Origin of the sequence: Paraburkholderia sp. (assembly GCF_047605525.1) — a bacterium.
Taxonomy (GTDB): domain Bacteria; phylum Pseudomonadota; class Gammaproteobacteria; order Burkholderiales; family Burkholderiaceae; genus Paraburkholderia.
Genome location: NZ_JASGFN010000009.1, coordinates 115344 through 173014, shown reverse-complemented (window position 1 = coordinate 173014; position 57671 = coordinate 115344). Strand labels below are relative to the sequence as shown.

44 protein-coding genes (2 of these 44 cut by a window edge) are annotated in these 57671 nt (G+C 62.4%); 23 read left to right on the top strand and 21 right to left on the bottom strand.

Annotated elements, in window-relative coordinates; all coding sequences use genetic code 11:
* Window positions 1-1106, bottom strand: partial view of a M20 aminoacylase family protein gene (locus QM685_RS15225; RefSeq protein ID WP_415117189.1) — the 5' portion only. The gene continues 76 nt to the left of window position 1, outside the view; only the first 1106 of its 1182 coding nucleotides appear in the window; the start codon lies at window positions 1104-1106; the stop codon falls past the left edge of the window.
* Window positions 1107-1256: 150 nt separating this feature from the next.
* Here QM685_RS15225 and QM685_RS15220 point away from each other — a divergent pair, with 150 nt between their 5' ends.
* A complete protein-coding gene (locus tag QM685_RS15220; RefSeq protein WP_415117188.1) occupies window positions 1257-2153 on the top strand; it encodes a LysR substrate-binding domain-containing protein in 897 nt (298 codons plus the stop codon).
* 51 nt (window positions 2154-2204) lie between these two features.
* Here QM685_RS15220 and QM685_RS15215 read toward each other — a convergent pair whose 3' ends face one another.
* From QM685_RS15215 to QM685_RS15190, 6 genes are all read right to left on the bottom strand, one after another.
* Window positions 2205-2651, bottom strand: a complete 447-nt coding sequence (locus QM685_RS15215) for a Fur family transcriptional regulator (protein ID WP_415117187.1) — start codon at window positions 2649-2651, stop codon at window positions 2205-2207.
* A gap of 190 nt (window positions 2652-2841) precedes the next feature.
* Window positions 2842-4269, bottom strand: a complete 1428-nt coding sequence (locus QM685_RS15210) for a basic amino acid/polyamine antiporter (RefSeq protein ID WP_415117186.1) — start codon at window positions 4267-4269, stop codon at window positions 2842-2844.
* Between the two features lie 124 nt (window positions 4270-4393).
* Window positions 4394-5833, bottom strand: a complete 1440-nt coding sequence (locus QM685_RS15205) for a basic amino acid/polyamine antiporter (RefSeq protein ID WP_415117185.1) — start codon at window positions 5831-5833, stop codon at window positions 4394-4396.
* A 966-nt stretch (window positions 5834-6799) separates the two neighbouring features.
* A complete protein-coding gene (locus QM685_RS15200) occupies window positions 6800-8299 on the bottom strand; it encodes an efflux transporter outer membrane subunit (protein WP_415117184.1) in 1500 nt (499 codons plus the stop codon).
* Window positions 8296-11355: an efflux RND transporter permease subunit gene (locus QM685_RS15195; protein ID WP_415117183.1), complete on the bottom strand. Its 3060-nt coding sequence runs from the start codon at window positions 11353-11355 to the stop codon at window positions 8296-8298. The genes QM685_RS15200 and QM685_RS15195 overlap by 4 nt, the downstream gene beginning before the upstream one ends.
* A complete protein-coding gene (locus QM685_RS15190) occupies window positions 11352-12323 on the bottom strand; it encodes an efflux RND transporter periplasmic adaptor subunit (RefSeq protein ID WP_415117182.1) in 972 nt (323 codons plus the stop codon). The genes QM685_RS15195 and QM685_RS15190 overlap by 4 nt, the downstream gene beginning before the upstream one ends.
* A 1387-nt stretch (window positions 12324-13710) precedes the next feature.
* Between QM685_RS15190 and QM685_RS15185 the strand changes: the two genes are divergently transcribed.
* Window positions 13711-15711: an esterase/lipase family protein gene (locus QM685_RS15185; RefSeq protein WP_415117181.1), complete on the top strand. Its 2001-nt coding sequence runs from the start codon at window positions 13711-13713 to the stop codon at window positions 15709-15711.
* 1670 nt (window positions 15712-17381) lie between these two features.
* Here the strand turns inward: QM685_RS15185 and QM685_RS15180 are convergent.
* Together QM685_RS15180 and QM685_RS15175 are read right to left on the bottom strand one after the other, a co-directional pair.
* Complete coding sequence (locus QM685_RS15180; RefSeq protein WP_415117180.1) at window positions 17382-18356, bottom strand: ParB/RepB/Spo0J family partition protein; 975 nt, start codon at window positions 18354-18356, stop codon at window positions 17382-17384.
* Window positions 18353-19564, bottom strand: a complete 1212-nt coding sequence (locus QM685_RS15175; protein WP_415117179.1) for a ParA family protein — start codon at window positions 19562-19564, stop codon at window positions 18353-18355. Before QM685_RS15175 ends, QM685_RS15180 begins: the two co-directional genes overlap by 4 nt.
* A 1042-nt stretch (window positions 19565-20606) precedes the next feature.
* Between QM685_RS15175 and QM685_RS15170 the strand changes: the two genes are divergently transcribed.
* Entirely contained in the window at window positions 20607-22010 is a 1404-nt protein-coding gene (locus tag QM685_RS15170) for a replication initiation protein (protein WP_415117281.1), read from the top strand.
* 22 nt (window positions 22011-22032) lie between these two features.
* Here QM685_RS15170 and QM685_RS15165 read toward each other — a convergent pair whose 3' ends face one another.
* Together QM685_RS15165 and QM685_RS15160 are read right to left on the bottom strand one after the other, a co-directional pair.
* Window positions 22033-23529 carry a GntP family permease gene (locus tag QM685_RS15165; protein WP_415117178.1) on the bottom strand — a complete coding sequence of 499 codons (1497 nt, stop codon included), beginning with the start codon at window positions 23527-23529 and terminating at the stop codon, window positions 22033-22035.
* Window positions 23530-23531: 2 nt separating this feature from the next.
* Complete coding sequence (locus QM685_RS15160; RefSeq protein ID WP_415117177.1) at window positions 23532-24575, bottom strand: patatin-like phospholipase family protein; 1044 nt, start codon at window positions 24573-24575, stop codon at window positions 23532-23534.
* A gap of 556 nt (window positions 24576-25131) precedes the next feature.
* Here QM685_RS15160 and QM685_RS15155 point away from each other — a divergent pair.
* From QM685_RS15155 to QM685_RS15120, 8 genes are all read left to right on the top strand, one after another.
* Window positions 25132-25503, top strand: coding sequence for a GFA family protein (locus QM685_RS15155; protein ID WP_415117176.1), 372 nt, complete (start codon window positions 25132-25134; stop codon window positions 25501-25503).
* Window positions 25500-25622: a hypothetical protein gene (locus tag QM685_RS15150; protein WP_415117175.1), complete on the top strand. Its 123-nt coding sequence runs from the start codon at window positions 25500-25502 to the stop codon at window positions 25620-25622. The genes QM685_RS15155 and QM685_RS15150 overlap by 4 nt, the downstream gene beginning before the upstream one ends.
* Before the next feature lie 7 nt (window positions 25623-25629).
* The gene (locus tag QM685_RS15145) at window positions 25630-26370 is read left to right on the top strand and encodes a response regulator (RefSeq protein ID WP_415117174.1); all 741 of its coding nucleotides are present in this window, start codon (window positions 25630-25632) and stop codon (window positions 26368-26370) included.
* The gene (locus QM685_RS15140; RefSeq protein WP_415117173.1) at window positions 26367-27689 is read left to right on the top strand and encodes an ATP-binding protein; all 1323 of its coding nucleotides are present in this window, start codon (window positions 26367-26369) and stop codon (window positions 27687-27689) included. Before QM685_RS15145 ends, QM685_RS15140 begins: the two co-directional genes overlap by 4 nt.
* A 929-nt stretch (window positions 27690-28618) precedes the next feature.
* On the top strand, window positions 28619-30040 hold the full coding sequence (locus tag QM685_RS15135; RefSeq protein ID WP_415117172.1) for a basic amino acid/polyamine antiporter: 1422 nt from the start codon (window positions 28619-28621) through the stop codon (window positions 30038-30040).
* A gap of 49 nt (window positions 30041-30089) precedes the next feature.
* Window positions 30090-31349, top strand: coding sequence for an arginine deiminase (gene arcA, locus QM685_RS15130; RefSeq protein ID WP_415117171.1), 1260 nt, complete (start codon window positions 30090-30092; stop codon window positions 31347-31349).
* A gap of 166 nt (window positions 31350-31515) precedes the next feature.
* Entirely contained in the window at window positions 31516-33015 is a 1500-nt protein-coding gene (locus tag QM685_RS15125) for a Na+/H+ antiporter NhaC family protein (protein WP_415117170.1), read from the top strand.
* 238 nt (window positions 33016-33253) lie between these two features.
* Window positions 33254-33589, top strand: a complete 336-nt coding sequence (locus QM685_RS15120; RefSeq protein ID WP_415117169.1) for an RcnB family protein — start codon at window positions 33254-33256, stop codon at window positions 33587-33589.
* Window positions 33590-33606: 17 nt separating this feature from the next.
* Here the strand turns inward: QM685_RS15120 and QM685_RS15115 are convergent, their stop codons facing one another.
* Genes QM685_RS15115 through QM685_RS15100 form a run of 4 tightly spaced genes read right to left on the bottom strand, consistent with a single transcriptional unit; the run spans window position 33607 to window position 38704 of the window.
* Complete coding sequence (locus QM685_RS15115; protein WP_415117168.1) at window positions 33607-34881, bottom strand: MFS transporter; 1275 nt, start codon at window positions 34879-34881, stop codon at window positions 33607-33609.
* Window positions 34878-35441: a GAF domain-containing protein gene (locus QM685_RS15110; protein WP_415117167.1), complete on the bottom strand. Its 564-nt coding sequence runs from the start codon at window positions 35439-35441 to the stop codon at window positions 34878-34880. The genes QM685_RS15115 and QM685_RS15110 overlap by 4 nt, the downstream gene beginning before the upstream one ends.
* 27 nt (window positions 35442-35468) lie before the next feature.
* The gene (locus QM685_RS15105) at window positions 35469-36887 is read right to left on the bottom strand and encodes an MFS transporter (protein ID WP_415117166.1); all 1419 of its coding nucleotides are present in this window, start codon (window positions 36885-36887) and stop codon (window positions 35469-35471) included.
* 32 nt (window positions 36888-36919) lie between these two features.
* Window positions 36920-38704 carry a gamma-glutamyltransferase family protein gene (locus QM685_RS15100; protein ID WP_415117165.1) on the bottom strand — a complete coding sequence of 595 codons (1785 nt, stop codon included), beginning with the start codon at window positions 38702-38704 and terminating at the stop codon, window positions 36920-36922.
* Window positions 38705-38923: 219 nt separating this feature from the next.
* On the opposite strand from QM685_RS15100, the gene QM685_RS15095 reads away from it, so the two are divergent.
* Window positions 38924-39601 carry a FadR/GntR family transcriptional regulator gene (locus QM685_RS15095; protein ID WP_415117164.1) on the top strand — a complete coding sequence of 226 codons (678 nt, stop codon included), beginning with the start codon at window positions 38924-38926 and terminating at the stop codon, window positions 39599-39601.
* 192 nt (window positions 39602-39793) lie between these two features.
* Here the strand turns inward: QM685_RS15095 and QM685_RS15090 are convergent, their stop codons facing one another.
* Both QM685_RS15090 and QM685_RS15085 read right to left on the bottom strand, forming a co-directional pair.
* The gene (locus QM685_RS15090) at window positions 39794-41119 is read right to left on the bottom strand and encodes a type II toxin-antitoxin system HipA family toxin (RefSeq protein ID WP_415117163.1); all 1326 of its coding nucleotides are present in this window, start codon (window positions 41117-41119) and stop codon (window positions 39794-39796) included.
* Window positions 41120-41121: 2 nt separating this feature from the next.
* Complete coding sequence (locus QM685_RS15085; RefSeq protein WP_415117162.1) at window positions 41122-41622, bottom strand: helix-turn-helix transcriptional regulator; 501 nt, start codon at window positions 41620-41622, stop codon at window positions 41122-41124.
* 867 nt (window positions 41623-42489) lie between these two features.
* Between QM685_RS15085 and QM685_RS15080 the strand changes: the two genes are divergently transcribed.
* The 3 genes from QM685_RS15080 (at window position 42490) to QM685_RS15070 (ending at window position 45089) form a co-directional block, all read left to right on the top strand.
* On the top strand, window positions 42490-42867 hold the full coding sequence (locus tag QM685_RS15080) for a hypothetical protein (protein ID WP_415117161.1): 378 nt from the start codon (window positions 42490-42492) through the stop codon (window positions 42865-42867).
* Window positions 42868-42878: 11 nt separating this feature from the next.
* On the top strand, window positions 42879-43097 hold the full coding sequence (locus QM685_RS15075) for a YMGG-like glycine zipper-containing protein (protein ID WP_415117160.1): 219 nt from the start codon (window positions 42879-42881) through the stop codon (window positions 43095-43097).
* Between the two features lie 426 nt (window positions 43098-43523).
* Complete coding sequence (locus tag QM685_RS15070; RefSeq protein WP_415117159.1) at window positions 43524-45089, top strand: alpha/beta hydrolase; 1566 nt, start codon at window positions 43524-43526, stop codon at window positions 45087-45089.
* Window positions 45090-45116: 27 nt separating this feature from the next.
* Here QM685_RS15070 and QM685_RS15065 read toward each other — a convergent pair whose 3' ends face one another.
* The gene (locus tag QM685_RS15065; RefSeq protein WP_415117158.1) at window positions 45117-45383 is read right to left on the bottom strand and encodes an endo-1,4-beta-xylanase; all 267 of its coding nucleotides are present in this window, start codon (window positions 45381-45383) and stop codon (window positions 45117-45119) included.
* 137 nt (window positions 45384-45520) lie between these two features.
* On the opposite strand from QM685_RS15065, the gene QM685_RS15060 reads away from it, so the two are divergent.
* The 7 genes from QM685_RS15060 (at window position 45521) to QM685_RS15030 (ending at window position 54416) form a co-directional block, all read left to right on the top strand.
* The gene (locus tag QM685_RS15060) at window positions 45521-46288 is read left to right on the top strand and encodes an SDR family NAD(P)-dependent oxidoreductase (protein ID WP_415117157.1); all 768 of its coding nucleotides are present in this window, start codon (window positions 45521-45523) and stop codon (window positions 46286-46288) included.
* Complete coding sequence (locus tag QM685_RS15055) at window positions 46285-47169, top strand: SMP-30/gluconolactonase/LRE family protein (protein ID WP_415117156.1); 885 nt, start codon at window positions 46285-46287, stop codon at window positions 47167-47169. Before QM685_RS15060 ends, QM685_RS15055 begins: the two co-directional genes overlap by 4 nt.
* A gap of 151 nt (window positions 47170-47320) precedes the next feature.
* Window positions 47321-48316 carry a LacI family DNA-binding transcriptional regulator gene (locus QM685_RS15050; protein ID WP_415117155.1) on the top strand — a complete coding sequence of 332 codons (996 nt, stop codon included), beginning with the start codon at window positions 47321-47323 and terminating at the stop codon, window positions 48314-48316.
* A 216-nt stretch (window positions 48317-48532) separates the two neighbouring features.
* Window positions 48533-49855, top strand: a complete 1323-nt coding sequence (locus QM685_RS15045) for an MFS transporter (RefSeq protein WP_415117154.1) — start codon at window positions 48533-48535, stop codon at window positions 49853-49855.
* 5 nt (window positions 49856-49860) lie between these two features.
* On the top strand, window positions 49861-51645 hold the full coding sequence (locus tag QM685_RS15040; protein ID WP_415117153.1) for an IlvD/Edd family dehydratase: 1785 nt from the start codon (window positions 49861-49863) through the stop codon (window positions 51643-51645).
* Between the two features lie 94 nt (window positions 51646-51739).
* On the top strand, window positions 51740-52936 hold the full coding sequence (locus QM685_RS15035) for a fumarylacetoacetate hydrolase family protein (protein ID WP_415117152.1): 1197 nt from the start codon (window positions 51740-51742) through the stop codon (window positions 52934-52936).
* A gap of 37 nt (window positions 52937-52973) precedes the next feature.
* Complete coding sequence (locus tag QM685_RS15030; RefSeq protein WP_415117151.1) at window positions 52974-54416, top strand: aldehyde dehydrogenase family protein; 1443 nt, start codon at window positions 52974-52976, stop codon at window positions 54414-54416.
* Window positions 54417-54583: 167 nt separating this feature from the next.
* Here QM685_RS15030 and QM685_RS15025 read toward each other — a convergent pair whose 3' ends face one another.
* The 3 genes from QM685_RS15025 to QM685_RS15015 all read right to left on the bottom strand — a co-directional run bounded on the left by QM685_RS15025 (window position 54584) and on the right by QM685_RS15015 (window position 56633).
* Window positions 54584-54850 carry a DUF4148 domain-containing protein gene (locus tag QM685_RS15025; RefSeq protein ID WP_415117150.1) on the bottom strand — a complete coding sequence of 89 codons (267 nt, stop codon included), beginning with the start codon at window positions 54848-54850 and terminating at the stop codon, window positions 54584-54586.
* A gap of 191 nt (window positions 54851-55041) precedes the next feature.
* Window positions 55042-55872, bottom strand: coding sequence for a DUF2182 domain-containing protein (locus QM685_RS15020; protein ID WP_415117149.1), 831 nt, complete (start codon window positions 55870-55872; stop codon window positions 55042-55044).
* Window positions 55872-56633 carry a DUF899 domain-containing protein gene (locus QM685_RS15015; protein WP_415117148.1) on the bottom strand — a complete coding sequence of 254 codons (762 nt, stop codon included), beginning with the start codon at window positions 56631-56633 and terminating at the stop codon, window positions 55872-55874. The genes QM685_RS15020 and QM685_RS15015 overlap by 1 nt, the downstream gene beginning before the upstream one ends.
* 168 nt (window positions 56634-56801) lie before the next feature.
* Here QM685_RS15015 and QM685_RS15010 point away from each other — a divergent pair, with 168 nt between their 5' ends.
* Window positions 56802-57671, top strand: the 5' portion of a protein-coding gene (locus QM685_RS15010) for a helix-turn-helix domain-containing protein (protein ID WP_415117147.1). It continues 384 nt past the right edge of the window; only the first 870 of its 1254 coding nucleotides appear in the window; the start codon lies at window positions 56802-56804; the stop codon falls past the right edge of the window.

Genomic DNA, 57671 nt, shown 5'->3' with positions numbered 1-57671 from the left:
TAGCCGGGGTTGTGGATCATGCAACTGCCGTGGCCCTCGTGCCCATTGCCGAGCGCGACGTAGCAGCCCGGCACCTGCTCGAGCATCCACGAGAAGTCCTCGCCGCCCATCATGCCCGGCGGCAGCGGCAGGATATTGCCCGCGCCGACCACGGCGGCGGCGGCCGCGCGAGCGCGCTCCGTCTCCTCCCCGGTGTTCATGAGCACGCGTGTGACCGGCTGATAGTCGATTTCCGCGCCGATGCCGAAGCTGGCGGCCTGGCTCTCGACGATCTCGCGCAAACGCGTTTCGATCAGTTGCTGGACTTCCGTATTGAGCGCGCGCACCGTCAGCAAGATCGTGGCCGTGTTCGGCACGACGTTGTGCGTGGTGCCCGCCTGGATCGCGCCGACCGTGACGACCGCCGAGTCCCCCGGCGACACGTTGCGCGCGACGATGGTCTGCAATGCCATCACGATGCTTGCGGCCGCAATGATCGGATCGCGGCCGAGGTGCGGCATCGCCGCATGAATGCCCTTGCCGGTCAGCCTGATCGTGACCATATCGCCCGACGCGGCCATCGCGCCTTTCTGCACGATGAACATCCCGACCGGCACGCCCGGCGCGTTATGCAGCGCGTACACCGCATCGCAGGGAAAGCGCTCGAACAGACCTTCCTTCATCATGCGCACGGCACCGCCCTGCCCTTCTTCGGCCGGCTGGAAAATCAGGTTCAGCGTGCCGTTGAAGCGGCGCGTTTGCGCAAAGTAACGCGCGGCGGCCAGCAGGATCGCCGTGTGTCCGTCGTGACCGCATGCATGCATCTTGCCGTGCACCTTGCTCGCGTACGGCAGCCCGGTGTCCTCGATGATCGGCAGAGCGTCCATGTCCGCGCGGATCCCGATCGCGCGCGCGCCGTCACCGAGTTTCAGACGGCCGACGACACCCGTGCCCCCGATCCCCTCGGTCACTTCATAGCCCCACGCTTTCAGTCTTTCCGCGACGAGCCGGCTCGTTTCGACTTCTTCGAATCCCAGCTCCGGATGGGCATGGATGCGACGGCGCAACTCGACGAACTCGGCCGCCTGCTCGCGAATCGCGGGGTCAATATTGATGTTTTGGGACAACGCCGATCTCCTCTTGCAGGCCCGTAAAACACGCGCGTTACAAGGTGTTCGCGCGAATTGGGAGTCAGTCTAGGGGATCGGCGGCGGAGAAAAACATGATAAAGTTTTATGCCGATAACCATTGGTTATAGTATTTACCCTAAGGTAATAATGGCGATCAAGCTACACCAACTTCGCGCACTCGTGGCCGTCGCGGATCATGGCACGGTGGTCGGTGCATCGCGCGCGCTGTTCATCAGTCAGCCGGCCGTCACCAAGGCCATTCGGGAGCTGGAAAGCGATATCGGCCTCACGCTGTTCGGCCGCAGTGTCAATGGCGTTGCGCTCACGCAGGCAGGGGAATCGCTGCTGCGGCATGCCCGCTTGATCGTCGGTGAACTGTGGCGGGCCGAGCAGCAGATGGCGATGGAACGAGGCGCGCAGGAAGGCCGCGTCACGGTCGGTGTGACGCCGCTTGCGGCGCTCACGTTGTTGCCGGATGCGTATGCGCGATTTCGTCAGGACATGCCGCACATCACGGTTGAATTTCTCGAATTCAACGCGACGAAACTGCAGGACCAGTTGCGCCAGGGCTCGCTCGATTTCGCCCTGGCCGCCGCGGTGGAGGCGAGCCCCGATCCGTCGATCGTGTCTTCCGAGCTGATGACTTTTCCGCTTGCGTTTGCGGTGCGCGCAAACGGCGAACTGGCTAAAGCGAAGTCGCTCGCCGATCTGTGCGACGCCGAATGGGTGCACTCCGATACGACCGACGAATATCCGCAATTCATCGCGGGTCTGTTCACGCGGAAAAATCTGCCCGTGCCGCGACGGATCACGCGCTGCACGTCGCAATCGCTGCTTTACAGCCTCGCGATCAGTATCGACGTGGTCATGGGGTGGGCGTCGCACACGCTCGAACTGGTCAACGCGACCGGGCATCTGAAGAAGCTCGACTTCATCGAAACCTCGCGTGCGGCGAGGCTGCACCTGATGCAGCGCGAAGGCGCGATCTTCACGCGTCCGGCCGACTATTTCATTCGTTGCATCCGCAACGCCGCGAGCATGTGACCCGCACCATCCGCTCGCGCGGCGGTGCCGGATGCGCGGCCCCGCCACGCGTTATTTCCTGGTCACCGTTCTCACGAGCACCCGGCCTTTTCTGCATTCGGCACATAGGCCGAACAGCACCAGTTGCCGTCCCGATACCTCGAATTCGAATTCACCGGCGATCGCCCGCTGCCGCTCGTCGATCTGCTCGTCGAAGAACTCGCGGATGCCGCCGCACGCGGTACATACCAGGTGATCGTGCGGCTTGCCGTCGTTCAGCTCGTAGACGAGGCGCTCCTCGCCGAGCGCCACGCTGTTCAGCAATTTGTTATCGACGAGCAGACCCAGCGCCCGATAAAGCGTCCCCAGGCTCATATTGCGCGTCTCGCCATTCAGGCTCTTGTAAACCTGCTCCGCGCTGAAATGCTCGTGCGCGTGCTGATGAAAAAACTCCAGCACGAGAACGCGTGGAAGCGTGGGCCGCAAACCGGCTCGCTCCAGAATTCGGTGAATGTTCATGGACGTAATGGCAACGCGGGCCGAACGGTCGAGCCGCGGAAAATGTCCGCCGTTGCCGGTCGATGCGAAGAGGTGGCCGGCACGGCCAACGTCCGTCACGCGGGGCCGACGGCGAAACACCAAACTATGTAAGCCGCATCCTTAAGAGAACCTTAAGCGGCGATTCCGGCGTGCGACGGGAGGCGCCGTCTTACGCGGCGAAGTGGCCGCGCACGAGACCGGCAAACGCGATCAGCGCGGCGAACAGCACGATGGTGAAGAGGCAACGCTCGAGCAGCGTAAAGACCGGCCGCTTTCCCTTGCGGCGCTCGGCGATGTAGAACCAGGCGGTGGCCGCCGTATAGAGCACGGTGGACATCAGCAGATAACGCAGCCCGCCGGCGTACACGAGAAACACTGCATAGACGCAGCCGGCCAGCGCGAGCATGAAGTCGACGCGCCGCGCCCAATGCTGTCCGGCATACGATTCGCCGCTCGACGCGAGCTTCAACCCATAGCCGGCGACGAGCAGATACGGAATCAGATTCATCGACGTCGTGAACTCCTTCGCGAGCGTGAACGCCTCCTTGGAAAAAAGCGTCACGAGCAGAAACGCCTGAATGACGAGGCTCGTCATCCATAGCGCGGCGACCGGTACGTGATTGCGGTTCTCTTTCGCGAGAAACGCGGGCATGGTTCGGCTCCTGCCCGCGGCGTGCAGGATTTCCGCGGCGAGCAGCGTCCAGGCAAGGTAGGAGCCGAGCACCGACAGCAGCAGACCGAGCTTGACCACCACCGCGCCCCAGCCGCCGACCGCGGCGCTCAGCACGCCGGCCATCGACGGATTTTTCAGCGCGCCCATCTGCTCGCGCGGCAACACGCCATACGACAGCAACGTGACGATGACCATCAGCGCAAGCACGCAGAGAAAGCCGAGAACGGTCGCAACGCCGACGTCGCGCCGCTCGCGCGCATGGCGGGAATAGACGCTCGCGCCCTCGACGCCGAGGAAAACGAAGACCGTGCCCAGCATCGTCTTGCGCACCTCGCCGAACAGACCGGCTGCCGACTGCCCGGGGCTCGTCCATAGATTGGCGACGAACAGATCCCACTTCACGCTCGATAGCACGAGCACCGCGAAGAGCGCGATCGCGAGTACTTTCGCGACCGTCATCGACGCATTCAGTATCGACGCGCCTTTTACGCCGCGCAGAATCAGAAAGTGGAACACCCAGATCAGGGCCGACGAACTGACGATCGCGCTCAGCGTATTGCCGGCACCGAACGCGGGCACGACGATCGCCAGCGCCGATTTGATCAGCACCAGATAGGTGACGTTGCCGAGACAACTGCCGCACCAGTAACCGAATGCCGACAGAAAACCCGTGTAGCGTCCGAAGCCGACGCGCGCATATGTATAGACGCCGACATCGAGTTCGGGCTTGCGCCACGCGAGCCGTTGAAAGATCAGCGCGAGCGTCAGCATGCCGGTGCCGGTGATCGTCCAGCTAATCAGCGAACCGACGACGCCGGTATATTTGCCGAGCGACTGCGGCAGCGAAAAAATACCGACCCCGACCATCGAGCCGATCACCATCGCCATCAGGCCCGGAGCAGACAGTCTGACGCGCTTGTCCATCGTGCGAACGTTCTCCCACGAATTCGGTCCGATCCCGCCGCTTCAATGCAGACACATATGCAACACGCTGCGCTCGCGACGGCGGCGAATGAACCGCGCACGTGCGAGTACGATGATCGACCGTTCAGATGACAATCGTGCCGGTCGCGAGACCAACCAGCGCGGCAATCGCGCCGCAGGCCGCGACGACGAAAATGACCCACTCCGCTCTGGAGAACACGCGCAGGCCGCGCTCCCGTTTGGCGAGCACGTACAGCACCGTGCCGGGTGTATAGAGCAGCGCCGACAGCATCAGGAATTTGACGCCGCCCGCGAACAGCAGAAAGGCCGTGTACAGCGTCGCGAACGCCGCGATGAAATATTCGTTGCGCAACGCGCCGCTCAAGACGCCGCCGCTCTGCGCACTGTCGTGGCGCGCGGCCTTGATGCCGTATGCGGCCACGAGAAAGTACGGAATCAGCGCCATCGAGCTCGTCAGATTGAGCATCAGCGCAAACGCGTCATTCGACCAGTACGTGCTGATCACGAACAGTTGCACGACGGAGCTGGTGAGCCAGATTGCGGCGACCGGCAGCTTGCGCTCGTTTTGCCGCGCGAACACGCGCGGCATCGTCTCCAGGCGAGCGGCGGCAAACAGCACCTCGGCACAGATCAGCGACCACGCGAGGTAGGCGCCGAGAATCGAAATGATCAGCCCCACGCTAATGAACACGACGCCGAACGGACCGAGCAGCGCGCCGAGTACCGCGGCCATCGACGGCTGGCGCATCACCGCGATATCGGCGCGCGGCAGCGTTGCGTAAGGCAGTAGTGTCACCAGGACCAGCAGGCACAGTACGGCCACGAAGCCGGTGATCGTTGCGGTGCCGACGTCCGAACGCTTCTTTGCATAGCGCGAGTACACGCTTGCGCCCTCGATGCCGACAAACACGAATACGGTGACGAGCATCGTCGCCCGCACCTGCGAAAAGAGGCCCGCGCCGATTTCAGCGCTGCCCTCCCAGAGATTCACGCGGAACATGTCGGCGCGAAACAGCACGATCAGCATGATGATGAACAGCACGATCGGAATCACCTTCGCGACCGTGACGACCGTGTTGATCATCGTCGCCTGCTGCACGCCGCGCAGCATCACGAGATGGAACAGCCAGATGCCCACCGACGACACGATGATCGCAATTGCCGTATTGCCGTTGCCGAATGCCGGAACGAAGGCGCCGAGCGTCGACTTGATCAACACCCAGTAGGACACGTTGCCGAAGCAGCCGGCCATCCAGTAGCCGAACGCGGACAGGAAGCCCGCATAGTCGCCGAAGCACGCTCTCGCGTATGCGAACACGCCGGCATCGAGTTCGGGCCGCCGCTCGGCAAGCGCCTGAAAAACGCGCGCCAGCGCATACATGCCGATGCCCGCCACGCACCATGCGATGACCGCGCCGAACGGTCCGGTTGCGCGCGCGAAGTTGCGCGGCAACGAGAAAATCCCCGCGCCCACCATTGATCCGACGACCATCGCGGTCAATGCGGGCAACGACAGTTTCGTCTCGACCTGGGTTGTTGTCATCGTGCACCATTCAGAGAAGCTGATTCTTCCAGAAAGGGACTCACGCGGAGAAATCGCGTGCATTCTCGTTCACGTCATTCATTGAGCATGCGATGTAAAACCATTCTCCCGGTCCGGCGAATTACCTTTGCACACGCTCACGCGGCGCATTTCGCATATTTCACCGCATGTTTTACATTAAGTTCACAGAGCTTCACATTAACAACCCTTGCATACATCGAGCAGAGTGTTAAAGTGGCCCCCTGCGTGCAACGTACATGTGCTTTGCCCACGGCGAAAAGAGAACTTCGCAACGATTGTTTCATTCATAAGTCGACAACGCCGCGGCATTGACATCGTGCAGAAATGCAGAAGCTTTCCTTACTACATTTCGTCGCGCCGCCTTGCTACTAATCGGATCATCGTATAAAGCAAAGTCATTCGAAAGTGTACCGAAAGACTTTGGCGATGTGTCGGGCAATACGGAAGATCTGGTCAACAGGCAACGGCACGATCGCGGAAAACAGATCTCCAGTAGCTATGTAAGGTAATTAGTCGTATTAACCGGTGGAGTTAAAATGATGTCACGTACTACTCTTCGAATCGCCTCCGCATTGATCGTGTCTGGTGTTCTCGCTTCCGGATCGGCATTTGCACAGCAACCGGCCCAGCCAGCCGCCACTCCGCCGGCCGCGGGTGCCAGCGCAACGCATAGCGATCCGATCGTCCAGAAACGGATGGAAGTGCGCCAGGCTAACCAGAAGCAACGCGCGGCAAATTCGCAGGCCAGGGCGAAAATGAGAGCGCAGCAAAGTCAAGCGAGAACCGAGCGCAATCAGTCCGTCCAGGAATCGCGTCAACGCGCCACGGCCGCGATGTCGGCGTCGGCTCCGCAATAACGGCAACTCTTTCAGCAAACCCAACGCCGTCACCGGGATATCACGGTGACGGCGTTTTCATTTGGCGCTTCTGACGCTTTGCGAACGGTTACTGCGAAGCCGGTGCCGGTGCGCTCGCGGTGGCGGGCATCGGTCCCGCCGGCGGTTGCGCATTCGCCGCAGCCGGCGGATTCGCCAGCCAGCCTCCTCCCATTGCCCTGAACAACGCGAACTGGGCTTGCAGCTTGCCGACCTCTTCCCTCACCTGCGACGACTGGCTATCGAGCAACGCCACGCGAACCTGATCGATATCGACACGGCCGGTATCGCCGACTTCGTATCGACGTTGCACCTGGCTCAACTGCGCGGTGCGCCGTGTAACCTCTTCATTGCGCGCCTTGAACAGTTCGTCCTGCCGGTTCAAACGCGCCAGCGCGCGTTCGACGTCGTAAAACGCGCCGAGCGCGGTCTTTTCATATGCGAACATCGCCTGCCGCGCCTGTGCGTCGGACGATTCCACCTGCGAGCGCCGCGCCCCGAAATCGATCAGCGGCATCGCCATCGCCGCGCCGAACAGCCAGAACGTGCTCGGCCCGAGGCTCTGACCGGCGATCTCCCAGCCATTGCGCGCGAGCAGCCCGCTCAGCGAAACGGTCGGCCAATAATTGAGCCGCGCCACATCCGATTGCCTCACCGCCGCGTTCACACGGGCCTGCGCGGCAATCAGATCCGGGCGCCGCATCAGCAGATCGACGGGCTGGCCGGGCTCGATATCCGGAAGCGCCGTCATCAGCGTATCGCTTTCGTCGAGAATCCCGGCGAATTCCGCCGGCTGCACACCGCACAGATTCTGCAGATTGAGCCGCGCCTGCGCGATGCCGTTCTCCACTTCCTGCAAACGCGCATCGACTTGCGCGCGGCCGGCGCGCGCTGCTTCGATGTCGGTGCTGAGCACGAGGCCGGCGGTGAAGCTCTTTTCCGCGATCTGGACGAAGTCGTCCGCAATCGCGCGGCTCTGCTGAAGGATCGTGCGCTGACGCAGCAGTCCGCGATACGTCACGTACAGATCGGCGACACCCGACACCACGCTCAGGCGTACCGCCTCGGCATCTCCCGCGGCCGCGCGCGCCTGCTCATGTGCGGCCGAGAGCCGCGCCCGGCCCTGGCCGAACAGGTCGATTTCCCATTGCGCCTGCAGGCCGACGCGCCAGAATTGCGCATCGGTATCGTTGATACCGAGCAGTTCCTGAAACTCGAGCTGCGTCTCGCCGCCATGGTACTTCGTGGCGCTCACCCCCACGCCGACCGACGGCAGCAGTTGCGAGCGAGCCGCGCGAATGCCGGCCTGCACCTGGTCGACACGCGCATACGCGGTGGCGATGTCGAAGTTATGCGCGAGCGCAAGCTCGACGAGCCTGTTCAGCGTCGGATCGTTGTACTGGGTCCACCACGTCGCGAGATCCTGCGCGGACATCGGTGTCGCCGCGCCCGTTTGCGCCTCGGAGTACTGCGCGGGAAGCGGGGTGGGCTTATCGAGCTGCAACGAACCGCAGCCGGCTTCGAGCAGCAGCGCCGCGATGGCGAGAAGGTAAGGACGCGCGCGGATCATTTTGCCTCCGGGTGTTGACCCGGCTCCCATTCCGCTTGCTTGATCGAGAACAGCATCGCATACAGTGCAGGCACGGCGACCATCGTGAGCACAGTGGCAAAGGCAAGGCCGGACATAATGGTAATCGCCATATCCTTGAAGAAAGGATCCCACAACAAAGGCACCATCCCGAGCGCCGTCGTGCCGGCCGACAGCATCACCGGACGCAGACGGCTCATCGAACCATGCGTCACTGCCTGCATGCGCGGCACACCGGCGGCAATCTGATCGTCGATCTCCTGAACCAGCACCACGCCGTTCTTGATCAGCATACCGATCAGGCTCAGCAGACCGAGCAGCGCCATGAAGCCGAACGCGCCGCGGAACGTCAGCAGGCCGAGCGTCACGCCGCAAATCGACATCGGCACCACGAGCAGCACGACGAGCGCGGGCTTCAGGCGTCCGAACATCATCAGCACGAGCAGCGCCATGCCGATAAGGCCGAGCGGCAACTGACGGAACAGGCTTTCCTGCGCGCGTGTCGACGACTCGTGTTCACCGCCCCATTCGAAGCGATATCCGGGAGGCAGCTTGATCGCTTCGACGCCGGCGCGTATGCGACGGAAGGCGTCGACACTGTTCTGTCCGTAAATCGGATTGGCCGATACCGTGATCGTGCGAATACGGTCTTCCCGCGCAATCTGGCCTTCCTCGGTGCCGATCGTGAAGCCGTCGACCACATCGCCGAGCGGCACGTAACGGCGCAGCCCCGCGCTGAAGACCTGCAGGTCCTGCAGACCTGCAACCCCGCGCGTGTAATCGGGCGAGCGCAGCACGATCGGCAGCAACTGATCGCCTTCGCGATAAATGCCCGCCCTCAAACCTTCGGTTGCATAAGCCATCGTGTCGGTGACCTGCCGGCGCGTCACGCCGAGCGAGCGCGCGCGCGATTCGTCGAACTGCGGCCGCACGATGCTGATCGGGTTTTCCCAATCGTCGCGTATCGCGATGATCCGGCCGTCCGCTCTCAGCACGTCCTGCGCTTCCTGCGACAAATGGCGCAGCACGGCGGGATCGGGACCGGAAAAGCGCGCCTGGATCGCGGCACCGCCGCCGGGTCCGAAGTTCGGCCGCGTGACCGTCCAATGCTGCTCGGGGAAACGCTTCTTCAGATCCGCTTCGATGTCCGGAATCATGTCGTCGATGATCCCCGCGTCCTTCGCGCCGACAATGAACTGCGCGTACGACGGATCGCGCGTCTCAGGATCGTAGACGAGGAAGAAGCGCGTGGCGCCCGAGCCGACATAGGTTTGGACGTTGGTGACGCCCGCATGCTTGAGCAGCACCTGCTCGACCTGCCGGCTCTTTTCGTCGACCGCGCGAATATCGGCGCCGCGCGGCAAGCGCATGTCGACATAGAAGATCGGCGTGGTCGACGCGGGAAAGAAGCTCTGCTCGACGAAGCGGAACGCCCATCCCGCAAGCACGGTCAACACGACGAGCCCGGCCACCACGATCACGCGCTTACCGGTGACCCAGGCGAGCAGCGCGCCGTAGCGTTGATAGAGCTTCGACTTGAACGGGTCTTCGTCCACATTGTCGCCGGGCCGGAATAGATAGCTGCCGAGCAGCGGCGTCAGGCCGATCGCGATCACCCAGCTAAATAGCAGCGAAATCGCGGCCACGGCGAACAGCGACGCGCAGAATTCGCCGACCGCATCCGGCGACAGCCCAATGCCCGAGAACGCCAGAATCCCGACCACGGTCGACGCGAGCAGAACCCATTGGCTTTGCTTGAGGATCTCGGTGGCCGCCTGCAGATGCGACATGCCGCGCTGCACCTTCACGAGCATGCCTTCGACCACCACGATGCTGTTGTCGGTCAGCATGCCCATCACGATGATCAGCGCGCCGAGCGAGATACGTTGCAGCTCGATGCCCGCCGCGTACATGACCAGCAGCGTGCCGAGAATCGACAGGAACAGCTCGACGCCGAGGATCACGCCCGCGCGCCAGCCTAGCCCGATGCCCAGCGCGACGCCGACGATCGCCACGGACAGCAGCACGTCGAAGATAAAGCCACGCACGCTTTCGTCGACCACCTGCGGCTGATCGTAGAGCGCATGCAGTTCCATGCCGATCGGGCGCTCGCGCTCCAGTTCGACGAGTCTCGCATTGATTTCCTGACCGACCCGCACCACGTTGACCCGGGGCCGCGCGCTAATACCGATCGTGACCGCGGGGTGTCCGTTGTAACGGATGATCTGGTTCGGAATCGCCGCATAGCCGTGGCTCACCCGCGCGATGTCGCCAAGTAGAAGCGGTCCCGGTGTATTGCCGACCGGCAGCGAGCGAATGGCCTGTAGCGAATCGAGCGAGCCGGTCGGCGCGATCCGCAATTGCAGATCGCCGACCCGTTCGCGGCCCGCGGGACGTACCTCGTTCTGAAGGAACAGGGTTTGCGCGAGATCGTCGGTGGACAGATTATTGGCGATTAGCTGTGACTGATCGATGTCGACCGAAATCTGCTCCTGCTGGTTGCCGGCAATCACGATGTCGGAAACATCGTCGAGCGTCAGCAGTTGCCGGCGCAGTTCGCGCGCGTACTCATACAGTTGCGCCTGCGTATAGCCTTCGCCGGTCAGCGCGTAGAACATCCCGTAGACGTCGCCGAAGCGATCGGCCACCACAGTCGGGCCGGCGCCGGGAGGCAGCCGGACCTGCGCGTCGGAGACCGACTTGCGCAATTCATCCCAGACCTGCGGCAATTGCGCCGACGTGTACTGGTCGCGAATCTGCACGCGGATTTCCGAGTAGCCCGGCATCGAGCGCGAGGTCAGCTTCTCCATCTGCGGCATCTGCTGGATCGCGCTTTCGAGCCGGTCCGTTACTTCCTGCTCGACTTCGTGCGCGCTCGCACCCGGATAGAGCGTGACGACGACCGCGGTCTTGATCGTGAATTTGGGATCTTCCAGCCGGCCGATGTTGTAGTACGCGAAGATGCCACCCACCAATGAGATGAGTGTCAGTACCCACGCGATCAGCGGCTTTTCAATAAGAGGGCGCGCGAGGTTCATTGAGGTGCATCCATCGGACGGACGGCCATCCCCTCTTTCATGAACTGCGAACCGCCTGCCACCACGCGGTCGCCCTCCGCTACCGCACCCGCGACGACTGCATCGTCATTGCGGATTTCGCGCACGTTCACCGGCACCGCATGCACGCGGCCGGACGCGGCGTCGTAGCGCCACAGACTGCGCTGACCGTCCGCGCCGATCGACACCGCGGCCATCGGAACAGCGAAATAGGCGTTCTCGCTCTGCACGACCTGGCGCGCGGTGTCGGATATCTGCACGCGCAGCGCCATGCCGGGGAACAGCATCGCGCTCTGCTGTCCCTCGACGGAGAAGACGAGCCGGTAGCCCGAGGAGGTCGGGCTGGTCTGCGTCGTCCGTTCGCGGAAGACGAGAGGAAAGCGGTTCTGCGGCCGCTCGGGCAGCCACGCTTCGGCCCGCAGTGTCTTGTCGACCAGCAGCCGCTCGGCAATGCTCTGCGGAAGGTCGACGCCGATATCGACGCGGCCGATGTTTTCGAAATTGAACGCCGGCGCACCCGCTTGCACGGTCTGCTCGATCTCGATGTTGCGGCGTGCGAGCCGGCCGTCGAACGGCGCGACGAGCCGCGTGTTGCGCAGATCGCGATTGGCCAGGTCGCGGGCCGCGCGCGCGGCGTCCGTGGCGGCCGACAACTGTTCATACGCCCCCTGCGACAGGATGCCGTCCTTGCGCAGCACCGCCTGGCGCTTCAGGTTGTCGCTCAGTTGCTGATACTGTGCGTTGGCGCGTTGCAGTTGCAGCCTGTAGGGCTCGTCATCGATACGCGCGATCAGTTGTCCGCGCTTCACCGACGCCCCTTCGAGCACCGCGATCTGCACGACGCGCCCCGATACCTCGAACGCGAGCGGCGAGATGCTGGTCTGCTCGACCCGTCCCGTGAAGATACGAATGGCGGAAGCATCGGCGGGTTCGACCTTGGTGAGCTGCACGGCCGGCCTCGTATCGCCGCCCGCCGTTTCGGCCTGCCGCTGACAGGCCGACAGTGAAAGCGCAAGTACACAACAGATCAATGCGACACCGGCCAAGCGGGGAACCGGCGGTGCATCGGAGCGTTTCGCATTCATGGCGTTCTCGGCTGACTACTGGCGCAACCATGTCGTAAGCGCGGCGGCAATGCAGATGACGATCCGGCGGATACAGGCTTTACAGGTTGCTCAGGAATTCATAGGGATCCGTAACAGCGGGTGGATCATCGCGCATCCGCTGCAACACTCAAAGCCACGTCCGACTCAGGAGACTGCATCAATCAGTTTCTTGTCGTCCCCGCACTGTCGTTCAAAAGCAGTGAATTGGTATCTACTGTGTTCCGGCTATCGGGAGCATCGCCTATCCGGGTGAAAGAACAATGACCGGAACTCCGCGCTATCGAACGACTGGTCTCGTTACCGAACTACTTCGTAACGCCGACGAAAGACCGGGAGAAGTGGTGAATCCATCCAGGTAGAAACACTCAAGCGATTCTGCACGGCTGAACAACGAAGGCTTTTGTGTCCCGTTTGTCAGTATCTAATGCAGATCCTATAGATTGCGCTTGCCGCAGGATCATTTAAATTCCCAAACAATTCATTGTCAAGGGCGCCGCAAAGCAGTAGCCCGCTCGAATCGGGAAGAACCTCGACGCCAGGAACGTTCAGCCGGATCGTTTTGCTTTCGTAAATGGTATTGCGACGCAGTCCATAGCCGACATGGATATCGCCTGGTTCACTGGTGGCCTCAGGGTTTCATGCAGGTGTCATGGTCCCCTTGCAAAGTTGGGATAGACGCAACTATTCCGATCTACTAATCGGGAAGCTCGAATGATGCAAGTGCTAAAGATTTGATGGCATCGCGTTTCACCAATGGTGTGCGGACGTGAGTGCTAAATAAGCTTTCTTTTTTCGAAGTCCGCATACATCCTTTTGACCAGTGCTTCTTGCACGAGCATATTGCGGGGCGTACAGTACTCAGCAAACAAATAATATTTCTGGGATCCTTTGATCCAGCGCAAAAGCAGCGGCCTGTGAGTCGAATGCGATGCAGGGCAACGGTATGCAACCTGAATACCACGGGCCACCGCCGGAGTATTCCTTATCGTTGCCGGTCTGCCTGGCCGATCATCGGCGCCGGCACTTCGGCGGGTTCTTTCCGCAATTCAGCCATGTCGACGGTCCCCAGCACGATGACTGACTGCGTTACCGACTGCACGGCATCGCAAAAGACCGCGCCACGTTCCGCTCGCCACCTAAGCCCTCGCGCTGCCGAAGCTGATTCATCGAAGACAGCGCAACGGCGCTTTCAATTGTTCCGACCAGGCAACGCGCACGGGTACTGTGCATCATGACTCGAGTGTGCTCTTCGTGGATCTCGCGTTGTCTGGCAATCGCACTGCTCGCCACCAGTCTGCTATCCGGTTGCGCAATGGTGACGGTCAGCTCGCTCGGTCCCGAGCAGTACATCGCGATGCGCCGCGGCGATATTCTGTCGACCGGCCGCCTGAGTGCCACGACGCGCGACACGCTGCACGTCGCGGCACTCGACGAGAACACCTGTCAGAGAGAGCCGCTCGACTGCATCAATACGATCTCGACCATTGGCGGCATCAATACGGACCGGCGACTTGCCAGTCTGGCCGAGTTGTCCTTGCAGATGGCCATCGACAACACACCGGCCAATGCGACCGAATGGAGCGACGCGCAATTTGATTTGTGGCTCAGGGCTGCGCGATTCGCGTATGCATTCCTGTTCCTCGGTCAACGCACCGCCGGCGAGCGGGCATTCGAAGATCGTCAGACCCAGGTGCGCGACTACTACAACTACGCGGTGCAGGAAATCGCCCGTGCGCTGTTCGTGCACGGCGCCCTCGATGCGGAGGCCCTCAACGGCAATCGGGACACCAAGGTCATCGCAAGCTGGCACATTCATATCGATCTGAGCCGGGTCCGGCTGCCCGAAGGCGTGCGCGAACCGCGCGAAGTGATTCCCGCCTCGCGGCTCTCGTTCGCGGGGATACGCAGCATCTACCGGCGCGATGGCCTCGGCGCGGAACTCGTCGCGGTCATGAGCGTGCCGCAGCCTGAAGTAAGTGCCGATATCCATGCCGACGCATCGCAGCGCAATGCGTCGCGGCCGGCACAAGCGGCACGACCCTTCAGCGAAATGCCGTCGCCGAACGTCACCGCACTGCTCTGGTTCAGCCAGGGCACGCTCGAGCAGGTACTCGGTTCGCACGACGTGGTGCTGTCCGTCTACGATCCGTATCGTGAAGAGAGTGTCGAGCGACATGGACAGACCGTGCCGCTCTCCGCCAACTTCAGCGCGGGCTATGGCATCTGGCTCGCCCGCTCCGGCTTTGCCGGGCAGTCGTTGCGCTCGCTGTTCGGGCGGGCGCGGGGCATCGATAGTCCGCGTATCTATATGATGCAGCCGTTCGATCCCAATCGACGGATCATATTGATGCTGCACGGACTCGCAAGCAGTCCCGAGGCATGGGTCAACGTCGCCAACGATATTCAAGGCGACGACGTGCTTCGCCAGCATTTCCAGGTGTGGCAGGTTTACTACCCGACCAACGTGCCGATTCTGGTCAACCTCGCGCGAATCCGGCGGGCCGCGCGACAGACGCTCGCGCACTTCGATCCCGACGGTACGGCACAGGCGTCGCGCGGAATGGTGCTGATCGGCCATAGCATGGGCGGCGTTCTGGCAAGACTGCTCGTGTCGACTTCCGGTGACGAACTATGGACCGTGTTCAAGGACGCGTACATGCCCGAGGGCACCGATATCGATCGCGAAGATGAGCGGCTCGATCGGCTGCTGAACTTTACGCCGATGCCTCAGGTCGAGCGCGCGATCTTCATCGCCGCGCCGCATCGGGGTACGCCGTTCGCGAGCAACCGGCTGTCCCGTTGGGTGGCCAATCTCGTGCGTTTGCCGCTCGCGCTTCTGAACGAGATCGAGGAGGTGATGAAGACGGCGACGAGCATCGATCCGCAGGGGGCGACTTTCCATGTACCCAACAGCATTGAGCAGTTGCGCGAAACCGATCCGATGATTCGCGCGACCTCGCAGCTACCGATCAGCCCGCACGTGTGCTTTCATTCGATCATTGCAAGACGTCGCGCAAACGGGCCGCTCGAAGATTCCGACGACGGTGTGGTTCCTTATCGCAGCGCGCATCTTGCGGGCGCGGTTTCCGAAAAAGTAATCGTTGCGGGGCATAGCGTTCAGGAGACGCCGCAGGCAATTCTCGAGATCCGGCGGATATTGCACGAGGATATCGAGCGGATCGATCAGCGCGGAGAGATTTGTGAGGAGGTGCCTGCCGCGTCTCGACAATGAGCTGAGACCGAGGCTAGTGCTGCTGAACAACGCGGCATACTTAGGTCGGGCGATATCGCGCGGATGAACTACTGGATCGCTTTATAAGCAGAAAATTTGCTCGCTACATATTACGTAGCAAATGCTACGCACCTCTGGCGGATTCACTCTTATTTCCATCACCCACCTCAATAGTTGGGAGGTTGTCACACTTCATATCATAAGTGCGCTTTTTTCGTGAAACATATTTACTTGAAAGCCGAAAAATTCTTATAAAACAATAGCTTGTTTAGATTCGCCTGGCTGGTTGAATGTTTCACGACAAGGATGTACGCCAAATCCGCGGATAGGTCGGAGTAATTGAGCGTGGATCGGCAAAATGGGCGTGATATATGCTGTTCGATTTGTCAGTAGTGTCGTTTGTTGTGGCCCCGAATATCCTTATCCTTTCCTTCAACGCGTTGTTTCATGGCCTGCGTTGCAAGCTGGCTGCGGAATCTTGTTCTTGCTGGTTGCTGATTGGGCTCGATTGAGAGACGGCCCGTCATCACTCTCAGTGCCGGTTAATCCGCCCTCCCCACTCTCCAATACCTTGATTGCATCGTCCTGTCGACATGCGAGAAATTCCCGCGCGTCAGAGACGTACGGATCTGGAGGCAGTATTTGGCCTTTAGTCCTGAGCCAGATCAGGAGCGTATCAAGCCACGGCATATCTGCGGGAAGACAAGAGCCGACCTAAGGCAGAAGCGAATTGATCTCACGATAGCTTTGCCTTGGTCCGCGGTAAGTGCTCGAGCTTTCACCGCCCATGGCGTCGATCACTTTTCGAACCTGGTTATACGCTTCCCTTGCAGATACCGAGGAACATAGCCGGTGTCGTCGGAGAACCAATCGACATTGGACCCAACACATCTCTCAACCAGGGCTATGGGTATCAAGTCTCCCATCAGCCTCTACGCCCACTAATCGAACAAGCCCCCTGTGGTTATCGACAAGCACCCGTCCGACTTCCTTTAAATAGACGCGCGGCAGAAGGGCAAACGCCGGGCAGACGGAATCGCTCGCGACGACTCCCCACAAATTGTCCCAGCCAGTGCCGGCAACCAATATCACTGCCGCGCCTTCACCCCAATCGCAGCACTTTGATCTCACGCTGCATCAGTTTCATGGGAAGTGGCCGCGTACGGCGGCAGTGACTTTGCCCCAGCAGCAACCGGCAAGCGACGGCCCCTTTATTAGTCGATAGTTCGATCGATGCAGAAAAGAGTCGACAACGCTAACAGGCGACGACACCACGTTGTTCGCGGGAAAGCACCATAGCTGAGCGTCAGATTGATGAGGTTTTCGAGCTCAGCCTTCCTGACCCCGGAGCACCGGAATGTCTTTAGCAGCGATTTGCACACCGTCTGGTCACGGATTAATCAATCGAGCAACGTGAGGTCATCGCGAACGTCGATTCGATTTAGGGAGCGCGAAAGGGATAACAGCGCGGTACCGCCGTTCGGGTTGCACGACGGCTGGCGATATGGCGATATCCCCGAAGCTCCAAACCCCACTCCGCGGGCGAAGCGAACTTCGACTCCAGAGTGTCTAGACTCTAGACACTCTCATCTCATTTCGTCCCCACACGATTCCACAGACAACAAAAAAGCCCGCACGAAGCGGGCTTCCTTCTCCAAACCACCTACCGCTCAGTTCGACTTGGGCTGCGGCTGGAACATCTGTCCAATAAGCTGCCGGATCTGAATCTCCTGAGCTTCGGTAATTACCCCGGTCTTGATCTTGATAGTGAAATTGCTGATGTCCTTAGTGATACTTCCGGCGTGCTCCCGGCCCGCGAAAAACTTTTCGATACTGCGGCCACCGGTTCCTGCCGACGTGGTCTGCTGGGTGGCCAACGCAGTAATAGCCGCGGCAACCTTGCCCTGATCCATCTCGCCCTTCACGAGAAGTGGCCAGATCTCACGCGCAGCCTTGACGCCATCGTCACCGTGTTTCTTGATCGCCGCGGCAATCGCCTGAGCCGCGGTTCCCCCCAACAGACGGGGCTGAATATCGAGATCCTTTTTGATGAAGTCCGGAAGATTATCAAACGCGAGGAACTGGTAAAGGCCCGCCCGGGACAAGCCCATTGCCTCGGCCAGCCGCTTGCGGTTTGGAAATTCCGCCTCCGATCTGCGAATCGCCACGCCGATCTCATAGTCGGTAAGGTCATCACGGCTGATGTTTTCAACCATCGCCAGGACGGCCATATCCGAATCGGAGCAGTCGGCAACGACCGCTTTGATCGTATCGAGGTCCAGCATCTTGTGTGCACGCCAGCGACGCTCACCCGCTACGATCTGGTAATCGTCCGCGACCCGGCGCACCACGATAGGCTGCATGAGTCCCACCTCACGGATCGACTCGGCGAGTTCCGCGAGCTTGGATTCGTTGAACACGCGACGAGGCTGCCAGGGGTTCGGCAGAATTCCAGCTACCGGCAATTGCGACGCGACACCCGTCGCCTCCAATTCCTGCACCCGAAGTTGCGCAACGGCCAGTGCGCCGGCAAGGCCCGGCGCCGTCTGGGTGCGATTGCTGCGCTTCACCTCGTCCTCGTTAATGGACGAAGTTTTGCGAATGCCGGATGTCTTGGCCAGCAACTGTTCTCGCATATTGCTCATTGCGCGTTCCTCCATTTTTCCGAATAGATTTCGTCAATCCAGCGGCAGTAGTCGACAAGAGGTTGCCTCACGCGTTGCAGCGACTTGGCCGCGCTGTGGTTGCTGCTGATGTCAAAAACCGTCGAGAACGCCAACGCTCCCGTGCTCATCACCGAGCTGGCCGGCACTTCGATCGAATGCAGCCAGTTTTCGTATGCGCTTTGCGCCCACGCGCGCACGATCGGCGCCGACGAATTTCGCCCGTAATCGACCCGCGAAAGCACCAGCGAAACGAAATCGTATTTCTTGTCCTTTTCGTATTTGATGAAGCTCTTGGATACGTCCGAAAAGAGCCGCCAGAACGACAGCGAACTGATGAAATCCAGATTCTCCGGGACCATCGGCATCACCATCGCATCCGCGGCCATCAGCGCATTCAGATTGAGGTAAGACAGCGACGGCGAGGTGTCCATCAGGATGTAGTCGTACTTCTTTCTCAGCGGCTCGAGGCCTTGCCGCAGCACTGTCCAGAAGCGGAAACCCGGCCTGACTTTTTGCATCGCCGGCAGATGAAATTCGGCGCCAATCAGTTCCGTGTGAGCGGGAATCACGTCGATGCCATCCCAGTACGTCGACTGTACCCGGCCTTCCAGTCCACCTTCGATGTCCTGGTCGTAGACGTATGGCAACACCGTATCTTCTGGTGTCACGTCCTTTTCCGCGTAAAGACCACACAACTCCGAAAGCGACGCCTGCGGATCGAGATCGACCACCAGTACCTTGCGCCCGCGCAACGAAAGGCCTTGAGCAAGGCACATCGTAGTTGTCGTCTTTGCGGAGCCGCCTTTAAGCTGGGCGGTAATGATGATCTTCCCGTCGGGTTCCTTCAGCCGCGTAACGAGCGGAGTCTGGTAGATATCGGAAATTTTCTGCACCCAGATCCGCGCTTCCTCGAGCGTGAATGTGCGAGTTCGGCCCGTGCCGGCCGCCGCGCCCGACGGCAGCTCACCATCGCCTTTGGTTGCAAGATATTGAACCTGGGAATGAGAGATATTGCACATCTCGGCAATCTCTCCCGTCTTGAAAACAGGAGCCATCTTTCGAGGACGAGGAGCCAGAATCGTGTCGCGAAGCTCATTAGTAAAAATCGTGACTTTTTCCGCAAACTGGCTGATCTGCTCAAAGTGAACGGTTCGGTCTACGGCAGGGAGTTGGCTCGTTCTGACCATTCTGAGGTTTTTCCGTAAAATTCCAGAAACCTCAGAATACAGGAAATACTTGAAAATAGCTTTTTAAATTACTGTTTTCACGCAGATTTTCTACATATTGCAACGTTTTGTACCCTGATTTCGCGATCAGCCTGGGCTGAGAAAGCGAAGTAACACGATCAATGCAGATCGTACTGGACACAAATGACCTCACCCTCCCAGTCCAGATCGATCATCCAGCCCTTTATTTGCTCAAAAAACGGGCAGTGGGTGAGGTCATTTGTGCGTTTTCTCATTTCTACCCTGGCGGCAGCCCTTTGCAAAGCACAATCAACCTCACCTTCACCCAGGACCCAGACCCGAATCCAAGCCTCAAAATGTCCGAGACAAACGCAGAAAAGCGCAAGTGCACAACCAACCTCACCTACAAATCGTCCAGTCGTACGAGAAAACAGATCGCGAACCGACTCACCAGCTCTCGCATACCGTTCTCGAGCACAACCAACCTCACCGTCCAATCAATCCTTCACTCTCGCAGCCGTTGGTTTGCACAATCAACCTCACCAGGCTGCATCGCGCCATTTTTTCATGGCTCATCTTGCAAAGCTGGGTTGGTTCGTTTTTTTAAAACGAGAACAAACCTACAAACCAACAGCCAATTCCAATTTCCTGTTAATTCAGCAACTTGGTATGCGAAAGGTGAGGTGAGTTGTGTCAAAGGTGAAGTTGGATGTGCATGTAGGTGCGGTTGGTTGTGCAAGAAGGTGAGGCTGATTCCCCAGCAAGGTGAGATTCCGTGTGCATGGCCGACATACCGGAACGGGAAGGTGAGGTAGGTTGTGCAGCACGCGCAAAACCGGCTGAAAGCGTCGTGGCACAACGATTTACCTGGCAATGAGCACGCCCGAAGGTGAGGTTGGTTGTGTCTTCGGTGAGGTTCCATGTGCGCAATCGGCGTCGCATTCGCACAGTTGTCGCCAGGACTTTTGATGGTGAGGTTCTGTGTGTTGACAGCTCACCACCGCGTGCTAGAGTCCCGTGAACGAAAAAGTGGATGAAGAACATGGCGGCGGACAATCCGGAAGAGGGCAGGTCAAAGGCGACGTCGCGCCAGATGGCACTCGCGCTGTTCGAGGACATGTTCGACCAGGGATTGCGCATCAACGAAGCCAATCGGGAGATCGGCTACCAGCGCAACGACTTCTTCACCGAAATCGTCAATATGGGGCTGCCGGCGCGGCGCTTTCTCGACGCCGCGTATTTCATCGTTGCACAGGAGCCCGAGCAGCGCGATCAGTACGACGTCGAGCTCAATTACTTCAAGTGGCTGATGCGCTACGACAGCCGCAATCTCAAGCACCTGCGCACCATTGCCGACGAAGCGCAGAACGCGAAAGTCCGCGTGACCAATACGCCGATGGACCGCGACCCGAACGAAGACGACCTGTGGGTGCAGGTTCAACTCATCGGTATGGTGGGTTTTCATCGCGGGCGGATGCGTTTCGACGTCCATCCGCGGCTTGTCCCTCACATTCGCGATCCGCAGAAATCGCACTGGCTGAGTTTGCGCATTTCCACCGCGTTCACGCGCAGTCTCGCGCGCGCGATCTACGATAAGGTTCTGCCGCATGTGCCCGCGGGTCGCACGGACTGGATCCAGCTCGAGGAAATGCGCAACTGGCCCGGCAAAATGGGCGCGAACGCCGCCATTTTCAAATACTTCAAACGTGACTGGCTCGAGCCGGCGGTTCGCGAGATCAACGACGTATCGGACGTCGAGCTGTCGTACGAGACGCGGACCGCCTCGACGACGTCAAAGAAAATCGACCGCATCCGCTTTCTGCTCAAGCGCAAGGACACCGCCGACGCGGTACTCGCGAGCCTCGCGGACGCGAGCCATCTGTACAAGATTCTCACCGACGAATTCGGGCTGTCGACCAAGCAGTTCAGCGAGATCTCGGAAAACCGTGACGTGTGGACCGACGAACGCATCCAGCAGGCCGTCGAGTACACGCGTTTCAGGATCAAACGCGGTCAGGTCAAGAAGAGCCCCGCGGGCTATCTGATGCGCGCGCTGCGCGATAACTGGAAGATGTCCGACGCCGAACGGACGATGGTCGATGTGCAGGCGAGGCTGCTGGCCGACGAAGCCGAGGAACAGGCGGTCAAGGTCGAAACGAGAACGACGGTGGCGCGCAGCATCGCCACGCGCGAAGAAGAAGTGCGCGCGCGCATGAACGAGGATTCGCGCAAGGGACGCGACCATTTCAACGCGGCCGACGCGAAGACACGCAAGGAACTGATGCATGCGTGGACGACCTCGCGCGAAGGCAAGCTGATGCTGCGCCGTATGAAGCTCGAGCCGTCGACGGTAACGGAAGAGGCGATCCTCGCGAATACCGAGCTGGTCTGGTATCTGGGACAGTTCGTTTTCGGCCGGATGAATGCGGCCCGCGCATCGGCCTGAATGGAATGGCGTTGGAACAGCGTCAGAACGACCCGACGATCGACCCCAGCACGATCACGACCACCAGCGCGAGCAGCGCGCCGAGAATCCCGACGATCACGATGTCGCGATAACTCTCGCGATGCGTCGAGCCGCACACCGCCAGCAGTGTCACCACCGCGCCGTTGTGCGGCAGGCTGTCGAGCGTGCCCGATGAGATCACGGCAACCCGATGCAGCAGCGCGGGGTCGATGCCGTATTGCGCGGCCAGTTGCAGATAGGTGCTGCCAAGCGCATCGAGCGCGATGGTCAGGCCGCCGGATGCCGAGCCGGTCAGCGCCGCGAGCAGATTGGTTGCGACCGCAAGCGAAACCAGCGGGCCGCCGCCGATGCCGAGCACCCATTCACGCACGATGGCGAACGCGGGCAGCGCGGCGATCACCGCGCCATAGCCGACCAGGCTGCCGACGCTCAGCACCGGCAGCACCGATGCATTCGCGCCCGCGTCGATCGTCTCGCGCAACGCCGGCAAGCGACGGCGGTTGAGCAGCACGAGTGCGACGATCGCCACCGTCAGCGCCACGCACACCCCCCACACGCCGCCCACGGCGGCGAGCGATGTCTCGCCCCAGCGGACGTCCGCGAGATAGTCGGCGTCGATGCGCGGCAGCACGATCACGTTCATCACGAAGTTCGTGAGCACGACGAGCACGAGCGGCGTCATCGCTACGCCGAACGAAGGCAGATCTTCGCTGATGTGCCCGCGCTGCACTTCCTCCGGATCGAAGCTCTGCGAGACAGTCGCGCGTTCGCGCACGAGGTTTGCGCTGGCCGCGGGTTTCGCGGATTTCGTTGCCGTGTCGAAACCATCGAAGCCTTCGTTAGCCGCCTTCGCGCGCGACTGTTGCAACGACAACCACCAGAGCCCGAACCCGACCATCACGATACTCGCGATGATGCCGAGCCCGGGCGCGGCAAAAGGCGTGGTGCCGAAGAACGGCATCGGGATCGCGTTCTGGATCGCGGGGGTGCCGGGCAACGCGGACATCGTGAACGTCGACGTGCCGAGCGCGATGGCGGCCGGCATCAGACGGCGCGGAATGTTGGCCGCCTGGAACAGCGCGGTTGCCATCGGCGCGATCACGAAGAACGCGACGAACAGACTGACGCCGCCATAGGTGACGAGCGCGCCGCCGATCACCACGGCGAGAATCGCCCGATGCGCGCCGAGCTTTTCCGTCATATAGGCGGCGATCGCCTTCACGGAGCCGCTGTCTTCCATCAGCTTGCCGAACAGCGCGCCGAGCAGGAACAGCGGGAAGAACTGCGCGAGAAAACGCGCGGCGCTGATCATGAAGGTCTGGGTCCAATGAGCCAGAACGGGTTCGCCGGAAATGGCGGCGGCCAGCATCGCGGCAAACGGCGCGAGCAGCAGCACGGTCCAGCCGCGATACGCGAAGCCGATCAGGAACGCGAGACTCGCGAGCATGCCGAAGAGCCCGAGACCCACCGCGAGCGGTGACAGGATAGTGACGTCCATGGTCAGACTCCGTCGAGCAACGCGTCGAGATCTAGTGAAGAGCGCACGCCGATCGAGTCGCCGTGCTCGGTGAGGAAGGTTTCGGCGGCGCGCCGGCCCTCGTCGCGCAGCATCGTCAGGAAGGCCCACTCGGCGTTCAGCTTCGACGAGTAGCCCAGCTCCGTCATCACGTCGCTCGCGATCCGGTGAATGCGCATCTCCGCCCAGTGACGGCCTTCGTCGCTGCCGGCGTCCGCCGCGCGACGCAGCAGCGCGATCATGCGCAGTTCTTTTATGAGCGGCGCATTGAAGGCGACTTCGTTGAGGCGGCTGATGATGTCACGCGCGGTGCGCGGCGTTTCATCCCGCTCGATCGGATTCACCTGAATCAGCAGCGTGTCGCTCGACGTGCATTCGCGCACCAGCGGCGTGATCGTCGGATTGCCGGCGTAGCCGCCGTCCCAGTAGTCCTCGTCGTCGATCTGCACCGCCTGGAACAGCGTTGGCAGACAGCCCGACGCGAGCAGCACGTCCGCGGTCAGGTCGGCATTGCGGAACACGCGCGCCTGACCGGTGCGCACGCGCGTCGCGGTGATGAAGAGCTTGATCGGCGCGTCGCGCAGATGGGCGAAGTCGATCGATTCGTCGAGGATCTTCTGCAGCGGATGGACGCCGCGCGGATTCAGGTCGTACGGCGAGAACATGCGCGCGGCGAGATCCATCGCGATGAACATCGGCGAATAGTCGAGCGTCCAGCGGCCCATCAGCACGTCGAACGGGCTGCGGCGAAACGGACTGTAGACGGCGGCTTCCGACACGCGTCGCCAGAACGCTTCGAGCGCGGCGCGCGCGCCGGCCGCGCCATCGACCTGATAGCCGCTCACCATCACGGCCGCATTCATCGCGCCGGCCGACGTACCAGAGATCCCTTCGATTTGCAGCCACGACTCTTCCAGCAAACGGTCGAGGACGCCCCACGTAAAAGCACCATGCGAGCCGCCGCCCTGCAATGCGAGGTCGATGCGGGCAGGGGTGCGCTGGCCGGACTGATTTTTCGTTGCAGCCAAGACGACTCCGTAGTGAGGAGTGCTCCGATCGCGAGCTGACGCCGCATGAACGGCGGACGAATGAACTACTGACTAAATACGTTTTGAACTTCTGAATGTGCGGACAAACAATGCGTTTCAAATGCAAAACGCCGCACTGCACCATTCGTATTGAAAGTGGCCGATGCATAAAAGTCAAGCGTATTCCCCCTACTTGCATCCGTCGGAACTGTCGGCGCGTGACAAATAATGGTTCACTTGCCGGCACATTGCGATTGTGCCAAGCCATGCCGCACGAATACCGCGGAATAGGGGGCGCCGGTCACGACGAGGTCAAAAACACGCTGTAGGAAATGCGGGCTCGTCAGGCTGATAGAGCAATGAAACGGCATTCGCCGTTCATATACGATCGCCGGTCAAATGCCTATTTCGGTGTTTATCTCCGCTCCCGGCTCCGCGCTCATGGGCAGGGATCATTGCAATGTTATGTATCGTCCCGGCATCCGGATACATTACGACATAATTCCACTGATGAACCAGGCTATAAAACAGGCATCGTTCAATCACGGAGAGCATCATGAGCGCTGAATTGCTGCAAGGGTCCTGTCATTGCGGGGCTGTCAGATTCGAAGTTCGCACCGAAATCGTTCCCGCCGGCCGTTGCAATTGCAGCCTGTGCCGCCGCAAGGGCGCATTGATGACGCCGCTCTTTCCCGCCGGCCAACTGAAGATTCTGAGCGGCGAAGATTCGCTCACGCTTTATCAGTTCAATACGAAGGTCGCGAAGCACTACTTCTGCAAGCATTGCGGCATCTATCCATTTCATCAGACCCGCAAGGACCCGCTGCAGTGGCGCGTCAATATCGGGTGCCTCGAAGGTGTCGATCCCTATGCGCTCGAAGCCGCGGTGGCCGACGGCGCGAGCCTGTCGGTGGTGGAGGACGCATGAGACGCCTCTTCGCCATCGCGGTGTTCGTCGCCGGCGGCCTCGCGGCCGAACTCGCGCATCCGCTGCAATGCTCGCTGATCCAGGCGGGCGACGTGCGGCTCAAGCGCCGCAACAGATAATCCGTCGATGGAACACGCTGACCACATACTGATCGTCGACGACGATCGCGGCATTCGCGAACTGCTCGCCGGCTACCTCGAGAAGAACGGCATACGCGTGTCGCTCGCGGCCAACGGACGGCAGATGCGCGCCGCGCTCGAGAACGGCGCGCCCGATCTGATCGTGCTCGACCTGATGCTGCCCGGCGAGGACGGGCTGGAATTGTGCCGCGAGCTGCGCGCCGGCAAGTTCCGCACAGTGCCGGTCCTGATGCTGACCGCGCGCAACGAGGAGGCCGACCGCATCGTCGGCCTCGAAATGGGCGCCGACGACTATCTGTCCAAACCGTTCGCCGCGCGCGAGCTGCTCGCGCGGATCCGCTCGGTGCTGCGCCGCGCGCGCATGCTGCCACCCGGCATGCAGGTGAGCGAATCGGCGCAGATGCTGTGCTTCGGCGAATGGCGGCTCGACACCACCGCGCGCCATCTGCTCGACGCCGACGGCACGATGGTCGCGTTGAGCGGCGCCGAGTACCGTCTGCTGCGCGTGTTTCTCGATCATCCGCAACGGGTGCTCACGCGCGATCAGTTGCTCAACCTGACGCAGGGCCGCCAGGCCGATCCGTTCGACCGCTCGATCGATCTGATGGTGAGCCGGTTGCGTCAACGGCTGCGGGATGGCGCGCGCGAGCCGCGTTACATCAAGACGCTGCGCAGCGAAGGCTATGTCTTTTCCGCGACGGTGACGGCCCTCGGGGACCCGCAATGAGCCGGTCATCGTGGCTGCACTGGCCGCGCACGCTGTTCGCACGGCTCGCGGTCATTCTGTTCGTCGGGCTTGCGCTCGCGCAGACGCTGTCGTTCTGGCTCACGATGACCGAGCGCGACCAGACGATGACCAACGTGATGATGGGCTATATCGAGCGCGAGGTCGTCGCATCGGTTGCGCTGCTCGATCATCTGCCGCCCGGCGAGCGCGCGCAATGGCTGCCGCGTCTCGCGCGGCGCAGCTACGAGTTCGTGCTCGGGCCGGGCGTGCCGGGCGCGCCGGTCGACGCGAACCTGTCGGCGCGCGTCGCGCAATCGGTCGCCGATGGAATCGGCACGCGTTATCCGCTGACCGTGAATGCGGTTCCCGGCGACAGCGAGCGCCTGCAGGTTCATCTGAAGCTGAGCGACGGCACGCCGCTGACCATCGACATGCGTCCGATGTCCGGCGCGCCGCTGTCGCGCTGGCTGCCGCTCGTATTGACGCTGCAACTGATCGTGCTGGCCGCGTGCTGCTGGCTCGCGGTGCGGCTCGCGACGCGTCCGCTGAATCAGCTGGCGCTCGCGGCCGATACGTTGGGCCCCGATCTGAAGGCGGAGCGCCTGCCCGAAGCCGGCCCCTCCGAAGTGGCGCGGGCCGCGCGCGCGTTCAACGCGATGCAGGACCGGATCGCCACTTACATGACCGAACGCATGCAGATCCTCGCGGCGATCTCGCACGATCTGCAAACGCCGATCACGCGCATGCGCCTGCGCGTCGACACGATGGACAACGAAGCGGAGGCGGCGAAGCTGCGCCAGGACCTGCAGGAGATGGAGGCGCTGGTGAAGGAGGGCGTGACCTACGCGCGCACGATGCATGGCACGACCGAGGTGCCGCGCCGTATCGATCCCGATGCGCTGTTCGACAGCCTCGTCTGCGATTACGTCGATGCCGGCCAGGATGTGTCGTTGAATGGCCGTTTCGGCCAGTCGCTGATGTTGCGTCCGCAGGCGTTGCGCCGCGTCGTCGGCAATCTGGTCGATAACGCGCTGAAGTTCGGCGGCGCCGCGCGGATCGACATCAGCGCGTCGCACGATGGCGAGGCAACCGTGTCGGTGCTCGACCGCGGGCCGGGCATTCCGGCCGAAGCGCTGGAGACGGTGTTCGAGCCGTTCTACCGGCTGGAAGGATCGCGTAACCGTCAAACGGGCGGCACCGGTTTGGGGCTCGCCATCGCGAGGCAACTCGCGCTGGCGATGGACGCGACGCTCACGCTGCACAACCGGACGGATGGTGGTCTCGAAGCGCGGCTGACGTTGAGAAAATTGCGCGAATAAAATTGCGCGAGTCATGACGGCCCGTCCTTCACTGCGGAGACGAATTCAGGCCCGAAATTCCGCACCTCGCTTTCGAACTGTTTGGCCGCAAGCGCCGGCGAATACAGAAAGCCATTGCCGCAATCACAGCACGCGGCAACCGGAAAGTCTTCTTCCTCGATGGTTTCGATGCCTTCGGCAATGCCGCAATGTACGTGAAGCGCCGCGATGTTCTTCTATCTGAGGCGCTGTGCGAGGCACTGTGTTGCGCGTATTGATCGTGCCGGTGAAACAGGGATCTTGTCGTGTCTCTGTTCCTGGGTTTGAGGAAAAAGCCGGGGAAAGTACTTTTAATCAGATTGCGTTAATGAGTTTCACTGAGCCGATGCGACGCAACTAGTTCGACATGCGACGGCACGCGGTAGCCCGATTGATGCCTATTGCATCCACGGCGGACATTCCATTCCAATACGCTTCGCAATGAAGGCGGGTGCCGGCGCGTCGTCCTGAATACCGTGTCGTCCGATAGCGGATACATGGGTCATATGACACGTCGCACCACTGCTCGATCAATCCCGGGTGAATACAGCATATCGACGCGAGTATCCAGCACGCATTCGTCACGCGTCATATGACGCACGCTGTGTATTGTGAAATATTAATTCACACCTTCAATGCAATGAAAAATGAGCAATGCAGCATTGACGATCCAATTGTCACAAAGCGTGACTCAAACACCAGGGTATGCGTCAATTAATAGTGCGTAAGACGAGAAAAGAAGGCTATTCGCTCTGACGATCAATTGACAAACGCCAACGGACAGACCATTCTTTTTTACGTGGTAGTTGCAGAGTAATGTGGCCGGTCGGGTCACGATTGGCTGCGAGACACGTTTCGTTCGAATCTGATTACATGCCCTCATTAAAAAGGTAGCTAAAAAAGGAATCCGAATGGCGTCCACTCCACAGAAAATGTCGAAGATGCAGCTCACCGGAATGGTGGTGGGCGGTATGGTCGGAGCCGGGATCTTTTCTCTGCCACGAACTTTCGCTAATGCCACCGGTCCTTTGGGCGCCATCATTGCGTGGCTGATTGCCGGCACCGGCATGTATATGCTGGCGCGCGTGTTCCAGGCGCTGGCGGAGCGAAAGCCAGAACTGGACGCCGGTGTGTTTGCGTACGCGAAAGCCGGTTTCGGCGATTACCCCGGCTTTCTCTCCGCATTCGGCTACTGGATTGGTAGCTGTATCGGTAACGTCTCTTACTGGGTACTGATCAAGTCGACGCTCGGCGCATTTTTCCCGGTCTTCGGCGAAGGCAATACGGCGGTGGCGATCATCGTTGCGTCGTGCGGCATCTGGCTGTTCCACTTCATGATCCTGAAGGGTGTGCAGCAGGCGGCGTTCATCAACAGCATCGTCACGGTGGCCAAGGTCATTCCGATTCTCGTGTTCATCGTGATCCTGATCTTCGGCTTCAGGATGGACCTGTTTCAGGCGAACCTGTACGGTGGCGGGCTCGAAGGCAGCATCTTCGAGCAGGTGCGCGCCACGATGCTGGTCACGGTGTTCGTGTTCATCGGGATCGAAGGGGCGAGCGTCTATTCCCGCTATGCAAAAGAGCGCTCCCACGTCGGGCAGGCCACGATCCTCGGTTTCATCGTCGTGACCGCGCTGATGGTGCTGGTCTCGATGCTGCCGTATGCGGTGCTGCAGCGCGCGGATGTCGCGGGTATGCGGCAGCCTTCGATGGCAGCGGTGCTCGAAGCGGTGGTCGGTCACTGGGGGGCGATCTTCGTCAGCGTGGGTCTGCTTGTTTCAGTGCTGGGCGCCTATCTCGCCTGGTCGCTGATCTGCGCCGAAGTGTTGTTCACCGCGGCAAAGACCAGGGACATGCCGTCCGTCTTCGCAAGGGAAAATGCCAACAAGGTGCCGGCTAATGCGCTGTGGCTGACCAACATCGTGGTGCAGCTACTTGTTATCAGCACGTACTTCTCGCGCGACGCCTTCGCGCTGATGCTCAATCTCACCAGCGCGATGTCGTTGATTCCGTATCTGTTCGTGGCGGCATACGGATTCATGATTTCGAATCGCGGCGAGAGTTACGACGTGCGTCCCGAAGAGCGCCGGCGCGATCTCATCATGGCGGCCATCGCCGTGATCTATACGATTTTCATGATCTGGGCAGGCGGCCTGAAATTCATCCTGCTTTCCGCGGTGTTGTACGCGCCCGGAACGGCGCTCTACGTATGGGCACGGCGCGAGCAGAACAAGGGCGTGTTCATTGCATCCGACTGGATCATCTTTATCGTTACTGCCATTGGCGCGATCGTCGGTATTTATGGTCTCGCGACCGGAATGATCACGATCTGATGACATTCGATTGAACACGGCTGGTCACACTGACATTCAGGAGAGCATCATGGCGAATACAGACGCGAAAGCGGGCGGTTTGGGTGTCTATTCCGAAGTCGGGCAATTGCGCAAGGTGATGGTGTGCGCGCCGGGGCTCGCGCATCAGCGTCTTACCCCGAGCAATTGCGATGAACTGTTGTTCGACGACGTGCTATGGGTCGAAAACGCAAAGCGCGATCATTTCGACTTCGTCACCAAGATGCGCGACCGCGGCGTCGAAGTGGTGGAAATGCACAACCTGCTCGCCGAAACGGTGGCGGTGCCGGAAGGCAAGAAATGGATTCTCGACAACCAGGTCGTGCCGAATCAGGTCGGGCTCGGCTTTATCGACGAATTGAGAAGCTACCTCGAAGGGCTCGACAATCGCAAGCTCGCCGAAACGCTGATTGGCGGCCTGTCGACTCACGACTTTCCGGAAGCGCATGGCGGCAAGGCACTGGAAGTAGCGAAGCAGGCCGCGGGCGGTACCGAATACCTGCTGCCGCCGCTGCCGAACACGCTGTACACGCGCGACACGACCTGCTGGATCTACGGCGGCGTCACGCTGAACGCGCTGTACTGGCCGGCGCGGCACGAAGAGACGATCCTCACCACGGCGATCTACAAGTTCCACCCGGACTTCGCGGGCAAGGTCAACGTGTGGTGGGGCGACCCGACCCAGGACCACGGCCTCGCGACTCTGGAAGGCGGCGACGTGATGCCGATCGGCAAGGGCGTCGTGCTCATCGGCATGAGCGAACGCACGTCGCGGCAGGCCATCAGCCAACTGGCGGCCACGTTGTTCCAGAAGGGGGCCGCCGAGCGCGTGATCGTCGCGGCGATGCCGAAGATTCGCGCGGCAATGCACCTCGACACCGTGTTCACGTTCGCCGACCGCGATTGCGTGCTGGTCGCGCCGGACTTCATGGCGAAGACGCGTACCTTCTCGTATCGGCCGAGCAGCCACCCGAGCGGCGTCGAGCTGCATGCGGAAAACAAACCGTTCACCGACGTGGTGGCCGAGGCGCTGGGCTTGAAGAAGCTGCGTGTGGTCGAGGCGGGCGGCAGCGACTACCAGCGTGAGCGCACGCAATGGGACAGCGGCGCGAATCTCGTGTGCGCGTCGCCAGGCGTGGTCTATGCATACGATCGCAACACGTACACGAATACGCTGCTGCGCAAGCAGGGCATCGAGGTGATCACGATCGTCGGCGCCGAACTGGGCCGTGGACGTGGCGGCGGTCACTGCATGACCTGCCCGATCATCCGCGATCCGGTCGACTATTAATCAATCCGACTGATGACCGGAACGGCGCTGCCCGCTCGCTGAAGTGGCGAGCGGGTAGCGGCGCGTTCATCGCGGCACCGAACTTTGCCGGACGACAACAGCGAGGCCGAGGTTGCCGCCGTGCCTGGTGGTCGCCTGGTAGCTGGCAGTGCGGGGACAAGCTCAAATGAAGAGGCCAGAATCACCACAGCCGGTCACGCTGACCGAGGCGATCATTCCGGTCGCCAGCCTCGTCGTGCTGGTCGGAGTGTCCTACTACCTGTTCGGCGACGGCGGCGCGAGCGGCCCGAATCAGGTGGGCCTCGTTGTCGCGACGATGATCGCCGTGTTCGTCGGCTGGCGCCGCGGACATACGCTGGCTTCGCTCGGCGAAGCGGCGGTTGCGAGTGTCAGCACCGGCATCGGCGCGATCTTCATCCTGTTCGCGGTCGGTGCGCTGATCGGCACCTGGGCGCTGAGCGGCACACTCGTGGGCATGGTCTATTACGGCCTCAGACTGCTCAGTCCCAACTATTTCTATGTGACGGCGGCCGCGATCTGCGGCTTCGTGTCGATGAGCATCGGCAGCTCATGGACCGTGGTCGGCACGATCGGCATCGGGCTCATGGGCATCGCGCAGGGCATGGGGCTGAGTCCCGCGGTAGCGGCCGGCGCGATCATCTCGGGTGCCTATCTCGGCGACAAGTCCTCGCCGTTGTCCGATTCCGCCAATCTGGCCGCGGCGGCGGCCGGCGTCGAACTGTACCGGCATCTTCGTGAAGTTTTTTTGACGTCGATCGTTTCGATGGCGGTCGCGCTGGGCGTGTTCTATCTGCTCGGTCGGCCTGGCGATTTCGATGCCAGCGCCGAGATCCACGCGATGCGAGGCGTGTTCCATATTTCGCCGTGGCTCTTTTTGCCGCTGATTGTCGTCGTCGTGCTGGCGGTTCTCAAAATGCCGCCGTTCACCACGATCTTTCTCGGCGCGCTCGCGGGCGGCTTACTCGCGGTATGCGTGGCGCCTGAACGCGTAATCGCGTTTGCGGCGGCGAAGCCGGGCGTGCCGCAGTGGCTTGCGCTCATCAAGGGCGTGTGGCTCGCGCTCGCGAGCGGCTACAAGGCATCGACCGGCAATGCGCAGCTCGACATACTGGTGACGCGCGGCGGCATGGAAAGCATGTTGAATACGATCTGGCTGATCATTACCGCGCTCGCATTCGGTGGCGTGGTCGAAAAATGCGGCGTGCTCGAGCGGGTGATTGCGCCGGTTATCGAAAAGGCGAAGAGCGCCGGTGCGTTGGTTGCCTCGCTAGTGGCGGCGATCGTCGCTACCAATATTGTCACCGCAGATCAGTACATCGCGGTCGTGCTGCCCGCGCGCATGTTCAAGACTGCCTTTGCACGACGCGGATTCGAACCCGTGGTGCTGTCGCGGGCCGTCGGCGATACGGGTACGCCAACCGGCGCACTGATTCCGTGGAACAGTTGCGGCGCTTATATGGCGGTGACGCTCGGCGTGTCCACGCTCGCTTACGCGCCGTATGCGGTGTTCTGCTTCGTGAGTCCGCTCCTGACCATCGCGATTGCGTACGCGGGCATCCGGATGCCACGTCTTGCGGCTGGGGCCGCTGTGTCTGACGCGGCAGCCGTTTCCGCGGAAACCGCGCCGTCCCATCCGGACGAATGAAACTGGACCAGGCGCGGAATGCGCGATTTCTTCCATTGAGAGTAAATCTTTTTACTATACTTTTATCGACTTCGAGAACAGCCCGACTAATTACATTTTATTCAGGGCGATTTAAGGAATTGCATTCGATATACCGGCAATCGGCTGCAATGAAGTCGAGTCAATTGATTTGCGAGCAGTTGAACGATCACTTCACGTGAATACCCTGACTTTTCTTCCATCGCAGGGAGGTTCGACCATGAACAAACGCATCATTGCGCAGCTCGTCGCCTTGTCCTTTTCCGGCATTTCCCTGCTCGCGATTGCGGCGGGACCGCCACCGGACGCCGGCGGCGGCCCGATGGCCGGTCCGGGCCGCCAGCAGGAAATGCCATCCATTCCGCATCGCGACTGGCACAAAGGCCAGCGTGTTCCCGCCGAATACCGTCATTACAATTTCATGATGGACGACTGGCGTGGACATGGTCTCAATGCGCCGCCGCGCGGGGATAAATGGCTCGGGGTCAATGGCGACTACGTGCTCGTGTCGACCAGCAACTGGACCATTTCGAATATCGTCAGCGGCACGCCCTGATCGTTGATGCAGCGCGCTTAATGCTGCGTGTCGTATAGACGATCCGGAACGAACAGCGCGGTCACGCCGCTCAGGAAGAACACCGCGCCGACCACGAGAAAACCGAGGCCGATCGAGAACTGCGTGGCGATGAATCCAATGACGATCGGCGCGGCGCCCGAACAGAAACGGCCGAGGTTATAGGAGCCGCCCACCGCGGTGCCGCGCACGGACGTCGCGAAGCTCTCCGACATGAAAGTGCCGATCGTGCCGAGCGGCACGCCATACAGAAAGCCGAAGATCAGCATCAGCGTGGAAATGTTTTCGCGCGTGTGCCAGAAGATGATCACCGGCAGAAACAGCGACGCGCCCACGCAACCGAGCACATAGACGCCGCGCCGGCTCCAGCGGTCGCCGAGCCAGCCGGCGAAGATCTTGCCGATGAACGCGACCACGTAGGTGCCGATCATGTAGCCGGTCAGCGAACTGAACTTGATGTGCAATTCCTTTTCGAGGTATGTGGGCAGCCAGTTGTTCAGTCCGTAGAAACCGGAGAGCACGAAGATCGACGCGAAAGTCCAGAGGATGAACATCGTGCGCGCCTGCCGGTCGCGGAAGATCCGCGCGTAGCGGTTGTCGATGAGCTTCGTCTTGCGATGGCTTCCGCTCTCGCTCAGGCGGGTGGCGGCGCGGCTGGCGAGCCACGAAGCCGGTTCGGGCACCGCGAATTTGATCGCGAACGCGAGCAGCACCGGCACGGCCGACACGTAGTACAGCGTGCGCCAGCCGTACTGCGGCAGGATCCAGTTGCTGAGCGCGATCACGACGATATAGCCCGCCGAGATGCCGGTCTGCAGCATGCCGAGAATCAGCGAGCGCCGCCCGGTGGGCACGTATTCGGCGACGAGCGTCGTGACGAGCACCATGCAGCCGATCCCCAGCGAACTGATAAAGCGAACGACCGCGAATTCCAGGAAGCTGTGCGAGAACCCGAGCATCCCCGCGCCGAGCGAGAACAGCGCGAGCGCCCACGCGACGACGCGCACGCGGCCGAGGCGGTCGCTGGCCCAGCCGCCGGCAATGCCGCCGATCGCCATGCCGAGCAGGGTCAGACTGCCGAGCGCGCCGGCTTCGACATTGGTGAGCCCGAATTCGTCCTTGATGCGCGACAGCGTGAGGCCGTACATCATCACGTCCGCGCCGTCGGCGATCAGCGCGAGATAGCCGAGCGCGAAGACGAGCAGCCAGCGGCCCTGCGCCGCGGTGGTTCGAGTCGCGGCCGGATAATCTCGAAGCTCGGGTTGTGTTTTCATGAATGAGCGGCGCCGGCGGAGAATGGCATATTCAGCTTGAGAAGAGCGGGAGCCAGGAAGGCGCCGATCAGAAGGCCCATGCTTTCGTGGCGGCTGGTGTACCAGCCTTCCTTGTGTGTCAGGTTCATCGTGCCGATGCACACGCCGTCGTAGGCGATCGGGATGTTCAGTATCGAGCCGAGGCCCATGCCGGTCATCACCGCGTGATCGTCGAACGCGTCGCGAATGCCTTGCGGGGTTGCGGCGCGAAACGGCTCGAGATCCTGCAGGATCCGCTTTGCCCACGCGGTGCCGTGCTTCTTCTTGCGGCCGCCGAGCGGATAAACGTCCGGCATGTTCGTATAGACGCGCTCCACTTCATGACGCCGCGCATCGTAGGACATGATCGTGAGCAGGCTGAAGCCTATCGTTTGCGCCGCCACCGCGTGCACCGCGTGGAAGATCTCCCGTGGCTGGTCGTTCAGGCGGATCGCCATCGCGAGACGTTCCAGATCTGCAATGTCCAGCGCCTGCGTGTCGGGCATCGCGGGCCCGGTCGGTGTGCCTTGCATCGTTTGCATGGAAGAGTGTGAAAAAGCGTGGCGCGTTCAGCCATGCATGTGAGTGGAATCGAGCTGGCCCGCAACCTTGTGAGCCGGTTCGAGCTCGCTCGCTTCGATGTCTTCGAGCGAACGGTTGCGCGTCTCGATGCCGAGGAAGAACACTACGCAGGCGCCGATCAGCAGCACCGTCGTGGTCATCGCGAATACGCCGAGAAAGCCGAGCACCGGATAAACGAGGCCGACCAGAATCGGCGCGCTCACCGAACCGATGCGGCCGAACGATGACGACGACCCGGTGCCGGTCGTACGGACCGTGGTCGGAAAGACTTCCGGCGTGTACGCATAGACCCCGGCGAATGCGCCGTTCATGAAGAACGACAACGCGATGCCCGCGGCCATGATCTGAATGCCGGTGTGTGAGAACGCGAGCGTGATCGCCGCGATTCCGCCGAGCGTCATGTACGACGCGACCACCGCTTTGCGGCCGATCTTTTCATTGAGCCATGCCGCCGAGAAGTAGCCGGGAATCTGCGCGCCGTAAATCGCGATCGAATAGCCGAAGCTTTTCGTCATCGTGAGGCCTTCCTTGACGAGCAGGCTCGGAATCCACGAGAAGAACGAGTAGTACGCGAACGCGACCGAGAACCACATCAGCCAACTGACCGCGGTGGTGCGCGCGAGCCGTGGCGACCACAGCGCGAGCACGTTGCGCGATGCGCTGCCGCCGGCCGGCGCTACAGTCGACGCGGGAACGGCGCTCACCGCGCTGACGGGCGCGAGCGCAATGCCCTTGCCGGCGAACCACGCCTCGATGTTGCCGACGATGCTGTCCGCTTCGGCCGCGCGGCTCTGGCTTTCGAGCCAGCGCGGCGATTCGGGCAGCGTTCTGCGCCACCACAGCAGCATCACGACCGGCAGCGACGTGATGACCGCCAGATAGCGCCAGCCATCGGCGAAGTTGCGCACCACCGCGAAGCCGAGAATCGACGAGGTCAGATAGCCGAACGACATGAAGCCGACCAGCGCGCCACAGAAGATGCCGCGATAGCGCCGTGGCACGAATTCGGCGAGAAACGGCGCAATGACCACGGTCTCCGCGCCCGAGCCGAAACCGGCCACCACGCGCAGCGCAAAGAACGTATGCCAGTCCTGCGCGGTGGCGCTCGCGAGCGACGCGACGCAGTAGATCGCGAGCGCGCTCATCATGATGCGGCGGCGGCCGATCACGTCGGCGAGCACGCCCGACAGGAACGCGCCGAAGAAGTAGCCGATATAGGTACTGCTCGCGACGAGGCCGGTTTCGGCGCTCGTCAACTGCCACAGCTTGCTGACCACCGGCAGCAGGAACGCGAGCGACGACGAATCGAGTCCATCGAACATGTATCCCAGCCCGCCGATCAGCAGCAGTCTGCGATGAAAGCTCGACAGAGGCAGTCTTTCAAGACGGGCGGCGACGGCGGACACGGCAACTTCTCCTGAAGAAAATGGCGCCCCGGTTATCGCCCGATGGCGTAGGCCTGCATCTGCCGCGGCGTGGCCGCGCCTCGCAGCAGGCCGTTTCTGATGCCGACCGCACAGACGCGCCCCAGCGCCCACGGCTCGGCGACGCTCAGGTCGTGGCCGCGCGCGCGCAATTCGGCGAGCGTGCTGTCCGGGAAGCGCGATTCGGCGGACATTTTGCCGAGCTGCATCGCGCGCGGATAGAACGAGCCGGGGAAGTGCGCGGTCTGGAAAGAAGGCGCATCGGCGGCGGCCTGGAAGTTCATGCCGCCATGCACGTGCTTGAGAAACAGTTGCAGCGACCATTGATCCTGCTGATCGCCGCCCGGCGTGCCGAAGGCCGCATACGGCTTGCCGTCGCGCGTGACGAGCGTGGGCGAGAGCGTGGTGCGAGGACGGCGGCCGGGGCCGAGCGACGAGGGCAGGCCTTCTTCCATCCAGAACATCTGCGCGCGCGTGGTGACGTTGAAGCCGAGGCCGGGCACCGCGGGCGATGCCTGCAGCCAGCCGCCGGACGGCGTGGCCGACACCATGTTGCCCCAGCGGTCGACGACGTCGAGATGCACGGTGTCGCCGCGCAGTTCGGGCAACGGCGCGAACGTCGGCTCGCCCTGGCCGAAGCCGCCCGCCTGTTCGCGGCCGGCATTCGCGACGATGCGCGCGGCGCGCTGTGCGCTGTCGCCGAGCAGACCGGGACGGAATTCGAACGATGCGTGATGCGGATCGATGAGCCGGCGGCGCTCGTTGTTGTACGCGTCGCCGAGCAGCACGTCCATTGGCACGTGCGAAAACGCGGGGTCGCCGTAGAACACTTCCCGATCGGCAAACGCGAGCTTCGAGCATTCGATGACCGTGTGCACGAAATCCGCTCCGAGCGGATCCATTGCGGAGAGGTCGAAGCCCTTCAGCAGCGCGAGCTGCTGCAGGAACATCGGCCCCTGGCCCCACGGACCGGTTTTATGTACTCGCAGGCCCGCGTAGTCGTACGACACCGGGTCTTCGTAGGTGGGCTCCCAGCGCGCCAGATCGCCAGCATCGAGCAAGCCGTGATTGCGCTGGCCGGACGTATCGAGCACGGCGGTCGAGCGGAAGTATTGATCGATCGCGTCGGCGACGAAGCCACGATAAAACACGTCGCGCGCGCGTTCGCACTGCTCGGCGCGGTCGCTGCGGGTGTTCGCTTCGCGCAGGATGCGCCTGTAGGTTTCGGCGATCGCGGGATTGGCGAACAACTGGTTCGGCATCGGCGCCTCGCCATTGCGCAGCCATTGTTCGGCGGAGGTCGTCCATTCGGTGCGGAAGAAATCCTGGATCGCGAGGATCGACGACGCCATGCGCGGCAGCACCGGATAGCCGTTTTCCGCGTAGCCGATCGCATAGCTGAGTACGTCGTCGAGCGGCAACTGGCCGTAGTCGCGCAGCATCGCCATCCATGCGCCGAACGCGCCCGGCACGACTGCGGGCAGCAGGCCCGTGCCCGGCACGACTTCGAGGCCCATCTTGCGCATGCGCTCGATCGTCATGGTCGCGGGCGTCACGCCTTGTCCGCACAGCACCCGTACCCGGTCTTCGCGCGCGCTGTAGAACACGACCGGCAGCTCGCCGCCCGGACCGTTCAGATGCGGCTCGACGATCTGCAGCACGAAACCGGCGGCAGCGGCGGCATCGAACGCATTGCCGCCCTTTTCGAGGACGGCCATTGCCGACGCGCTGGCCAGCCAGTGCGTGGAGGCCACCATGCCGAATGTGCCGATCAGCTCCGGACGGGTTGTAAACGACATGCGCGGCTCCTTGCGATGGCTGGCGAATAACTGAACCAATAAGAAATGGTTCGATTGATGAAAATAAAAGCGTAAGGCCAACGCAGCCGGGTTGCACCCGGTGTTAACCCGAAATTTCTGGCGCAGTATAGCGGATCAAAAATGATTCGGTGAGCGCGTGTCCGGTCGCCGTGTTTCTGGTATCGTTCAAACCAATACAAATTGGTTCGGTGGATAGACATGGAAAAACCGGTCCTGGACGCGCTGCTCGACTACGTCGGCGCGCATCGACTGAAGGATGGCGACGCGCTGCCGCCTGAGCGAAAGCTCGCCGAAGAACTGGGCGTAAGCCGCCGGGAGCTACGCTCGGCGCTGGCTTCCCTGGAGGCATCGGGCCGCGTGTGGCGCGGCGTCGGCCGCGGCACCTATCTGGGCGCGCGGCCGCTGAAGTTCGCGCCGTCGCTGCGGGGCTTGCGCGCGGGAACCAGTCCCGCGGATATCGCCGAGATGCGTCTGCTGTTCGAGCCGGCGCTCGCGGCGCTTGCGGCGACGAAGGCGAGCGGCGACGATCTGCAGGAACTGGAGAAGTGCGCGCGCAAGAACGCCGCCGCAAAAAACGACGACGAATGGCAGCAATGGGACCATCGGTTTCACTTGCTGATTGGACAGGCGACGCGCAATCCCGCGCTCATCGCATTGATGGAGGTCATCAACGGCATGCGTGTGAAGCCGGAGGTTCGCGAGAAAACCGCCGCGCAGGAAACACGGCAGTTTTTCGCGCAGCAGCACCAGGCCATCGTCGACGCGTTGAAGGCGCGCGATGCGGAAGCGGCGGCGCGGTGCATGCGCGAGCATCTGCTGAGTGTTCAATGGCGCGCGTCGGCCAAAGCGGACGGGTTGGCGGCGCGCCACGCTTGAAGAATTCGAATTCCGACATTTCATGAAAATCAGGATCATTCTCGCCGACGATCATCCGGTCGTACTGGCGCCGCACCAGGCAGACCATCAGCGCGCAGAAAAGAAGCGCGATGCGTAAATTAGGCGTGGATAACGAAGCGGATCTTTTTCGTTACGCGGTGTATCTACCGATCGCGCGTTGTTCATTCGCCGCTATCGCGCCAGTTTTCTGTTCAACCGGCGCATGCCGTTGAACACCGCGTCGGCCACGTCCATCGGAAAGTCGCCGGGCAATTGCGACGACACCGTATCGATCACCGTTTCCGTCCGCGCGGTCAACCCGGCGATCATCGCGTCGACGTCCGCGGCGGAAAACCCGACACGTTGTCCTTCGGCAATCCAGTGCCGCCGCTGGATCTGCTCCAGCAGGTAATGGACGTTCCTGCCGCGCACCGCCATCGCCAGTTTCACTTTTTGCGCGGGCAAACGGCCGGCGCCCGTGCCGATGATCGGGTGAGCGGACAGCACGTCGTAAAGCGGCGTGGCCTCGTAACGGTTGCCCGGCAGGTGCGCGATGCTGAAGTTCTTCGCATGGCCGTCGGTCGCGGCGAGCAGCCAGAAAATCATCTGCGTCGTGAAGAAGTTGCGCCGATCCGCCGCCGCGCGAGCGGACCCGGCGAGCACCTGCATGATCACCTCGATTCCCGGTCCGCCGTCGGACTCGTATTTGCGCAGCGCCGACGTGCCGGTTGCCTGACACATGTCTTCCTGCGGCAGCCGCACGATCCACGTCGCATCGCTGGAAAGTCGGCGGTCGAATCGTTCGACGATCAACACCTTCTGATCGTCGAAGCGTGCGATTTCGCAGCGGGCGACAGATAGCCCGTAAGCCGCGACGATCTGCGAGCAGAGCCATTCGTTTTCCACCGACGTACGCATGTCGGCGCGCATGTTGCCGACGAGCCCGAGTGGCAGCTTGAAGATATGCGTGGTCGGCGTGCTGCCTTCGGGCAGCAGCCAGCGGTTGCGATCGCGCAGCAGCGCGGTTTTTTCCTGTGCGCCGGCAATCGACAGGCGCAGGTCTTCCAGCGGGTCGTGCTGCCCGAGCGGCGCCGCCGATGTCGTGCCGCGCAGCAGCGCGGCAATTTCGGATTCACTGAGTTCGCGTCCGTCGATGCGGGTGAGGTCGACGGGTTCTTCGTCGGGCGGCAGCATCTGCAAGGCCCCGACGCAGTCGCGTCCGAGCGCGGCGAGCAGGGCAAAAGGCGCGGTGCCGCCGGTTCGGTAGCGCGCGGCGATGCGGCGCCGGATCGGTTCGCTGTCGGGCAGCAGGTTGTCGAAATAGTCCGCGACGATCTGACCGCGATACGGCTGATTGCCGGGCGTAAAGGGCAGCGATAGCGAGAGCGGACGCCCTTGCGGATCGTCGATCCATTCGTCCAGATAGGTGAGCCGTTCGCCGCCGCGCGTCGTTTCCCAATAGCCGACGGGCAGGCCGTTCATCCACAGGTTGAGGCGGTTCGGGATGCCGCGCGCCATGCTTACCAGTCCTCCCGCTTCTTGCCGGTGGCGGATTTCGCGGCGGCGCGCGATGGAGCAGACGCGTTCTTGCCGCGGACCGCACGCGTCGCTGTTGCGGCGGCCTGCTGCGCCGGACGGGCGGCGCGCGCCGGCTTTCCTGGCGAGGCGTCCTGTTTGCGGGGGGCTTGCGTTACGCGCTTTGCGCCGCCGGTTGTTGCGACCGGCGCTTTTCTGGCGGCCCGGCGGGTGGGTGCGTGGGGGGCGGACGACGGCGCGATTTCCGCGGTGGCGTCGTTTTGCGCGGAGCCGGTCGGCGCGAGATTCAGATCGACCTGCAATATTCGCAGGACCCTGAACAGCCGCTCGACGCTGACTGCGGCCGGATTGGCCTCGAGTTGCGCGTAGGTTTGCTGCGTCACGCCCAGGTGACTGGCCATCGCGGCCTGCGTGAGCCCGGCGGCTTTCCTGAAGCCCTGCAGGATCGGCCTCAACTGGTTCAGCGTCTTGATGGGGTAGTCCACGGTCGATCTCCGGTTCGGCTCCCGCGCGCCAACAGGTCAAAGCCTGTAAGCGACAGATACAGTCTATATCCTGTATTTGTTAATTACAAGCTAAAGACTGTTAATGCTCGCGAATGGATTCGCTCCGGACGATGCGCGGTGAATGCGGTTTGCTATGCAACTAATCGTCTAACCCCCCATACCCCCCCATCGCTGCTACGCAGCCACCCGGATGCTGCCAGGCATAATCGACCGAGGCGAACGGCTGACTTCCATGCCGCGCGATTCAACGAGTGCCCGGTCATGTCTGGATATCGGACACGCGGTCGTACCTGTTCGATGATTGGTCTGTACTACTGGTATTAGAAAGGAAATAGACCGGAGTCGAATAGTTTAAATGTCAATTGCTATCAATTAGCGGCGCGGATTTGCAGGCTTCAATAGAAATGACACGTCTCGTATGCAATGCACTCAATACGTGGAAATTCGACAAAGAGAAGATAGTGTTTACTCGCATTGCGTCGCATTCCGTTCATGCGCGGATTGTCTTTGGATGCAATGTTCCGGTTCGTGGCATTGCATTGAAATGAGCTTGGAAATTACGAAAAACGCTATAGACTCTATATTGTGTCTGATGCATCAAGGCCGGGACAACACTGCGTGTTGAGCCGATATGTCACGTTCGCAAACCACTCCAATTCGTCACGAGATCTTCTGTCATCCAGGTGTTTATCGCCTGATAGAACTCAACCTGGCGAATCATGCCGACCGGTGAACCTGAAAGGAGATTCGACGGGACACACACCACTCTTCAAAATAACTCGTTCGAGGCCGCTGGATGAGGTTGGCGGCAGATCGCTGGAGAACATAACTTCCTTGGAGTATGTGATGGCAATCAAACCACAATGGCGAACGCTGATCTCTCTGACTTTCCTGTCGCTCGCAATGATGAGCAATGTCGCGCGCGCGCAAAGTATTCCAATTGTCACGGGCCAACAATGGGTGCAGTCGTCGGACGAGGCGAAAAAGGCCTACCTCGTCGGTATCGCCAATCTGCTCGACGTCGAGCGCGCCTACGCCGGCAATGCGGCGAACAGCAACGACATCGCGCAACGCTTCGGCAAGGGTATGCAGGGCCAGACGCTCGACAGCGTGCGCACTGGGCTCGATCAGTATTACGCCGCCAATCCCACGATGATCCAGCATCCGGTGATCGAGACCCTCTGGTTTCAGATGGTCGTGCCCGGCCTGAAGAAAAACCAATAAGGAGGACGATCATGAAACGACTCGGATGGATCGTAAGCATCGGCACCCTGGTAGTCATGGTCGGCTGCACGGATATGAGCCCGCAGGCGCAAGGAACGATGAGCGGCGCGGCGATCGGCGCGGGCGCCGGCGCGGGCATCGCGGCAATCTCGGGCGGCGATGCCTGGACCGGCGCGATCATCGGCGGCGCGGCCGGCGGTGTGGCCGGCAATATTCGCGGCCGTCAGTAATTGCTCGTGGGTATGCGAGGCCGGGGGGCGGTGTCGCGCTCCGGCCTCGATCGTCTCGCTGGACTGCCGGACGGCCCAGGCGGGTCGGTCGGCTACTCGATCTTCCGGTATGGGCTTGCAAGCCTGTCGTTGCATCAGCTTCGTTTCAGCTTCGTTGCGGCACGACAGCATGGCCTGTCGCACATGAAAAGCCGCAAGCGCAAATCGTCGCGATTTCCACATGGCGCCTCGAGAATCCCCTACGGTTGATTCCCGCGTCGAATGTCAAAAACGGAGCGCATCTGGCTGATCCGTTCCCGCTCGCGATTTGAACGGATGATTAAAAGCCCTTAGGATATCCGGACCGGAATGCCGTCGCGATGACGGCATGTGCGCATCGCGCAGCCAGCAGCTTGCGCTCCATGCAACCTTCACAAGAGAAATCGAATGCTACGCACATCGCTGAAGGTAATAAAGATAAGCGTATTGATTGTGATCCTGTTGGCGATACTCGCACTTGGATTGCGCGCGTGGTACTCGCAACGCGGGCCGGAGCTGTCGGTCTGGCATACCTATGTGCCTCGCGAAATGACCGTCGAAGAAATGAACACCGGTGACTGGAATGCCTACATAAAGGCCGAGAACCGCATTTTTGAAGACGTGCGCGTCAACGTCGTCGAAAAGATAAAGCCGTCCGAGCGCATTCCGGCGAACCGGTATTACGAAGGCTCGCCGATCTATCCGGGGCATTTCGCCGATAACTGGAACCACTCGTACATCCTCGAACCGTCGGGGCCGCCCGTCGGCGCGGTGGTGCTGCTGCATGGAATGACGGATTCGCCGTACAGTCTGCGGCATATCGCGCGCCGCTACCGCGACCGCGGCTTTGTTGCGATCGGCATTCGTTTGCCGGGACACGGCACGGTGCCGAGCGGGCTCTCCGATGTCCACTGGCAGGAGTGGACCGCGGCCACGCGCCTTGCGGTGCGTGAAGCGCGCCGGCGCATCGGTCCGGACAAGCCGCTCGAACTGGTCGGCTTTTCGAACGGCGGCGCGCTGGCGTTGCAATATGCGCTGGACGCCGTAGAGAATCCGGCACTCACGCGCCCGACGCGCGTCATCCTGATTTCGCCGATGATCGGCGTGACGCGTTATGCGCGCTTTGCGGGTCTCGCCGGATTGCCCGCGGTATTGCCGGCGTTCGCGCGCGCAGCGTGGCTTGGCATCGTGCCGGAGTTCAATCCGTTCAAATACAACTCGTTCCCGGTGAACGGCGCGCGGCAGTCGTATCTGCTCACGAGCGTCATTCAGGAGCAGATCGCGAGGCTCGAGCGTGAGAACCGGCTCGACACGTTGCCGCCTATTCTGACGTTCCAGTCGGTGACCGATTTCACGGTCAGCACGCCCGCGGTGATGTCGTCGCTCTACGACAAGCTGCCGGAGAACGGCAGTGAAGTCGTGTTGTTCGACGTGAACCGCAGCGTGCGCTTCAGGACCTTCCTGCGCGTCGCGTCGTATACGGCGCTGTCGCGGCTATTGCGCATCGGTCCGCAGAACTATCGCACGACGGTCATCGCCAATGCGTCGCCGGACTCGGCTCATACCGTCGAACGCAGTGTCTATGCCGGCGAAACGCAAACGCGCGTGAAACCATTGGATCTCGACTATCCGCAGGATATTTTCTCGTTGTCGCACGTCGCGATTCCGTTCCCGATTACCGACGCGCTGTACGGCATCGCGCCGGACGACTCGGAGAACTTCAACGAGAACCTCGGCACGCTCGCGCCGCGCGGCGAACGCGGCACGCTGATTCTGACGCTCGATTCGATGTTCCGTATCGCGTCGAATCCGTTCTTCCCGTATCTGCTGCAACGTATCGATGAAGGCATCGGCAAGATGCCGCCGCCCGTCGTCAAGTCGCCGAAGCGCACGCACGAAACCGCTGACGGACAGCCCGACGATTTCGACGAGGATCTCAATGCGCTCGAGCAGGTCGGCTCCGACGAGCCTTGAGATGTCGATGTTCGTTGCGCCTGAAAGTTACGGCCGGTAAGACGAGTCGACGATCGTCCACAACGTCGCTTTCGGCTTCAGGTTCGCATCGAACAGCAGCGGCAGATTGGTGCGCGGCACCGGCGTCGAAGTCAGCCACGTATGCTTGTCCGAATAGCCCCAGAACGTGATGGTGGTTGCGGGAGCGGTACGCCGACCGTCGTCGTGATGATTGGCGGCCGGCCGTACAACCTCGGCGGTCTCGAGGACCGCATCGCCGCGCAAATCATCGCGTTCGCGCTCTAGCCGCGACATTCATCTGAGCGGCACGGTCACGGTTGCGGGCAACGCGGTCAGAACGCTCGAACGCGACTGGCGTATGCTGAGCGAAGTCGAGATCGTGTCGTAATCGACACCCGTGTGTGGTCCTACTCGTAAAAGTGGAATATCTGATGTCGTACGCAATCTATCCGAGCCTGTCGGACACAACGATCGTCGTCACCGGCGGCGGCAGCGGTATCGGCGCCGCAATGGTCGAGGCCTTCGCGCGGCAGGGCGCGCGCGTGTTTTTCCTCGACGTGGCCGAACACGATTCGCTCGTGTTGCAGGAAACGCTGCGCGATGCGAAGCATCCGCCGTTGTTTCGCCATTGCGATCTGCACAGCGTCGATGCGATCGAAAGCACGTTCGCGGCAATCGTCGAGGCGGCGGGTCCGATCGACGTGCTCGTGAACAACGCCGGCAACGACGACCGCCATGAAGTCGGCCAGCTCACCGCGAGCTACTGGGACGATCGGATCGCCGTGAATCTGCGGCACCAGTTTTTCTGCGCGCAGGCCGCCGCGAACGGTATGCGCAAGGCGGGTCGCGGCGTGATCCTCAATCTCGGTTCGGTGTCGTGGCATCTCGCGCTGCCGAACCTCGCGATCTATATGACCGCGAAGGCCGGTATCGAAGGGCTCACGCGCGGTCTCGCGCGCGACCTGGGCAGCGCGGGGATTCGCGTGAATTGCATCATCCCCGGCGCGGTGAAGACGCCCCGGCAGATGCAGTTGTGGCAGTCGCCCGAGAGCGAAGCGAAGGTCGTCGCGAGTCAATGTCTGCAACTGCGCATCGAGCCCGAGCATGTCGCGCGCATGGCGCTGTTCCTCGCCTCCGATGACGCGTCCCGCTGCTCCGGCCGCGATTACTTCGTCGATGCGGGATGGTACGGGGAATGAGCATGCCGGTCCCTGTATGTGTATGGCCGGTGGGCGCCGAGCTCGCCGAAGGGCCGCTGTGGCAGGCCGCGGAAAACGCGGTCTATTTCGTCGACATCAAGGGCCGGCGGATTCATCGGCTGAGCGTGACGACCGGCGAGCAGCAGACGTGGCAGGCGCCGGATCAGCCCGGCTTTATCGCGCCGCTCGCTGACAAGGTTTTCGTGTGCGGCCTGCCAGGCGGCCTGTATCGCTTCGACGCGGCGAGCGGGCAGTTCAGCAAGCTCGTGGACGTCGAGCCGCATCTGCCGGGCAACCGGCTCAACGATGGTTTCGTCGATGCGCGGGGACGCTTGTGGTTCGGCTCGATGGACGATGCCGAAGAAGCGCCGAGCGGCACGCTGTATCGCGTGAACGAAAGCGGCGCGGCGATCGCGCAGGACGACGATTATGTGATCACCAACGGTCCGGCGATGAGCCCGGACGGCCGCATGCTCTATCACAACGACACGATGCGCCGCGTCGTGTACGCGTTCGACGTCGCCGAAGACGGCACGCTGTCGGGCAAGCGCATCTTCGCCGCGATCTCGGGCGACGGCCACCCGGACGGCATGGCGGTCGATGCCGACGGGTTCCTGTGGGTCGCGCTGTTCGGCGGCTGGCGTATCGAGCGTTACTCGCCGGCGGGCGAACTGGTCGATCAGGTGCCGTTGCCGTGCGCGAACGTGACGAAGCTCGCATTCGGCGATGACGATCTGCGAACCGTGTACGTATCGACCGCGTGGAAGGGACTGACGGCGGTCGAGCGACAGCATCAGCCGCAGGCGGGCGGACTGTTCACGTTCCGCGCGCCGGTGCCGGGGCAGGTGCAGGCGCGCTGCACGGTGGGTTTCGAGCGTTAACGCTTAAAGAACAGCGAAGACAGGCCGCGCGCCATCCGAAGTTCGTCCTGGTCGCTGCGCAAGGTGCCGCCAGGTATCATGTGCGTTCCGTGACTTTCGCGCATTTGCACCGATCCATACCATGACGTCCAGGCCGCCTGTCCCGCCCCGCATGTCCGATGTCGCCGAACGCGCGGGCGTTTCGAAGATGACCGTGTCGCGGGTGCTGGCGGGACGCAACGTGTCGCAGGCCACGCGCGAGCGGGTCCAGAAGGTAATCGACGAACTCGGCTATGTCGCGGACGCGGCGGCGGGCGCGCTGTCCTCGGGCCGCTCGGCGTTCGTCGCGGTGCTGGTGCCGTCGCTGTCCAGCTCGAACTTTTCCGATACGGTGCGCGGACTGAATGCCGCGTTGAGCCCGCACGGCTTGCAGCTATTGCTCGGTGATACCGACTACCGTCTCGAACAGGAAGAAGTACTCGTGCGCTCGATGCTGCGCCATCAGCCGCGCTGCGTCGCGCTGACCGGCAGCCGGCACACGGAGGCGACGCGCATGCTGTTGCAGCGCGCCGGCATTCCGGTCGTCGAGATGTGGGATCTGCCCGCCGTTCCGATCGATACGGTCGTCGGCTTTTCGAACTCGGCGGCGGCGCGCGCGATGGTCCGGCATCTGCACGAGCGCGGTTATCGCCGGATCGGTTTTATCGCCGGCGCGAGCGAGCGCGATCGGCGCGGTCACGACCGGATGCGCGGTTACGCCGCCGAAATGAAGGCGCTCGGGCTCGGCGCGCCGCGCGTGATCCGGCTCGGCGATTCGCCGATCACGATGAGTCACGGCGCGCCGGCGATCGGCGCATTGCTCGAAACATGGCCCGATACCGAGGCGGTGATGTGCGTGAGCGACATGTCGGCGTTCGGCGCGATCATGGAGTGCCACCGGCGCGGGCTGTCGGTGCCGGACGACATCGCGATCGCCGGTTTCGGCAATTTCGAGGTGTCGTGGTGCTGTCAGCCGACCATCACGACGGTGTCGGTGGATGCATACGGCATCGGTCAGCGGGCCGGCGAAATGCTGCTCGCCGCGCTCGCCGACCGCGAAAACGGTCACGCGCAGCGCAGGAAACCGGTCAAGATCGACTTCACGGTCATTCCTCGGGAAAGCGCATAAAAATTTAGCGCCGCGCGAAACAGCCGGGGCGTCGCAGACTTCAGACACTTGAAATACAGCCCAGGGATATCCCTTGGTTGTTCGGATAGTAAGCCGCGCGTAGCATCCACGGCCAGAAATGTTACCGGTAACTTATCGGCGGGGTTCGTCGGCGCATAAGCGTGCGGCCGGGGCGCAACGGCATTTCCCACGAACAATACGCTGATGGAGATACGAATGACCGCTGGACCGTCCGCAATCGCCGCGCTCGCCGCGCGGACCGACGAGTTTGAAGAAAAGACCTATCGCAAGGTCGTGCGCCGGCTGCTGCCGGTACTGCTGCTGTGCTACGTGGTCGCCTATCTGGACCGCGTCAACGTGGGCTTTGCCAAGCTGCAGATGCTCGACGATCTGGGCCTCTCCGACACGATGTACGCGATCGGCGCGAGCGTGTTCTTCTGGGGCTATTTCATCTTCGAAGTGCCCAGCAACGTGTTCCTGCATCGCTACGGCGCGCGCTTCTGGATCGCGCGGATCATGTTCACGTGGGGGCTCGTGTCGATGGCGCTCGCCTTCGTCGAGCCGCTCGCGCGCCTCGCGCACGTCGAGACCGCGACGATGTTCTACATCCTGCGCTTCCTGCTCGGGATCTGCGAGGCCGGCTTTTTCCCCGGCGTGATCCTGTACCTCAACTACTGGTTTCCCGCGCAGCGGCAAAGCCGCGTGATGTCCGGCTTTCTGATCGCGATGCCGGTGAGCCTGATGCTCGGCGGCGTCGTGTCGGGCTGGCTGATGGACCATACCGCGGGCCTGTTCGGCTATCAGGGCTGGCAGTGGATGCTGCTGATCGAAGGCGTGCCGTCGCTGCTGACCGCCTTCGTCGTGTATTTCTCGCTCGATGACGGCATCGAGCGCGCACGCTGGCTCACGCCGCAGGAGAAGAGCCTGCTCGCGGCCAATCTGCAGCGCGAGAGCACGCACAAGACCACGCGTTTCGGCTCGGCGGTGCGCGATCCGCGCGTGTGGCTGCTGGTGGCGATCCTGCTCACGTTCAATACCGGCTTCTACGGCCTCGCGTTCTGGCTGCCGTCGATCATCAAGGCGACCGGCGTGCAGGATCCGCTGCATATCGGCCTGCTGACCGCGATTCCTTACGGCGTGGCGATCATCGCGACGCTCGCGAACGCCGCGCATTCGAAGAAAACCGGCGAGCGGCGCCTGCATGCGGCGATTCCGGCGCTGATTGGCGGAATTGGCCTGATCATGAGCGCGGCATTGGCGCATCATGTGATGTGGGCGATCACGTTCCTGACGATCGCGACCGCCGGCATCCTCGCGTTGATGCCGATTTACTGGACGTTCCCCGGACAGTTGCTGTCGGGCGCGGCCGCCGCGGCCGGCATCGCGATGATCAACGCGGTCGGCAACCTGTCCGGCTTTACCGGTTCGATGATTACCGCGGTGGCGAAAAACCTGACCGGCGACACGGCGCGTGCCGGGCAGCGCGCAAAGCAGCACGCGGAGCACGCCAACGAAACCCTCACCATGACAGAGAGATAAGCATCATGTCAGCATCCACCCCGCGCCGGCTGCGCAGCCAGGAATGGTTCGACGATCCCTCGCACGCGGACATGACGGCGCTGTACGTCGAGCGTTTCATGAACTACGGCTTGACGCGCGAAGAGCTGCAGTCGGGCCGGCCGATCATCGGCATCGCGCAGACGGGCAGCGATCTCGCGCCCTGCAACCGCCATCACATCGAACTCGCGGCGCGCACGAAGGCCGGCATTCGCGACGCGGGCGGCATTCCGATGGAGTTTCCGGTGCACCCGCTCGCCGAGCAGAGCCGCCGGCCGACCGCCGCGCTCGACCGTAATCTCGCGTATCTGGGCCTCGTCGAAATCCTGCACGGCTTTCCGCTCGACGGCGTGGTGCTGACCACCGGCTGCGACAAAACCACGCCGGCCTGCCTGATGGCCGCGGCCACCGTCGACATGCCGGCGATCGTGCTGTCGGGCGGCCCGATGCTCGACGGCTGGCACGACGGCAAGCGCGTCGGGTCGGGCACCGTGATCTGGCATGCGCGCAATCTGCTCGCGGCTGGCAAGATCGACTACGAAGGCTTCATGGAGCTGACCACGGCGTCGTCGCCGTCGATCGGCCACTGCAACACGATGGGCACCGCGCTGTCGATGAACAGCCTCGCCGAAGCGCTCGGCATGTCGCTGCCCGGCTGCGCGAGCATCCCGGCCGCGTATCGCGAGCGCGGCCAGATGGCGTACGCGACCGGCAAGCGCATCGTCGATCTGGTGCGCGACGACGTGCGGCCGTCGAAGATCATGACGAAACAGGCGTTCGAAAACGCGATCGTCGTCGCATCGGCGCTCGGCGCGTCGACCAACTGCCCGCCGCATCTGATCGCAATCGCGCGGCATATGGGCGTCGAGTTGAGCCTCGACGACTGGCAGCGCGTCGGCGAGCAGGTGCCGCTGATCGTCAACTGCATGCCGGCGGGCGAATACCTCGGCGAAAGCTTCCATCGCGCGGGCGGCGTGCCGGCCGTGATGCGCGAACTCGCGAAGGCCGGCCTCGTGCACGAGGAATGTCTGACCGTGTCGGGCCGCACGATGGGCGAAATCGCGGCCGCCGCGCCCACGCCCGATCGCGACGTCATCAAGACGACCGACGATCCGCTCAAGCACGGCGCGGGCTTCATGGTGCTGTCGGGCAACTTCTTCGACAGCGCGATCATGAAGATGTCGGTGGTGGGCGACGCGTTCCGCCGGACCTATCTGAGCGAGCCCGGCGCGGAAAACACCTTCGAGGCGCGCGCCATCGTGTTCGACGGTCCCGAGGACTATCACGCGCGCATCAACGATCCGTCGCTCGAGATCGACGAGCATTGCATTCTGGTGATTCGCGGCACGGGCACGGTCGGCTATCCGGGCAGCGCCGAGGTCGTGAACATGGCGCCGCCTGCCGAACTCGTGCGCCAGGGCATCACGTCGCTGCCGACGCTCGGCGATGGCCGCCAGAGCGGCACGTCCGCGAGTCCGTCGATTCTGAACATGTCGCCGGAAGCGGCGGTGGGCGGCGGCCTCGCGCTGCTGCGCACGAACGACCGTATCCGTGTCGATCTGAACGCGCGCAGCGTCGACGTGCTGGTCGACGAAGCGGAACTCGCACGGCGCCGCGAAACCGTGCACTTCGAGACCCCGCCCGCGCAAACCCCGTGGCAGGAGCTGTATCGCAAGACGGTCGGCCAGCTTTCGACCGGCGGCTGTCTCGAACCCGCGACGCTTTATCTGAAGGTGATTGCCGAGCGCGGCAATCCGAGGCATTCGCACTGATACACAGAGAGCAAGGCCCGGTTGCGCGGGGTTTCATATTCCGTGCGAAGCCCGGCCTTTCCGGTTTTCCCAACTTCCTGAAAGAGCCATTCCCATGTCCGCAACTTCTCCATCCAGCTTCCTTCCGGACGATCTCGACAAGGCGCTGCTCGTCGGCCGCGTGTGGCGCAAGACCGGGCAGCACGAAGGACCGTGCGTGGTCGCCGTGCGCGGCGGCGAGGTGTTCGACATCACTGCGGCAGTGCCGACCACGGCCGATCTGTTCGAGCGCGACGATGCCGCGCAAATCGCACGCACGGCGCCGGGCGTATCGCTCGGGCCGGTCGGGCGGCTGATCGAGGCAAATCTGCCGGCATCGGTTGCGGCGGCCGCGCCGGCCGTCCGTCTGCTCGCGCCGTGCGACGTGCAGGCGATCAAGGCTTGCGGCGTCACGTTCGCGGTGAGCCTGATCGAGCGCGTGATCGAGGAACAGGCGGGCGGCGATCCGGCGAAGGCGAAGGAAGTGCGCGAGACGATCGCGTCGACGATCGGCACGGATCTCTCGAAGATCAAGCCGGGTTCGGACGCCGCGATGAAGCTGAAGGCCGAACTCGAGCGGCGCGATGCGTGGTCGCAATACATGGAAGTCGGCATAGGCCCGGATGCGGAGGTATTTTCGAAGTCCCAGCCGATGTCGGCGGTCGGCTTCGGCGCGGACGTCGGGCTGCTCGCGGCGTCGGTGTGGAACAACCCGGAGCCCGAGATCGTGCTCGCGGTGAATAGCCGCGGCGATATCGTCGGTGCGACGCTCGGCAACGACGTGAACCTGCGCGATATCGAAGGCCGCTCGGCGCTGTTGCTCGGCAAGTGCAAGGACAACAACGGCTCGTGCGCGATCGGCCCGTTCGTGCGTCTGTTCGACGACAGCTTCTCGCTCGACTCGGTGCGCGCCGCGAGCGTGTCGCTACGCGTCGAAGGCGCCGACGACGACTTCGTGCTCGACGGCGTGAGCCATATGAGCGAGATCAGCCGCGATCCGGCCGACCTCGTCGCGCAGACCTGCGGCCGTCACCATCAGTACCCGGACGGCTTCATGCTGTTCCTCGGCACGATGTTCTCGCCGATCAAGGACCGCGACGCGCCCGGCGGCGGCTTCACGCATCACCTCGGCGATCGCGTGACGATTGCCACGCCGCAACTCGGCGCGCTGACCAACACGGTGCGGCTGTCCACCGAAATCGAACCGTGGACGTTCGGCGTGCGCGCGCTGTATCGCAATCTCGCCGCGCGTGGCCTGCTTGTTGCTGCGTGACGGTGGGGCAGCCAGTTCGTATCGACAGGAGAAGCACATGAGTCAGTTTGCAAACTACATCGACGGACAGTGGGTGGACGGCGCAAGCGTGTCCCGCAACGTCAACCCGTCGAATCTCGACGACGTGATCGGCGAATTCGCGCAGGCCGACGCCGAACAGACGCAACGCGCGATCAGCGCCGCGCGCAAGGCTTTCGCGCAGTGGTCGTTGTCCACGCCGCAGCAGCGTTTCGACGTGCTCGACCAGGCGGCCAGCACGATCCTCGCGCGCAAGGCGGAACTCGGCCGGCTGCTCGCGCGAGAAGAGGGCAAGACGCTGCCCGAGGCGATCGGCGAAGTGGGCCGCGCCGGGCAGATTTTCAAGTTCTTTGTCGGCGAAGCGCTGCGCCTGGGTGGCGAAACGGTGCCGTCGGTGCGGCCGGGCATGACCGTCGAGATGACGCGCGAGCCGGTTGGCGTGGTGGGCCTGATTACGCCGTGGAATTTCCCGATCGCGATTCCGGCATGGAAGATCGCGCCGGCTCTTGCGTACGGCAACACGGTCGTGATCAAGCCGGCCGACCTGGTGCCGGCGAGCACGTGGGAACTGGTGAAAATCATCGCCGAGGCGGGCGCGCCGGCCGGCGTGATCAACCTCGTGATGGGGCGCGGCTCGGTGGTTGGCGAAGCGCTGGTGTCGTCGCTGGACGTCGACGCGGTGAGCTTCACCGGATCGGTAGCGACAGGCCGCGCGATCGGCGAGAAATGCTTCGCGTCAGGCAAGAAATTCCAGCTCGAGATGGGCGGCAAGAATCCGATGGTCGTGCTCGACGACGCCGACCTCGACGTCGCGATCGAGGCGTGCATCAACGGCGCCTTCTATTCGACGGGCCAGCGTTGCACGGCGTCGAGCCGGCTCATCGTGACCGAAGCGATTCATGATCGCTTCATCGACGGCATGAAGGCGCGTATGCGGGCGCTGAAGATCGGCGATGCGCTCGCGGACGGCACGCATATCGGCCCGGTCGTCGACGACAAGCAGTTGCAGCAGGACGAGCGCTATCTCGCGATCGCGCGGGAAGAGGGCGGCACGGTGTTCGGCGGCGAGCGTGTCGACGGCGCGACGCGCGGCTATTTCCTCGCGCCCGCGCTGGTCACGGAGACGACACCCGCCATGCGCATCAATCGCGAGGAGGTGTTCGGCCCGGTGGCCTCGGTCATCAAGGTCAAGGACTACCACGAAGCGCTCGCGGTCGCCAACGACACCGAGTTCGGGCTATCGGCCGGTATCTGCACGATGTCGCTGAAGTACGCGAGCCATTTCCGCCGTCATGCGCAGGCCGGCATGGTGATGGTCAACACCGCGACAGCGGGCGTCGACTATCACGTACCGTTCGGCGGTCGCAAGGGTTCGAGCTATGGTCCGCGCGAGCAGGGCAGCTATGCACGCGAGTTCTATACGACGGTGAAGACCGCGTATATCAACGCGGGCGCGGTTTGACGCGCGGGTTCGTCGGCTGCGATCGACACGCCAGAACGAAACTGGCCCGCCATCGCATTCAACCGCGATGACGGGCCAACAGGGGAACTGCCGGAGCACTCATGGCGAAGCGCTCCGGCAGGTACGGCTACCGTAACTTCTTTCTGCTTTCCGGCTAACCGGACAGCTTACTCGGCTGCGTGGCCTTGCTGCGACGAACCGCTCGTCACGCCGCCGACGGCGCTGTTTTGCGCGGCGATGCGAGCTTCAGCAGCCTGGATGTTCGACGGATATTCATTCGGGTTCGAACGCGCCGGGTTGTAGCCGGCCTTTTCGACCTGGACCAGCTCCGCGCGGACTTGCGCGCGGGTCAGCGGCTGGTTCGATTGAGCGAAAACAGCAACCGGAGCAGCAAGGGTAGCGGCGATAACGACAGCTTGAACGAGCGATTTCATGATTATTACCTCCAGATTTGTCTTGTTTGGCTGCGAACGCGTTTGTCTGCAGCAGTGGTGACAAGTCTAGGAGGAGCGAAAACTAGGGTAAATACCTAATTAACGAACTTACTATTTCCGAAATTAAAACAATATTGAGATAGTCCTGTCGCCGGCTGTCGCTTTTTGAAGCGATAGGTGGCGCTGGCGGATTACCTGGCTATGGCGGCTTGCGCGATCAGCAACAATCCGCTGCAGATAGCCATGACGCCAATCAGCCGCGCAATGCGCGCACCGTCCGGGGCAAGACGCTCGGCGGTGATCGCCGCCGTCACGACTGCCATCATGCGCAGGTCCGTGATGCCGACGACAAGCAGCATCGCCGTCAATCCCGCACAGCAACAGGCGCAGTGGATGCCGACGCGCACGCCGTATCGCCACGCGGTGGCGGCGTCCGCGGCAATACGCGGCGTTGCGCGGCAGCAGGCGAGGTGGCGCGCTTTCCATGCGCTGAACTGAAGCGCGCCAGCAAGCAGCACGACGAGGCCGGCCGCTAGCGGAACCTCACGGGCAAGCGCTTGCCATCGCAATTCGAGCGTCGCGAGCGCGGCGCCCAGCGCGAAGACCGCCGCACCTGACGCGATCCATACGGCCCAATAGCCGACATCTACCCGCAGTGTCAGCAAAGCGAGTCGACTCGCGCGCACCCGCGAGCCGACCGCCTCGCGATAGCGCGCCAGCATCCGCGCGAGCGACGGCAGCATCATCGCCGCCATCATCACGATCCACATGTCGACGAACGATGCGGCCGTGCGCGCCCACGTGCGTCCGCACGTCGGCATCCATATCATCGACATCGACCAGCCGCCGGGCATCGGCAACGCGCCCATCGCCGCCATCGACGCGCTTTGCGCGAGCGTCGCCACGACGCTCGCGATGAACAACAGCACGCAGATGCCGGGAAACGCGAAGCCGGAACCGCTCGCGCTACGGGAGGCCGCCCGTTCCCTGTCTGCGCGGACGGTACGTGCGAGCGCGCTCATCACCGCTCGTACTCGTCGTGACGGCGCCACCAGATGCCCGTCTCGTTGCGCCCCTTCGGCGCGCGATCGAGCCACTGGTACATGCCCCACAGCGCATCCACGCCGCGCGCGTAGGTCGAATACGTGTGATAGACGACGCCGTCCTCGAGCACGAACGCGCTCATGCCGGGGCGGTCGCGCGAATAGGTGGCCGCGTCCGTGCCGCAGGTGGCCGCGAACTGCGCGACGGGCGCCGGCGCGGGCGTCACGTCCATCGCGTGACCGTTGCGGGCGTAGTTGTATTCGATCTCGCCCTTGCGCTGCTGCTCCTCGCTGAACGAGACGTTGAAGTCGAAGTTGAAGTCGCCCCCCGACGACGATGCCCACGGGAACGTCCATCCCATGCGCTGCTTGTATGCCCGCAGCTTCGCGAGTGGGGCGCGCGATACCGCCATCAGCATCACGTCGTGGTGCGCGAGATGCACGGCGAAGCCGTCGAAGCCATCCGCGATCGACGAGCACGACGGGCAGCCCGCCTTGTAGTCGGGGCCGAACATGAAGTGATAGACGAGAAGCTGCGAGCGTCCGCGGAAGAGATCGGCGAGCGTCGCGCTGCCTTCGTCGGTATCGAAGCGGTAGGTCTTGTCGACCCGCACCCACGGCAGCGCCTGACGTTGTTGCGCGAGTTCGTCGCCGCGTCGCGTGAATTCCTTCTCCGCGTCGAGCAGCGCGCGTCGCGCGGCGAGCCACTCGTCGCGTGTTCCGGTCGTATGCGTCGTCATATCTAGTTCCTCCGTGAGTCGTTCCGTGCCGCTCGAACCCTTGTCGATACGGCGCCGGGTACGGTTGATGGTCGTGCTAGATTAGTACCGGGCATTCGACGGGCGGGAGTGACAAGTGTGGCGGGATTCGGTTGATGCATTGACGCGTAACCCAAGGGCACGCACCTCGTGGATGCGCTGATCTCGGCGGCGGCGCGCTCTCTCGCAGCGGGCGATCCGCTCGGCGCGCTCGACCGCGTCGCGCTGCGCGACGATGCGCCGGCGCTCGCGTTGCGCGGCATCGCGATGGCGCAGCTCGGTGATTTCGTGCGCGCGAAGGCGCTCGTGCGCGGCGCCGCGCGCGCGTTCGGCGCGAAGGAGTCGGTGGCGCGCGCAAGATGCGTGGTCGCCGAAGCCGAGATTGCGCTGGCGTCGCGCGACCTCGCGTGGCCGACCAAAGCGCTCGATGCCGCCACCGCGACGCTCGATGCGCACGGCGATCGCATCAATGCCGCGCATGCGCGTTATCTGGCGGTGCGGCGTCTGTTGCTGATCGGCCGTCTCGACGACGCCGAGCAACGGCTTGCCGCGCTCGATCCTCTGCTGTTTCCGCCCGCGTTGCGGGCCGCTCATGAGCTGGTTGTCGCGGGTGTCGCGTTGCGGCGTCTTCGCGGCAAAGCCGCGCGCGCCGCGCTCGCGCGGGCCGAACGCGCGGCGCGTCACGCCGGTATTCCGGCGTTGATCGCGGAGATCGAAAGCGCGTCGCTGGCGCTGGAGAAGCCGGCGGCGCGTGTGATCAAACGTGGTGAAGAAAGGCTCGTTCTGCTCGATGAAGTCGAGAGCCTGCTGGCTCCAAACCTCACTTCAAGCAACGCATCGAGTTCGACCCGAAGCGCGCTCATCGTGGACGCCTGCCGCTACGCCATCAGCGATACGAACGCGACGGTGTCGCTCGCGAGCCGTCCGGTCCTCTTTACGCTTGCTCGTACTCTCGGCGAAGCGTGGCCCGACGACGTGGCGCGCGATGCACTCGTCGCACGCGCGTTCCGCGCGAAACGC

What these genes read in the sequence shown, in the direction of transcription:
- QM685_RS15220 (WP_415117188.1), top strand. Translation starts at nt 1,257, where the DNA reads ATGGCGATCAAGCTACACCAACTTCGCGCACTCGTGGCCGTCGCGGAT.
- QM685_RS15215 (WP_415117187.1), bottom strand. Translation starts at nt 2,651, where the DNA reads ATGAACATTCACCGAATTCTGGAGCGAGCCGGTTTGCGGCCCACGCTT.
- QM685_RS15210 (WP_415117186.1), bottom strand. Translation starts at nt 4,269, where the DNA reads ATGGACAAGCGCGTCAGACTGTCTGCTCCGGGCCTGATGGCGATGGTG.
- QM685_RS15205 (WP_415117185.1), bottom strand. Translation starts at nt 5,833, where the DNA reads ATGACAACAACCCAGGTCGAGACGAAACTGTCGTTGCCCGCATTGACC.
- QM685_RS15200 (WP_415117184.1), bottom strand. Translation starts at nt 8,299, where the DNA reads ATGATCCGCGCGCGTCCTTACCTTCTCGCCATCGCGGCGCTGCTGCTC.
- QM685_RS15195 (WP_415117183.1), bottom strand. Translation starts at nt 11,355, where the DNA reads ATGAACCTCGCGCGCCCTCTTATTGAAAAGCCGCTGATCGCGTGGGTA.
- QM685_RS15185 (WP_415117181.1), top strand. Translation starts at nt 13,711, where the DNA reads ATGACTCGAGTGTGCTCTTCGTGGATCTCGCGTTGTCTGGCAATCGCA.
- QM685_RS15180 (WP_415117180.1), bottom strand. Translation starts at nt 18,356, where the DNA reads ATGAGCAATATGCGAGAACAGTTGCTGGCCAAGACATCCGGCATTCGC.
- QM685_RS15175 (WP_415117179.1), bottom strand. Translation starts at nt 19,564, where the DNA reads ATGGTCAGAACGAGCCAACTCCCTGCCGTAGACCGAACCGTTCACTTT.
- QM685_RS15170 (WP_415117281.1), top strand. Translation starts at nt 20,607, where the DNA reads ATGGCGGCGGACAATCCGGAAGAGGGCAGGTCAAAGGCGACGTCGCGC.
- QM685_RS15165 (WP_415117178.1), bottom strand. Translation starts at nt 23,529, where the DNA reads ATGGACGTCACTATCCTGTCACCGCTCGCGGTGGGTCTCGGGCTCTTC.
- QM685_RS15155 (WP_415117176.1), top strand. Translation starts at nt 25,132, where the DNA reads ATGAGCGCTGAATTGCTGCAAGGGTCCTGTCATTGCGGGGCTGTCAGA.
- QM685_RS15150 (WP_415117175.1), top strand. Translation starts at nt 25,500, where the DNA reads ATGAGACGCCTCTTCGCCATCGCGGTGTTCGTCGCCGGCGGCCTCGCG.
- QM685_RS15145 (WP_415117174.1), top strand. Translation starts at nt 25,630, where the DNA reads ATGGAACACGCTGACCACATACTGATCGTCGACGACGATCGCGGCATT.
- QM685_RS15140 (WP_415117173.1), top strand. Translation starts at nt 26,367, where the DNA reads ATGAGCCGGTCATCGTGGCTGCACTGGCCGCGCACGCTGTTCGCACGG.
- QM685_RS15135 (WP_415117172.1), top strand. Translation starts at nt 28,619, where the DNA reads ATGGCGTCCACTCCACAGAAAATGTCGAAGATGCAGCTCACCGGAATG.
- arcA (WP_415117171.1), top strand. Translation starts at nt 30,090, where the DNA reads ATGGCGAATACAGACGCGAAAGCGGGCGGTTTGGGTGTCTATTCCGAA.
- QM685_RS15125 (WP_415117170.1), top strand. Translation starts at nt 31,516, where the DNA reads ATGAAGAGGCCAGAATCACCACAGCCGGTCACGCTGACCGAGGCGATC.
- QM685_RS15120 (WP_415117169.1), top strand. Translation starts at nt 33,254, where the DNA reads ATGAACAAACGCATCATTGCGCAGCTCGTCGCCTTGTCCTTTTCCGGC.
- QM685_RS15115 (WP_415117168.1), bottom strand. Translation starts at nt 34,881, where the DNA reads ATGAAAACACAACCCGAGCTTCGAGATTATCCGGCCGCGACTCGAACC.
- QM685_RS15110 (WP_415117167.1), bottom strand. Translation starts at nt 35,441, where the DNA reads ATGCAAACGATGCAAGGCACACCGACCGGGCCCGCGATGCCCGACACG.
- QM685_RS15100 (WP_415117165.1), bottom strand. Translation starts at nt 38,704, where the DNA reads ATGTCGTTTACAACCCGTCCGGAGCTGATCGGCACATTCGGCATGGTG.
- QM685_RS15095 (WP_415117164.1), top strand. Translation starts at nt 38,924, where the DNA reads ATGGAAAAACCGGTCCTGGACGCGCTGCTCGACTACGTCGGCGCGCAT.
- QM685_RS15090 (WP_415117163.1), bottom strand. Translation starts at nt 41,119, where the DNA reads ATGGCGCGCGGCATCCCGAACCGCCTCAACCTGTGGATGAACGGCCTG.
- QM685_RS15080 (WP_415117161.1), top strand. Translation starts at nt 42,490, where the DNA reads ATGGCAATCAAACCACAATGGCGAACGCTGATCTCTCTGACTTTCCTG.
- QM685_RS15075 (WP_415117160.1), top strand. Translation starts at nt 42,879, where the DNA reads ATGAAACGACTCGGATGGATCGTAAGCATCGGCACCCTGGTAGTCATG.
- QM685_RS15070 (WP_415117159.1), top strand. Translation starts at nt 43,524, where the DNA reads ATGCTACGCACATCGCTGAAGGTAATAAAGATAAGCGTATTGATTGTG.
- QM685_RS15065 (WP_415117158.1), bottom strand. Translation starts at nt 45,383, where the DNA reads ATGTCGCGGCTAGAGCGCGAACGCGATGATTTGCGCGGCGATGCGGTC.
- QM685_RS15060 (WP_415117157.1), top strand. Translation starts at nt 45,521, where the DNA reads ATGTCGTACGCAATCTATCCGAGCCTGTCGGACACAACGATCGTCGTC.
- QM685_RS15055 (WP_415117156.1), top strand. Translation starts at nt 46,285, where the DNA reads ATGAGCATGCCGGTCCCTGTATGTGTATGGCCGGTGGGCGCCGAGCTC.
- QM685_RS15050 (WP_415117155.1), top strand. Translation starts at nt 47,321, where the DNA reads ATGTCCGATGTCGCCGAACGCGCGGGCGTTTCGAAGATGACCGTGTCG.
- QM685_RS15045 (WP_415117154.1), top strand. Translation starts at nt 48,533, where the DNA reads ATGACCGCTGGACCGTCCGCAATCGCCGCGCTCGCCGCGCGGACCGAC.
- QM685_RS15040 (WP_415117153.1), top strand. Translation starts at nt 49,861, where the DNA reads ATGTCAGCATCCACCCCGCGCCGGCTGCGCAGCCAGGAATGGTTCGAC.
- QM685_RS15035 (WP_415117152.1), top strand. Translation starts at nt 51,740, where the DNA reads ATGTCCGCAACTTCTCCATCCAGCTTCCTTCCGGACGATCTCGACAAG.
- QM685_RS15030 (WP_415117151.1), top strand. Translation starts at nt 52,974, where the DNA reads ATGAGTCAGTTTGCAAACTACATCGACGGACAGTGGGTGGACGGCGCA.
- QM685_RS15025 (WP_415117150.1), bottom strand. Translation starts at nt 54,850, where the DNA reads ATGAAATCGCTCGTTCAAGCTGTCGTTATCGCCGCTACCCTTGCTGCT.
- QM685_RS15020 (WP_415117149.1), bottom strand. Translation starts at nt 55,872, where the DNA reads ATGAGCGCGCTCGCACGTACCGTCCGCGCAGACAGGGAACGGGCGGCC.
- QM685_RS15015 (WP_415117148.1), bottom strand. Translation starts at nt 56,633, where the DNA reads ATGACGACGCATACGACCGGAACACGCGACGAGTGGCTCGCCGCGCGA.